The following is a 55,246-nucleotide window of genomic DNA, read 5'->3' as shown; positions in this document are numbered from 1 at the left end:
CCGGCCGCCCGAAACACCGAGACCCCCACATAGAGGCACTCGACAACACCGACACACCAACGGCCCAGATACCGCGGCGCTACTCCGCCCCGTGCCGCACGATCGTCGTCGGGACGACGGTGCGGCGGGCGGGTTCCTCCGGGCTGGGGGCGCCCCGCGCGATGCGGTCCAGGAGGAGTCGGGCGGCGCGCCGTCCGACCTCGTCGGCGTCGTAGGACACCACGGTGACGGGCACGTCCAGCAGGTCGGCCATCTCGAAGTCGTCGAAGCCCGCGAGCGCGGTGCCCGACCCGAGGCGCCGCACGGCCCGGTACGCGCCGAGTGTGATGCGGTTGTTGGTGCAGAACAAGGCGGTGGGCGCGTCGGCTCCCGACAGCACCTCCAGGGCGGCCGCCTCCGCGGTCTTGATGTCCTGCGGCCCCCTGCGCGCCCACTCTTCACGGGTCGTCAGATCCGCCTCCTCGTGCGCCGCCCAGTAGCCGCGGTAGCGCTCCGCGCCGGTGAACAGTGTCGGCGGATTGCCGAGGAAGCCGATGGACCGGTGGCCGTCGGCGATCAGTTGGGCGGTGGCGGCGCGGGCACCGCCGAAGTCGTCGACGAGGACGCAGTCGGCGTCCATGCCCGACGGGGGCCGGCCCGCCAGCACCACGGGCGTCGGCCCCAGCCGGTCGGGGCCCAGGTGCGCGTGGGTGGCGCCCGCGGGGACCACGATCACACCGTCCGCCCGGCGTGAGATCAGGTCCTCCACGAGGTCCCGCTCCTGCTGGACCTGCTCGGCCGTGTTCCCGAGGACGAGACGCATCCCCCGTTCCGCCACGACCTGTTCGGCACCGAGGGCGAGCCGCGAGTAGAACGGGTTGGCGAGGTTCGTGACGACGAGGCCGACGAGGCCGCTGGTACGCCCGAGCCGGAGGTTGCGGGCCACCTCGTTGCGCCGGTAGCTCAGTTCGCGCGCGGCCGTCAGCACCCGTTCCCGCGTGGCGTCGCTGGCCCGGCCCTCGCCCTTGAGTACACGGGAGACGGTCATGGCACTGACACCTGCCCGTGCCGCCACGTCCTTCAGCGTGGGGGTGGCGGGCCGTGCGGGTCGGCTTTCTGTCGAGGACACGGCGTGGGACTCATCTCAACGAGGCGGCGGTGTCCAGCGGGTGAGGCGGAGACACGGTCCCGGCAATCGTAGGCCGGTCGGGGTGTCGACGGCAGCCGAAGGGGCCGGGCACAAGGAGGGGGCCGACCCCGCACGGGCCGGCCCCCTCCACGTCACCTCGGGTTGCCCCGGGCCATGCCTACAGCGACGGCAGCGTCTCCGCCGGCGACACGCCCGGCAGGGACGGCAGCTTGGGCAGACCCTCCAGGTCGGGCTTCGGCAGGTCGCCGCCGAGCACGATCGCCACCACGACATTGACCGTGCCGGTCAGCGTCGCCTGCAGAGCGGCGGCGGTCGCCTTCGCGTCCCCCGCGGAGGCGGCCTTCACCAGGGCGTCCACCTTGGTCTGCAGGTCCGCCGCGGCCTTGACGACGAGCTCGGCACCGGGGGCCTGTGCGCGCGTACCGGCCGCCTTGTCGGTCGCGGACTTCGCGTCGGCCTGGAGGCCGTCCAGGGCCTTCTTGACGTCGGCCGCGTGCTGGGTGGCCTCTTCCTTGGGCAGCTTGCCGTCCGGAGCCTTGAGGACAGCGGCGACGAGCCCCGTCACGGGCTGCAGGACGTCGCCCGCTCCGGCCAGCGCGTCGTTCTGCTTGGTCAGTGCGTCGGCGCCGGGGACCGGAGCTGCGGACACGCTCTGGGCCGGCGAGTCCGCGACGGACGAGAAGGCCGGGCCGGCCGTGCCGAGGGCGAGGGCACCGCACAGCGCGGTGGAGGCAAAGAGGCCGGCTTTCCGGGAAATGCGCATGGAACTTCCTTTTCGCGGTTGACGGGTGGTGCTCTCCGCAACCGTGCGAGGGGTGCACACCGTGCGCAATCGGAACAACACGTTCGGTGGCGTCCAATCGGCTCAGCGCAACGTCCTTGACCTGCGGTTTCTCTGGGTGGGTCGGGCGTGTCGCAGGTGCGGCCAATAGGGGATCTTCCGCACCGCTCCCTGTCTCCCGGCGGACGTCAGGAGACGTCACCGATCACGAAGACCGCGGTCGTGACCGCGAACAGCAGCAGGCACGTGACCGGCCAGTACAGGAGGCGTGCCGCGCTGTTGTCCCGCCAGTCCACGAGACGGAAACGCCGGTCCGAGGTGTGCTCGACCGCGTTCAGTGCCACCAGGCCGATGACCAGGTAGAGGATGAAGTAGAAGTACTCGGCGTACACGATGCCGCCGGCGGATCCGGTCGCCGACCGCAACGAGCTGTGCTGTACCGACACCACCAGCATCATCGACCCGCAGAAACCGATCACCGCCCAGGTGCTGAACCCGGACAGGGAGCGCCGGTCGGAGTCCTTCGTGACCACGAAGAGCGAGGCGAAGACCAGCATCGCGATCACGATGAGCGGCACGAGCCGGTCGAGCAGCGGGCTGAGGAAGGCCCGGTTGAGACCGATCGAGTACGACAGCTCCGGGATCTTGCCGTCCAGACGGACGTCGGGACGGCCGTAGTTGGTGCGTTCGTTGGAGTGGCCCATGGAGAATGTGGTGAACCGCGGCTCCCACTCGCCGCTCACGAGGTGCTGGTACATGCCGAGCTTCTTGTGGGGGTCCCAGGGCGGGTACGCGTCGAAGTCCGGTACGAGCGCCGTGGTCGCGGAGTCCTGGGGCCACATGATCAGCCAGGCCACCTGGCGGTCCAGCGGATAGGTGCGGTAGTCGAACTTCTCCCGCACGGTAGTGCTCAGCCGCCAGCCGACGACCTCGTCGCCGCCGCCGACCGGGTCGCGGTAGATCTCGTCGCCGACGCCGCCCTCGATGGCGTCGGGCAGCTCGATGTGCGCGGATTCGGCATCGTTCTTCGGCAGCCGCTGCCAGATGTAGCCGGTCATCTTGACGTTGTGGCTGTCCGTGTACTGCATCGTCTCGATCATCAGGCCGGTGGGGATGGCCTTGCGCCCTTTGAAGTCCTGGCGGGCCAGTGCCTGCTCGGTCTGCGCGCGGTCGGACACCACGGTGCCGGGCGCCGCGTGCACCTGGTCGTTCTGCGCGACGCACACCCAGATGAAGACGGTGCCTGCCACGCACAGCAGGCTCACACCGGCACTGAACCAGGCCAGCGCGCGCAGCCGGGTCGGGCTGGGCCACAACAGCGCGGCGAGCAGCGCCGCCAGGCCCGTCACTCCGCACACCAGGGTGAGAGTGGACCGCAGGCCGGTCCCCTGCAGGTCCTGGATCACGTCGTCCATGGTCACGGCCGCCACGGCGGCGATCGCCAGCAGCACCACCGCGACGACGGCCGTGATGACTCTGCTCCGTCCCCAAGACGGTCGCTTGCCTGTGGGAGTGGGTGTCATCGATACCTCGTGCGCAGTCGGTCATCGGACAGACACCAGCATCGAACGCGGCTGCTGGGGGCGCATGTCGAGCCGACGGTCCGCCGCGGCTGTGCTCAGGGTGTCCCGCTCTGGTCGAGGACGGTGTTCAGCAAGGCTTCGGGAGCCATGGACCGTGCGCGGCGCAGCCGCTCGTCGTACGTCGCGTCGCCCAGGAACTGCCTGGTCCGCTCCCTGGTCCGTTCACACAGGGGCAGGGCGTCGGGGGTTCCTCGGCGGAGAAGGCCGACCGCGTGCCAGAACCGGTTGCTCGCTGCGATCGCTGTGACGGCCCGGCCGGGGTCTTCCTGCGCCGACCAGCTCGCGGCCAGCAGATCGAGGCCCATCGCGATGCCGAACTGGTCGCCGATGCGCCGCTTCGCGTCCAGCATGTCTCGCGCGTGCAGGCCCGCCTGCTGGGGCCGGTCCTCGAACAAGGCGATCAGGGTCAGTTGGTAGTCCAGGTACGAGCGGGTCCAGTACTCCCCCAGGCGCACACAGACGTCGCGGTGGGCCTCGGCCTCCTGCCGTGCCTCCTTGAGGCGCCCGGCACCGGTGAAGGCGAAGACGCGGACCAGACGGCACAGACTCTCGCCTGTCGTGAGGTGAGGGAAAAGCGCGTCCGCCGGCCGGTCGCCGTCTGCGCCGGGTGCGGGGGTCTGCCCGTACAGGGCGTCATCGGCACGGTTCAGCGCCCTGAGCGGCTCACCGTTCAGGAGCGCGACCAGCCCTTCCAGGTAGGCGGCCTGCCGCATGCCCTCGACATCGCCGGCGGCGAAGGCGGCACGCAGGCTCTCCGCCGCGAGAGTGCGTCCGTGCCCGTGCTCTCCCTGCAGAATCCGGGCCAGGGCGAAGGACCACAGCCCCCGTGCCCGCCGTGGATCCCGGTTCGGTGTGCCGGGCAGGGCGAGCTGCGCGAAGTGTGCGACGTCGTGCAGGTGGCCCGAGCAGACCCAGAAGAAGGCGACGTTTCCCAGGAGTTCGAGCGCGGCCGCCTCTTGCGAGCGCAGCAGGAACTCCATGGCGCTGCACACGTCGTGGTGGAGATCCCGCATCCGGGCGTACCAGTACTGCTGGGTCGGGCTCAGCCACTCGTCCTTCGCGCGGGCGGTGGTCTCCAGCATCACCGCCGCGTGCGCCGCGGCGACGGCCGTCTCTTCTCCCAGTTCCCGCAGCCACATGCGGCCGTAGGCGCGCACCGAATCCAGCATGCGGTACCTGCCGTCGACCGCTGTCACCACGGACTTGCGTACGAGCCCGGCGAGCGCGTCGCTCAACTCCCGCGCGGTCAGCGGTCCACCGGCGCACACCGTCCCGGCGAGCGCGGCGTCGAACGTTCCGGGGAACACGGACAGCCGCGCCCACAGAAGGCGTTCGGTCGGCCGGCACAGTTCGTGGCTCCACCCCACCGCGGTGCGCAGCGCGCTGTGCCGGGCCGGGCGTGCTCTCGGCCCGTCCAGGACGTCCAGCGCTCCTTCGGCCAGCTCCCAGGTCTCCTCGATGGTCCGGCGCCGCAGCAGTCCGGCGGCAAGCTCCAGCGCCAGCGGGACCCCTTCCAGGTGGGCGCACAGGCGCTCCGCCAGAAGCCGGTCCGTCGTGCTCCCCAGGGGGCGGCCCGCGGCGGCGGCCCGCGACTCGAAGAGCGCGTACGCGTCGGTCTCCAGGTCCAACGGCCCCAGTTCCACCACGTGTTCACCGGGCACGCCCAGGGGCTCCCTGCTCGTGACGAGTACCGTCAGCCGAGGGCATGCGGCCAGGAGATCGGCGACAAGGCTCGCGGCCGCCCCGACGAGATGCTCACACGAATCCAGGACCAACAGCACACGTCGATCGGCGATCCAGTCGCGCACCACCTCGGTCAGGGGGCGCGCCGTGTGGTCCGAGAGGTCCAGCGCGTCCGCGACGGAGGCGGTCAACAGCTTGTCCCCGAACAGGGGCCACAGGTCGGCCCAGCACACCGCGCTGAACCCTGCCCAGTGGCGGCCGCGTACGGTCCGCAGTGCCAGTCGTGACTTGCCCATGCCCGCGCCGCCGGTGACCGTGACCACGCCAGGTTTCTCGAGCGCAGTCGTGAGCTCTGCCAACTCGGCGGTGCGGCCGACAAAGTATGTGGTCTCGTTCGGCAGGTTCGTCAGCACGGAACGAGTCTCCTTGAACGCATGGTGCCCTGTGATCGAAGTGGGGGAAGTCCGGAGTCGGCAGGAAGCATTCGGTCATACGGAAGTCCTTGCGGGCTCCCCGAGGGTGAGGGCCTGCACGATCCGGTCCACCGCAGCCGGGATCGGAAGTCCGCAGGGCAGTTCGGGTGGGTGGCCTGTGACCGCGCGGGACGCGAAGTCGGTGTCGAGGTGCGGCAGGCATACGTCGACGACGGCGACGCGTCGCCGTCTCTGCTCCTTGCGTACCGATTCCAGCCAGGCCGCGAGGGCGGCCTTGGCGGCCGCGTAGTCGGCCATGTTCGCCGGCGGGTGCTCCGCGACCACGCCCGTGACGGCCGCAAGGACCGCGCCGGCCTCGACCAGTGGCAGCGCGGCGCGCAGGAAGGCCATGGGGGCGAGCGCGTTGACGGTCATCAGGTGTTCGGCGAGGGCCTCGTCGACGGTGTCCGCGGGGCCGAAGGCCGGTACCCCGATGCAGGTCACCACCGCGTCCAGGCCGTCCGTCCGCGCGGCGGCCCGGCGGGTCAGGGCGGCGCAGGCGTCCAGATCGTAGGCGTCGAATCTGCTCGCGGCGGTCCCGGGGAGTTCGCTCTGCAGTGTCCTCAGGGTTGCTTCGTTCCTTCCGGCCAGGTGCAATCGCGCGCCGCTGGTGTGCAGCTTGTGTGCCAGCGCACGGCCGACTTCTCCCGTGGCTCCGGGGATGAGGATGCGGGCTCCGTCGATGTTCATCGCGGACTCCTTCCGCAACGTGGTGCGTGCAGAGGTCAGTCGCGGCCGTCCCGGCGGCCGGCGGGTTCGTGCATGGCCCAGCGGATCAGGCCCGTGCCGAGCCGTCCGGTCGGCCGTACCGCCCAGCGTTCGGCGGGCTCCCAGCGCGGCAGGCGCAGTTCCGTGGCTGCCCAACGAGGCAGCAGGGCGATCGCGTTCGAGGCCAGCACGCTGTACAGCGGAAGGGCCGCGACGGGCAAGGGAGGTTTCAGCAGCAGGTAGCGCGCGGTGTCCAGCGCCTCCGGTGTGGCACGCAGTTCGGGGCGGTAGGCGGCGAGGCACTTGCGCAGCGCCGCGGTCGACTCGGGAGGGGCGCAAACACCGAGGGCCCGGGCGATGCGGGCCATCTGTCGCACGTACTCGTCGCACTCCTGCGATGTCAGGGGGCGGGAGCCGAAACGCTGGTGTGCTCCCAGGAAGGAACTCACTTCGGCGAGGTGAATCCATTCGAGCAGCTCAGGGTTGGTGGCGTCATAGGCGACGCCGCTGTCCGTCACTCCTCGGATGCGTTCGTGTACCGCGTTCACCCGGTCGCAGGCGGCCTGCGCGGTCTCGGCGGGGCCGTAGGTCGTGGTGGCCAGGAAGGTGCTCGTCCGGTGCAGGCGTCCCCACGGGTCGCTGCGGAATCCGGAGTGCGCGGCGACGGCTGCCATGGCCGTGGGGTGCAGGGTCTGCAACAGGAGCGCCGACAGGCCGCCGATGAACATGGCGCTGTCGGCGTGGACTTCGCGGATCGGGCTGTGCGGCGGGAACCAGCGTGGGCCGGGGGTGTCGTGGATCAGCGCCCGCTTGCGGGGGCCGTCCGGTCCCGCGACGCGGGCGAACAGCATCGTGCCCGCCCTCCGGCGCAGCGGTTCCAGCGCACGTCGGGCGAGGACGGCCATGGTGGCACCTTCTGTTCCGGAGGGTCTGAAGCGCGGTCGGGCCGGACATTTGGAGTTCGGCAATAACGCGGGGAACGGTTGCAGTTGCGCGGAACTTTCCGCTCGACCGGCTGGACCAGCTCGACCGGCTCGACATGCGTACTTCCCGGACCAGGAGGAGCGTTGAAGTATGACCGACTCACTCCGCCCGCCCACCGAGACACCACCCGTGGAGGGCTCCACCGCCGAGGCGCATCAGGAACGGCCCGACGGTGGTGCCTGGGAGCACCCATCCTGGTGGTTGTGGCTCATCGTGGCCGGCTGCGCACTCGTCGCCGCCTTCTTCGTCGCACGCCTTTGGGGGCTGTGACCACCTTCTGGTTCCTCCGACCGCCTGCCCTGCCGACCCCGTCGCCGCCGCACCGACCGGGTCAGTAGGGCAGGTTCGGTCGTGTGCGCTGCGTCCAGCGGCGCTCCGCGTAGGCCAGGTCGTCGCGCCACAGTCGTCCCGCCGCCTTGCGCATCAACGGGCGGAGCATGAAGGACGCGTGTCGCGCGACCGTGAAGCCGGTGCGTTCGGAGGTGGCGAGCACTGCCTCGACCACGGCCGTGCGGGGGTTGGGGTGTCCGGGTGCGGTGAGCGGTGTGGCGTGGGTTTCGACGACGGAGTCGCGTCCCTCTCCGTCGGTGATGTGCATGACGACGGTGCGCGGTTCCGGGGCCGTGAAGACGGCGCGGACGGGGACGACGAACCGGGTCGTGAGTTTGAAGGACACGTCGACGACGAACCGGTCGGGGTCGGTGGTGTCGCCCTCGGGGCTCTCGGTGACCTTCAGGTCGACGAACGAGTAGGGGTGGAACCAGGCGCCGTGCCAGGGGTCGAGACGGTTGGCGACGATGTCTTCGGGTTCGCAGCGGCCGAAGCCGGTGTAGACGGCCTCGAGGGAGCGCGTCGGGTTCGGGCGTGGGGGCACCACGGGACGGTCGAGCGGCTTCTCGCCGTCCACGGAGTCGAGGCGGACCCACATCAGGACGCCGTCGTCGTGGACGGGCAGCGCGCGCCAGCCGGGACCGCCGTCCGCGCCGAGTGTGAGGCCGTGCCAGTGGCAGACGAGCGCTCCGCAGCGCAGTGGGCTGTCCTTGAGCGGTGCTCCCAGGTGGGGGCAGGCGCCGGGGCCTGCGGCCAGCTTGCCGTGGGCGTCCCGCCAGACGACCAGTTCCCGGCCGGCCACGGTGCGTCCCAGGGGCGCGTCGGCGGGTACGTCGCGGGTGGCTCCGACGACGTACCAGTTGCCCGACGGGCGTGCTTGTGACCGCTTCAGCGCGGTCTCGATGACGGCGGGGCGTGCCTGTCGCCAGGTGGGTTCCTGACGCTCCCACGGCTGGGGGTTCTTGCGGCGGGTGAGCGGAAATCGTGGCGTTCCGGGTTGCTTGGTCATGCTGCCTCTTCGCGCGCCGAGGGGGCGAGGGTCAGGGTGTCGGGCGTCCGCCCCGCGCAGGAGTGGCGAGGGGTGGGCGTCGCGGGTGTGGAGCGGTGGCGGATGCGGGCGTGGGTGATGCGGGCCAGTCCGTCGAGGGCGACGACGGCCCGGCGGTGGCGGGGTACGACGGCGCGCCGGTGCAGGACGTTGTATCCGTCGGCGGCGACGGCGTCGAGGATCCCGGAGTACAGGACGAAGGCGGTGCGGATGCAGGGTCTGGACACCGGGTCCAGCAGGGCGATTCCGGGGACCGCCTTGCGGTAGACGTCGCGGGTGAGCGCTTCGAAGGCCCGGAGCGCGTCGGTGATGCGGTGGTCGGACCGGCCGGTGGCGCGGCTCCACTGGAGTCGGTCGCGGTCGATGCCGTGTGCGGTGAGCAGGTCGGCGGGGAGGTAGACGCGTCCGCGGTCGAGGTCCTCCCCCACGTCCCGCAGGAAGTTGGTGAGTTGGAAGGCCACGCCGAGGTCCGCCGCGTACGGTTCGGCCTCGGCGCGCGGCACGGTGGTCCCGAGGACGGGGAGCATCTGCAGGCCGATCACGGCTGCCGAACCGTGCATGTAGCCCCTGAGGTCGGCGTAGGTGGGGTAGTCCGTGACGGTGAGATCGTCACGCATCGCCGTCATGAAGTCCTGGAAGTGGTCGGCGTCGATCTCGTAGCGGTGTGCGGTGTCGGTCAGGGCCTGGACGACGGGTTCGTGGCTGTGGCCCGCGCGCAGGCCGTGTCGCAGGCTGGTCGCCAACTCCTCCAGTGCCAGGGTTCGTTCGTCGCTCGTGCTCCGGTCGCCGAGGGAGTCGACGATGTCGTCGGCCCAGCGGGCGAATCCGTACAGCGCGTGGACGGCGGGGCGATGCCGCGCGGGCAGGAGCCGGGTGGCGAGGAAGTAGGTCTTGCCGTGGCGGGCGTTGAGCTCGCGGCAGTGCGTGTAGGCGCGGCGCAGGGTGGGATCGGTGATGCCGGCAGCGTCGAGTTCACGGGTGGTCACGAGGCCGCTCCTTTCGGGGTCTTGAGCGTGCTGCGGGCTCGGCGGGCTGCGGGTGTGGACGGTCCTGTGATGCGGGCGGCGGCGAGCTTGCCGGACAGCAGCACGGTGGGTACGCCCACGCCGGGGGTGGTTCCGCAGCCGGCCAGGACCGCGTTGTCGGTTCCCCGCACGAGGTTGCGCGGGCGGAACGGGCCGGTCTGCGCGAAGGTGTGCGCGGCGGAGAACGGGGTGCCTGCGGCGTGTTCCTGTGCGTGCCAGTCGGCGGGGGTGACGAGGCACTGTTCGTCTATCGAGTCGCCGATGCCGTCCAGACCGCGTCGCTCCAGTTCGGTGAGGAGCTCGGCCCGGTAGCGGGGCGCGAGATCGCCCCACTGGGAGGCGTTGGGGCCGACGTCGGTGTTCGGGCAGGGCGCCAGGATGTAGTGCAGGTGGCGGCCGGGCGGCGCCAGTGTGGGGTCGGTGGCGGTGGGCCGGGTGATGAGCAGGGACGGGTCGCTCATCAGGCGGCCCTTGCGGGTGAGTTCGTCGAACGTCTCGTGCCAGGCCGATCCGAACGAGATGGTGTGGTGGGCCAGTTGAGGCCATGTCCGGTCGGTTCCGGCGTGCAGGATCACGGCCGAGGGCGCGTGCCGCACCGGTGCCGGGCGGCGTGGGGTGCGGCCGAGCAGACGGTAGGTGACGGGCAGGTCGGGGGTGAGGACGACGGCGTCGCAGGCGATCCGCTCGTCGCTGGTCACCACGGCGGTGATGCGGTCTCCCGAGCGCTCGAGGGACTCCACCGTGCGGCCGTAGCGCAGTTCGGCCCCCGCGTCGCGGGCGGCGTCCGCCATGGCCTGCGGGAGTGCGTGCATGCCACCGCGCGGGAAGTACACCCCGGCGACGGTGTCCATGTAGGCGATGACCGCGTAGGCGGCGAGGGCGCGGGCCGGGGGCACCCCGGCGTACAGGGCCTGGAAGGAGAAGACGCGGCGCAGGCGCTCGTCCTTGATGAACCGGGCGATCCGGGAGTCCATACGGCCGAAGCCACCGAGCGCGGCGAGTCTCGCCAGGTCGGGGGTGAGCAGTTGCAGGGGTGAGTCGAAGTTGGTGTCGATGAAGTGCTTCATCTGCGCCTGGTAGAGGCGGTGCAGCCAGTGGCGCAGGCGTACGTATCCGGCCGCGGCCTGCGGGCCGGCGAATTCTTCGACCGCCTGTTCCATGGCCTGTGCGTCGGTGTGGACATCGAGGCTGCTGCCGTCGGCGAACGAGGCGCGGTAGGCGGGGTGGAGAGGAATGAGGTCCACCCGGTCGCTCAGTCGTTCGCCGACCGCGGCGAAGGCTTCGTCGGCGAGGTCGGGCATGGTCATCACGGTGGGGCCGGTGTCGATGTGGTAGCCGCCGCGGGTGAGCCGTCCGGCCCGTCCGCCGGGCTGATCGTCCCGTTCGACGAGTGTCACGCGGCGTCCCGCGCCCAGCAGGTGGAGCGTGGCCGCGAGGCCGGAGAGTCCCGCGCCCACCACGACGACGTGGTCCGTCTTGCCGCCTACGGTCTTCACTTGGCAGCTCCCTGGAGTACGGCGGCAGCCGTGGTGCCGCGCCGGGCCGATGTGCTGGAGGACATGGGGACTTCGCCACCGGCCACCTGCTGAAGGAGCACGTGCAGGTGTGCGCGGGCTTCCGGGTCGAGCGTGGCCGCGGCGAGGTGGCGCATGCTCTGGGCGACCAGACGGCGGATCTTGTCCTCGACGATGTCCTTGGCCCCGGTGTCCTCGAGCACCTGCCTGATGTCGGCGAGGTCGGTGGCGCCGAGGTCCTTGCGGCCCAGGCAGCGGTCCATGACCCGCAGGGTGTGTGCGTCCTCGTCCCGCTCGGCGCGCGCATGGGCCAGAGCGACCAAGTAGGTCGGCTTGCCTGCCTGCAGGTCGCCCGCGGCGGGTTTGCCCCGCCGGTCGGGGTCCGTGAACACGTCGTCCAGGTCGTCGCGCAGTTGGAAGGCCAGGCCGGCGCCGCGGCCGGCCGAGCACAGGGACCGCAGGGTCGCCTCGTCGGCGTTGCCGAGGACGGCGCCCAGGTGCAGCGGTCGCTCCACGGTGTACAGGGCGGTCTTCAGGCATGCGGCTCGGATGGCGTGGGTGAGGGACCTCGTGCGGGTGCTCTCGCCCTGGATGTCGAGGTACTGACCGGCCACCATCTCCATGCGCATCTGCGCCCAGGTGTCGCGGATCCGGCGCATCTGGTGGCTCGGGATGTCGAGGACGGCGGCCTCGTCGTCGGCCCAGGCAAGGGCGAGGTCACCGGCGAGGATCGCTGCCGACTCACCGAAACGGGTGTCTCCTTCACGCGTGGAGGCGGCGTACTGGGCTGCGAAGTCGACGTGCACGGAAGGGCGGCCGCGCCGGGTGGGTGCCTGATCCATGATGTCGTCGTGGACCAGGGCGCAGGTCTGTATCAGCTCCAGCGCCGCGCTCAACTGGAGGGCGGCTTCGATCTGCCGGTCGTCCGGCAGGCCGCAGGCGCGCAGTCCCCACCACAGGAACTGCGGGCGTACGCGCCGCCCGCCGCCCAGGGTGAAGCGTGCGACGCGCTCGGCCACATCGGCGCCGAACGTGGCGTCGACGGCGGTGGCCTGTGCGACGCGTCGTGCGAGGAGCGGGGCAAGGTGCCGCTGCACGGTGAGCGGTACGTCGTCGTCGATCCGGCGCACACGCATCGAGCGCGGCAGGTGGCCGCCGCCCGTGTCGGCGAGGTCGCCTTCTCGGTGCGCCCCGTGGGGTGGCGCGACCGTCGCGGTGGCGCCCGGTGCCTCGTGGGAGGGCATGTCGGCTCCTTTGGGATACCTGTCGCAGGAGATGCTGTGCAGGGCATTCCTTGCCCTCGCCGTGATCGGATGCGCCTGACCGTGGCAAACGGAGCAATCTCGTGTTCGGACGGCTGTGCGCGGCGGTGATCGAGTTGATCGGCGCGTCCACGCATCCGCCGGAGGGGCAGCGGGAGAAGAGTGGTCCGTATCTGACTGTGGGACGCTGGAGGTGAACGTGCGCTCGGACGTGGTGATCATCGGCGCCGGGGCTGCTGGGCTGTCGCTGGCGGAGCGCCTGTGCACCGCGCCGGGGACGCCGTCCTCGCTGTCCATCCGCCTCGTCGACGCACCTGCCGGTCCGTTGCGGCCCCCGGCGCGTACGTGGTGCTTCTGGGAGCAGGGGCCGGGGCGCTACGACGACGCCGTGACCGCTTCCTGGAACCGGATGCTGGTGCGCGGCCCCGACGGGCGTCGGGCGGGCGGGAACACGGGGTCGATGCGGTACAAGATGATCCGCTCCCCCGACTTCGAGGCACTGGTGGAGAGACGTCTGGCCGCGCACCCGGGGCTGGTGCGCTCGCAAGGCGTGGTGGAGAGCATCGAGGTGGGCGGCGATGGCCCCTGCGTACTCGTCCGCACGGACGACGGCGGCCACGAACGTCTTGCTGCCCGCTGGGTGTTCGACTCGCGGCCGCTGGGCAGTCTGCCGCCGGCCCGTACGACGCTGCTGCAGCACTTTCGCGGCTGGTTCATCCGTACGGACCGGCCGGTCTTCGACACGGAGTCCGTCGAGCTGATGGACTTCCGCACCCCGCAGCCCGCACGCGGCCTGGCCTTCACCTACGTGCTGCCGACCAGCGCCCGCACCGCTCTGGTGGAGTACACGCAGTTCTCCCCGTCCACGCTGCCCGCGGACGACTACGACCGCGCTCTCACCGCGTATCTGCACGACGTCCTGGCGGTGCGGGACTTCCGCGTCGAGGCCCGTGAAGAGGGCGTCATCCCCATGACGGACGCCCGTTTCACCCGCCGCAGCGGCGAGGGGATCTTCAGGATCGGCGCGGCAAGCGGTGCCACACGTCCGGCGACGGGCTACACCTTCGCCGCCATCCAGCGCCAGACGTCGGCGATCGCGAACGCTCTGCTGGAGGGCCGCGATCCCGAACCGCCGGTCCCCCACTCGCGACGGTCCCTGACCATGGATGCGGTCCTGCTGCACGGGCTGGCCAGTGGCCATGTCGATGGAGCGGCCTTCTTCATGCGGCTGTTCTCCCGGGTGCCGACGCAGCGCCTGCTGCGCTTCCTGGACGGCGGCACGACGCTGTCCGAGGACCTCTCGATCGGCCTGAACAGTCCCGTGTGGCCGCTGTTGCGCAGTGCGGCGGAGCTTCCCATGCGTCCGCGGCGGCCCGTCTCCGCCATCCGACCCGCCCCGTCCTCGTAGAGGAGAACCATGCCCACCCTGCGCGATGCCGACCTGGCATCGGCTTTCGACCACGCCGCCGGCAGCTACGACGCTCTGGTGCGGGCCAACCCCGGCTACCACGCGCACCTGCGGCGCTCGGCGCGCCGTTTGGGCCTCGATTCCCGGGGGCGTGGCCTGCGCGTACTGGATCTGGGCTGCGGTACGGGAGCGTCGACCGCGGCGCTGCTGTCGGTGCTGCCGCAGGCCGAGATCACGGCCGTGGACGCCTCGGCGGGGATGCTCGAGAAGGCGGCCGCCAAGTCCTGGCCGGCCGGAGTCACCTTCACCCATGCGCCGGCCGAGGAACTGGACTCGGCCGGCGTCGGCGGCCCGTTCGACGCGGTGTTCGCCGCCTATCTCTTCCGCAACACGGCCGACCCCGACCGCATCCTGTCGTCGGTGTCGGCGGTGCTCAAACCCGGTGGCCGGCTGGCCGTGCACGAGTACACGCTCAGCGGCAGGCACCGCCACCGTGCCCTGTGGTCGGCGGTCTGTGCGGGCCTGCTGCCCGTCACGGCGGCGCTGGGGGACGGCGACCTGTACCGGCACCTGTGGCGCAGCGTCGTCGAGTTCGACACGGCCGAGCAGTTCGCCCGCCGGTTGCCTCGTACGGGGTTCACTCAGGTGCGGGTGCTGCCGCTGCCCGGCTGGCAGACCGGTATCACGCACACCATCGTCGGCCAGGTGCCGCCGGAAAGGACACACGGATGAAGCCTCGGCACAACGCGCCGCCGGGAGCCCTGGACCGACGGGCCGTGCACATCCCGGCGGCACCCGGGGCGGCCATGGCCACCGGCACAGCACCGTCGACGGCCGTCGTGGGTGGGGGGATCGCCGGCCTCGCGGCGGCCGTCGCGTTGGCCGAACGCGGCGTGCGGGTGACGCTTTTCGAGCGCGAGGCCGCACTGGGTGGCCGCCTGGCGGGATGGGACACGGTCCTTGCCGACGGCTCGTCCGCCACCATGAGCCGCGGCTTCCATGCCTTCTTCCGCCAGTACTACAACCTGCGGGCACTGCTGCGCAGGACCGATCCGCATCTGCGACGGCTGACCCCGCTGCCCGACTATCCGTTGTGGCACGCCGACGGAATGCGCGACAGCTTTCGCCACGTCCCGCGCACTCCTCCGTGGAGTGCTCTGGGATTCGTCGCGCGCAGCCCGACCTTCACCCTCGGCGATCTTCCGAAGATGAACGCGCGGGCGGCCCTGCCGCTGATGGATGTGCGGGTACCGGAGATCTACGACCAGCTCGACGGCGTCAGTGCCCACGATTTCCTTCAGTCGATCGGATTTCCCGAGGCCGCCCATCATTTGGCGTTCGAGGTGTTCTCGCGCAGCTTCTTCGCGGATCCCCGCCGTCTCTCGGCGGCCGAAATGGTGCTGATGTTCCACATCTATTTCCTGGGATCCGCCGAAGGTCTCTTGTTCGACGTCCCGGACGATCCCTTTCCGACCGCTCTGTGGGATCCGCTCAGCTCCTATCTGGAGAAGCAGGGTGCCGAGATCCGTCTGTCGGAGCCGGTCGACCGGATCGTGCCGTCGACGGACGGCGGTTTCACCGTCGCCGCCGGAGCCGACATCCGGCACTACGACGCATGCGTGCTCGCTCTCGACACCGAAGGGTTGCGGCAGGTGGTCGAGCGCAGTCCCGAACTGGGCGACGCGCCCTGGCGTGAGCGGATCGCCGGGCTGCAGACCGCTCCCGCCTTCCTCGTCTCGCGGCTCTGGCTGGACCGGCCGGTGGCGCACGACCGGGCCGGTTTCCTCGGTACCAGCGGTTTCGACGGCCTGGACAATGTCAGCGTGCTGGAGCGCTGGGAGCAGGAGGCCCACCGCTGGTCACGCCGCACGGGCGGGTCCGTGGTGGAACTGCACGCCTACGCCGTCGCGGACGACGCGGACCGGTCCGGCGCACAGCGACGGCTCGTCGAGCAGTTGCACCGGGTGTATCCCGAAACGCAGTCGGCCCGCATCGTCGACGTCCGCCACGAGTGGCGCCAGGACTGCCCGCTGTTTCCCGTGTCCGGATACAACGACCGCCCCGCGGTCACCACGTCCCACTCCCGCCTCATGGTTGCGGGCGATCTGGTGCGCACGGGCCTGCCGGTGGCGCTGATGGAGCGGGCCGCGACCAGCGGCATGCTCGCGGCCAACGGCCTGTTGCGGCAGTGGCAGCTGCGGGGGCACCCGCTGTGGACCGTTCCGCAGCGGGGACGCAGCCCACTGCTGCGCCAACTGGCGCGCCGGACGCCGACGCCCTCGTGATGAGGGCCGCCGACGCCCGGCGTCGTGGTTGAGCACTTGGCCCGGCTTCAGCAGAGCGGCGCGCGCGTCATGTTGCCGCCGTCCTGCGGCGTGTACTCGACCTCGCAGGGGTCGACTCCCGCCCGCTGCAGTGCGGTCCGCGCCTCCCCGATCTGCTGCGCGCCGAGTGCGGGCGTGCGCGAGAGGACGAATCCGCTGCGGCGCTCGGAGTCGGTCACGACCGCCCATTGGTAGGCGTCGTCGAGGCCGACCACGATGTAGTTGGCGTCCTTGCCGTGCTTGTAGTGGCCGTTCACTCCGGCGAAGGAGACATTGAGGCGCGCGCCGCTCGCGTCCAGGGGCTTGGCCTCGCCCTGCACGCTGCTGGTGAGGCCGAAGCCGGTCGCGCAGGAGTTCTTCACGGACACCGTGCCGGTCCCGCTCAGTCCGTAAACGGCACTCGAATTCTTCACGCACTGTGCCTCGTAGGGGGCCGGGACGGCCGCGATTTGGTACCACTTTCCGAGGTACCGCTGCATATCCACCCGTGCCACGGGCGCGGGCTCGGTGTCGGCGCGTGCCGCGGCGGTCGCCGACGTCACCGCCGGACCGGCGAGGAGCGCTCCGGCGGCGAGTGTGCAGACCACGGTGCGGCGTACCTGAGAACGGTGAATCACGGTCGACCTCCATCGAGTAATGCAAAGGCACTGGACGAACGCATTCCGTACCGACCGTGGTTGCGGTTGCACCGACTCGAGATATTCGGCCGCTTTCGAGCGACTTTGGCCCGAACGGGGCAATCCGCTCAGTCGAGAGTGGTGATCCGGGCGTGGCATGCTGCTCGTCGGCTCGCGGTGGCGCCGACCGGCGTTCCTCGTGCCCCTGTCCCCGATCAGTTCCTGCCTAGGTGAGCACCACAGATGAAAGAAAAAGTGAGATTCCCGAGCGTCGTCGGTCCCGAACTGGCCGGGGTGATCGACCTGCCGGAGGGCGAGGTCCGAGGCTGGGGGCTCTTCGCCCACGGCTTCACCCTCGGCAAGGACTCCCCGGCCGCATCGCGGGTCAGCAAGCAGCTGGCACGCGAGGGCATCGGCACGCTCCGCTTCGACAACCTCGGCATCAAGGACTCCGACGGTGACTGGGGAGACGGTTCCTTCACCGTCAAGGTGCAGGACACGGTCCGTGCGGCGGCGTTCATGGCCGAGCGCGGGACACCCGTGGACCTGCTCGTGGGGCACTCGTGGGGAGGCGCCGCCGCTCTCGCCGCCGCCCACGAGATCCCCGGTCTGCGTGCGCTGGCCACGATCGCCGCACCCGTCGACCCCAGCCACGTCGAGCGGCAGTACGACTCGGTCCTCGACCGTGTGCTCAGCGAGGGGGAACACGAGTGGTTCGTCGGCGGACGCACCCTCGTCCTCAAGAGGGCCTTCGTCGAGGACGTCCGCAAGGCGCACCTGCGCGACCGGATCGGCGAGCTGAACCTTCCGCTCCTCGTCGCCCACTCCCCCACCGACTCCACCGTCGACATCGACAATGCGGCGGAGATCTTCCAAGAGGCCCGGCACCCGCGCAGCTTCATCTCGCTCGAAGGAGCGGACCACCTGCTGACCGCGCGGGGGCAGGCGCAGCGTGCCGCGCACATCATCAGCGCCTGGGCCGACCAGTACCTGGACGAGCCGCGCGCCTGAACAACGGCCGTACGCCGGGGCCGGCGCCTGCCGTCCGCCCCGGCAACCACCCCCACAACACCCCCACCGGTCCGGTGTACCCATCGGGGCGCCCGGTGTCTACGGTGGTCGTGGGGCTTCCACGGGCCTGAGGGATCGACAGGAGACGGGCGGAGTGCGGGGTATGGGGGACGCTGGTACGGGCGGCGCGGGGGTCGGGCGGGTGATCGCCGGCCGGTATCGCGTGGTCGGGCGGCTCGGCAGTGGCGGCATGGGAACCGTCTGGCGCGCCGTGGACGAGCGGTTGGGCCGCGAGGTCGCGGTCAAGGAGCTTCGGACGTTCGACGACGCCGACGGACCGGACCCCGCCGAACAGCAGTTGCGGATGCGGCGCGAGGCGCGGGCCGCCGCGCGGGTGCGGCATCAGGGTGTCGTCGCCGTGCACGACGTCACCGATCACGAGGGCCGTCCCGTGATCGTGATGGAGTTCGTCGACGGCGAGTCGCTGCACGGGCTGCTGCAGCGCGGTGGCCCCCTGGATCCCCTCGAGGCCGCCCGCATCGGCGCGCAGGTGCTGGACGCGCTCGCCGCCGCGCACCGGGCCGGGGTGTGGCACCGGGACGTGAAACCCAGCAACATCCTGCTGGAGCGCGGCGGTCGGGTCGTCCTCACGGACTTCGGCATCGCCGCCCTGCAGGAGCCGGGTGACGGCGCCGCCACCCGCATTACGCGCAGTGGCGAGCTCGTCGGCTCCCTCGACTACCTCGCCCCAGAGCAGGCCCGCGGCGGTGACGTAGGACCCGCTGCGGACGTGTGGGCGCTGGGCGCCTCGCTGTTCGCGGCCGTCGAGGGTGCGCCGCCGTTCCGGCGTACGTCCACGTGGTCGACGATCACCGCGATCGTCACCGAGCCGTTGCCCACGCCGCAGCGCGCGGGGCCACTGGCGCCCGCGCTGGCCGAGCTGCTGGACAAGGATCCGGCTCTGCGGGCCGACGCCGTGCGCGCCGCGCGGTTGCTGCGCGCCACTGCCTCGGGGGAGCCGCTGCCTCCCCCGCCGCCGGACACGATGCGGCTAGGCCGGCGAGAGTCCCAGCAGGCGCCTTTCGTGCCCGCTCCCGTTGATCATCCCGGACCGTTGGCGTCGTCGGCCGGTGCGCAGACCGTCACGGCGCAGCAGGGCGGTCCGCGGCGGCGCGGCGCTCTCGCGGCAGCGGTCGTCGCCGTACTGCTGGCCGGGGCCGCGGCGACGTACGCCGTGACGAGTCAGGGCGACGACGGTGGGGGCCGGAGTGCGGCGGGGCCGGCTGCCGACGGCACCAAGTCCGCGGCCCGGTCGGCAGAGTCCGTCGCGCCGCCGGCCGACGAGCCCACTCCGACGCACGGCTCGGACGCCTCGCCCGGTGCGTCCGCGAGTGACACACCCTCACCCGCCTGCACCCGCATCGAGGGCGGTAAGTCCAACTGCCGGGTGTGGCGCTCCGCCACCTCGTACGACTCCGAGCACCGCCCCGTCGGCACGCTCCGCAGTGGCACCAACTACTTCTACTGCCAGGTCGAGCTCACGCGGCGGGAGACGTACGGGAAGTGGACCAACGTCTGGTGGGCGAAGACCGACGACGACACCGGCAATTCCGGTGTGTTCGTCAGCGACGTCTACCTCACCGGCGGCAAGAACGACCAGCCCGTGCCGGGGCTGGCGGAGTGCTGAGCACGTAACGGGCCTGCGCTGTGCGCGCCCGACGCACTTCTATCGGACACGCTCATTGCTCATAGAATCGGCGTGTGACGAACGACGATTCCGCATTCGCAGCACTGGGCGCACTGGGCGATCCCGTACGCCGTCGCCTCTACCGGTATGTCGCCGCCCAACCGGACGACGTAGGGCGTGACGCGGCGGCGGAGGCGGCCGGGGTCTCCCGGTCGTTGGCCGCGTTCCACTTGGACAAGCTGGTCGAGGCCGGGCTGCTGACCGCGTCGTCGAAGCGGCTGTCCGGGCGCACCGGGCCGGGCGCGGGGCGGCCCGCGAAGGTGTACCGGCGGTCCGACGGCGAGCATGCCGTGTCCCTGCCGCCCCGGTCCTACGACGCCGCCAGCCAGCTGCTGGCGTCGACCGTGGAGAACGCGGGCCTCGACCGAGAGTTGCAGGACGCGGCCCGGGCCGCGGGCGCGGCGCAGTCGGACGTGGACGCGGACGAACTGGTCGACACGCTCGGCGAGCGCGGGTACCAGCCGTACTGGGACGAGGGGACGCTGCGCCTTCGCAACTGCCCCTTCCATGCCCTGGCCGAGGAGTTCCCGGCCCTCATCTGCGGGATGAATCTCGCGCTGCTGGAGGGGATCGCCCCCGCCCAGTGGTCGCCTGTCATGGACCCCTGCCCGGGCGGCTGCTGCGTGTCCCTCACCCGGAAACCCGACTGACGCGAAGGTCCGCCGCCACCTCGCCGTCTTTCTAAAAACAATATCCGTTGACTATAGAGATGGGTTCGGCCATGCTGAGGCCATGTCCACGACTGGCTTTCACCTCGCGCAGGTCAACATCGGCCGCCTCGTCGCCCCGCTGAGCGGCCCCGAACTCGCCGACTTCGTCGATCAGCTCCCCGAGATCAACGCACTCGCCGACCGCAGCCCCGGATTCGTCTGGCGCATGGTCGACGACGACGGGGAGGACGCGACGGGCTTCCGCCCCGACGACGCCGACGACATGCTGCTCATCAACTGCTCGGTGTGGGAGTCCGTCGAGGCGCTGCGGAACTTCACTTACCACACGGATCATCTGCGGGTCCTGAGCCGCCGCCGCGAGTGGTTCCAGCGCATGGCCGAGGCCCACCAGGCCCTGTGGTGGGTGCCGGCCGGCCACCGGCCGAGCGCCGCCGAGGCGATGGAGCGGGTCGCGCTCGTCCGTGAACACGGCCCCGGTCCCGAGGCGTTCACCTTCCGCGCCCCCTTCCCCGCGCCGGCCGCGACCGGCACGGGGTGACGACTCCGGTCGGAAGGCGACCGGCACGTGGTCGCTCACGATGACGTGCCGGTCGGTCGCGCAGGACGCCGCGCGCTCCGCCTCACCCCGGCACCTCCGTCAGCATGCGCCACCCCGGCGCGTACCTCCCGTGCAGGACCAGTGACGCCGCACCCACCGCTCCCGCCGTCTCCCCGATCAGGCTCGGTTCCACCGTGATTCCGCCCAGCGCCCGGGCCACCGACGTCGTGTTGACGGCTGCGTCGATCTCCTCGCCCAGCACCCGCTCCACACCCACGAGCGCCTCGCCGCCCAGCACCACCCGGCTCACGTCGAGCAGCGCGACGGCCCCGCGCACCGCCTGACCCATCCGCCGCCCGGCCAGGCGCACCACGTCGTGGGCGGCCTCGTCCCCGGCGCGCACCGCGCGGCGCAGCAGCTTCCAGTCGGCGCGTACAGCGGCGGGGGTACCGGCAAGGCCGATGCGGCGTGCGGCGGCCTCGCCGTGCCGGGCATAGAGGTCCTCGACCAGAGCGGCGGGGTTGCAGTACGGGCCGAGACAGCCGTAGCTACCGCAGTCGCAGCGACGGTTGCCCGGCTCGGACTGGGCGTGGCCGATCTCGCCCGCGTTGCCCGAATCGCCGCGCAACACTTGGTTGTTGAGCATGATGCCGGCGCCGAGTCCCGCGCCCATGTACAGGTACAGGAAGCCGCCCGCACGGTCCTCGCCGCCGATCCAGCGCTCACCGATGGCCGCGGCCGTCGCGTCGTTGTCCATCGCCACCGGCATCCCGCACGCCTGCGCGAACATGTCGAGCAGGGGGACGCGGCGCCATGCGTCGAAGTTCGGCGGGTCCACGACCGCGCCCGCCTCCGCATCGATGGGGCCGGGTGCGGCGATCCCCAGACCGAGCAGCCGGCCGCGGTCGATCGCGGCGCGCTCGGGCAGCCGGAGCGCCGCGCGCGCGACCCGGTCGACCACCTGCGCGGGATCGCTGGGGCGCGGCAGGTCGAAGCGGCGGCTGAGCAGTACCGAACCGGCGAGGTCCACCAGGACGATCACGGCGGCGTCGGGGTCGAGGTGCACCCCGAGGGCGTAGGCGCCGTCGGCGCGCGCGGTGAGCAGGGTGCGGCGTTTGCCGCCGCTGGACGGCGCGTGCCCGGCCTCGGCGATCAGGCCCTCGCCGAGGAGTCGGCGTACGACGTTGGACACCGTCTGATTGGTGAGTCCGGTCATGGGCCCCAACTCGACGCGGCTCACCGGCCCCTTGGTGCGGATGGCGTCCAGGACGACGGCCTGGTTGTAACCGCCGACCCGGGGCAGGTTCGTGCCGCTGCGCGCCATGCATGGCCTCCTTCGTGCAGGTGAGGGTGTCGTTCCCAGCGGCTCGTGTCCAGCGCTCCGGGCTTTCGGCGACGAGATTATGCAGCAGGCGTTGACTTAGTCCATCCATTGGATTTAGGTAATCGCCAACGCATCACGCACCACGCGCACCACGCCCCCACCGTCGGCGACTTCCGAAACGCCGTCCGACCCGGGCGCCGCAACACCTCTGGTACCGCCTGCAGTCGAGCACCCGATACGGGCGCCGAGCCGCCACCTCCTGGAGGAACCCCTTGCGCAAGAAACTCTTCGCCGCCCTCGCGGTCACCGTCGCGACAACGTTGTCCGCAACCGCTTGCGGCGGTTCCGGATCCTCCGCCGGCGGCGACTCGATCAAGGTCGTCTACTGGCAGCACCTCGACCAGAACGACCACAAGCAGCAGCGGTTCCTCGCCTCGATGAAGAAGTCGTTCGAGAAGGCCCACCCCGGCAAGAAGGTGCAGATCGTTCCGGTCACGGCGTCCGAGAACGACTACTACACGAAGATCCAGCTGATGATGCGCTCCCCGTCGACGGCGCCCGACATGGTCTACGAGGACACCGCGCTCATCAACTCCGACATCGCCAGCGGCTACCTCAAGCCGCTCGACGAGTACGTGTCCAAGTGGTCGGACTGGGGCAATTTCGCGAAGGCCGCCAAGGACGCCGTCTCCTCCCCCACCGACGGCAAGACGTACGGCGTCCCGGACGACACCGACACCCGCGGCATCTGGTACAACCAGAAGCTGTTGAAGAAGGCGGGCATCAAGACGCCCTGGCAGCCGAAGAGTTGGCAGGACATCCTCGACACGGCGCGCACGCTCAAGAAGAAGCTGCCGGGTGTCGTCCCGATGAACCTGTACACCGGCCAGGCCGGCGGCGAGCAGTCCACCATGCAGGGCTTCGAGATGCTGCTGTACGGGACCGAAGCCGCCGGTGACTCGCTGTACGACGCCAAGAAGAAGAAGTGGATCGTCGGCTCGCAGGGCTTCAAGGACGCGCTGAAGTTCGTGCGCACGGTCTACTCCGAGGATCTGGGCCTGGACAAGTCGACCGCACTCGGCCCGAACGCGGGCACGGAGGTCGGCACGAAGCTGATGCCGCAGAGCAAGCTCGCCATCAACATCGACGGTTCGTGGATGGCCAACAGCTGGCTGAAGACCGGGCCGAGCCCGTGGCCCGAGTGGACGAAGACGATGCGGTCCGCCGCCATGCCGACGCAGACCGGCCAGGCGCCCGGCAAGGTCAGCATGTCGGGCGGCTGGGCGTGGTCGATCCCGTCGAAGGCCAAGAACCCCGAGCTCGCCTGGCAGTTCATCAAGGCGATCAAGAACAAGGACAACTCGGTGAAGTGGAACATCATCGAGTCCACGACCGCCGTGCGCACCGATGTGGCGGCCGACCCGAAGTACCTGAACGCGACGCCGACCAACAAGTTCTTCACCGGCCTGGTGAAGTACACCCACTTCCGGCCGGCGCTGCCCAAGTACCCGCAGGTCTCCAACGCGATCACCAAGGCCATGGAGTCCGTGACCACCGGGCAGGCCTCAGTGGACGAGGCCGCCAAGACCTACGACGGTGACCTGGCGACGGCCGTCGGCCCCGACGCCACCGTCAAGGGCGCCCGATGAAATCCGCCGCCACCGCCGACGTCGTCGCCCCCGGTGGGTCCGCGGCGGGCCGCGGCGCAGCGGGACGCTCGCTGCTGCGGGGCATGCCGCTGCTGCCGTCGCTCGTCCTGCTGGCCGTGTTCCTGGCCGGGCCGATCCTGTACTGCGTCTACGACGCGTTCACCGACGCCCAGTTGACGGGGGCCGCCGAGACGAACTTCGTTGGCCTGGACAACTTCACGCGGGCGCTGAACGACCCGAACTTCCTCAACGCCCTCTGGCTGACGCTGGTGTTCGTCGTCGGCTCCGCCGTCGTCGGGCAGAACACGCTCGGCCTGAGCCTCGCGGTCCTCGCCGAGAAGGCCACCAAGCCGCTGCGCTCGCTCACCAACGGCGTCGTGATCGCGGCATGGGTGCTGCCGGAGGTCGTGGCCGGATATCTGATGTACGCGTTCTTCTACAAGCAGGGCTCCTTGAACGACGTGCTCGGCCTGCTGGGGCTGCCGGCGCAGAACTGGCTGTACACACTGCCGATCCTCGCGGTGTGTCTGGCCAATGTGTGGCGCGGCACCGCGTTCTCGATGATGGTGTACTCGGCGGCGCTCAACGAGGTGCCGCGGGAGCTGGTCGAGGCCGCCGACATGGACGGCGCGGGCGTGTGGCACAAGCTGTGGCATGTGACGCTGCCGGTCATCCGCCGCTCCATCATGACCAACCTGATGCTGATCACGCTGCAGACGCTGTCCGTCTTCGGGCTGATCTACGCCATGACGCGCGGCGGCCCCGGCAACAAGAGCCAGACCCTGCCGGTGTTCATGTACCAGCAGGCCTTCCAGAACAGCATGATCGGTTACGGCACGGCGATCGCGCTGGTGCTGCTGGTCGTGGGCGCCCTGTTCTCCGTCGTGTACCTGAAGCTGCTCAAGGTGGAGGAGGACTGATGGCCGCCACTGATCTGCTGCCCACGAGGAAGACCGGTCGCGGCGGGGACGGCGCCCGCACCTCCCCCTCCGTACGCACCGTACGCCGCCGGGTCCGTCCGGGGCGGATCGCCGTCAACGCCGTCCTGCTGGTGATCAGCCTGCTGTTCGTGCTGCCGCTGGTGTGGATGGTGTTTGCGGCGTTCAGCTCGACGGCCAGTTTCGAGCTGGATCTGCCGTCGCCGCCGACGCTGGACAACTTCCACGCGATCCTGAACGTCGAGACGACGTACCGTCCGATGCTCAACGGGCTGCTGCTGTGCGGCGGCGCGACGCTGCTGTGCGTGGTCGCGTCGATCCTGGCCGCGTATCCGCTGTCGCGCTACCGCTCCCGGCTGCGCCGCCCGTTCCTGTACACCGTGCTGTTCACCACCGGGCTGCCCATCACCGCCGTGATGATCCCCGTGTACAGCATGTTCGTGCAGGTCGAGCTGATCGACTCGATGTTCGCGACGACCCTGTTCCTCGCCGCGTCCGCGCTGCCGATCGGGATCTGGCTGATGAAGAACTTCATGGACGGTGTGCCGATCGTCCTGGAGGAGGCCGCGCGCATCGACGGCGCGAACGCCATGCAGTCGCTGGGCCGCGTGGTGCTGCCGCTGATGTGGCCGGGTGTCACCGTCGTCACCGTGTTCACCTTCATCAGCATGTGGGGCAACTTCTTCGTGCCGTTCGTGCTGCTGCTGTCGCCGGAGAAGCTGCCGGCATCGGTGAGTGTGTTCACGTTCCTCAGCGCCCATGACCAGACGCAGTACGGGCAGCTGGCCGCGTTCTCCATGGTGTACACGCTGCCCGTGGTGATGCTGTACCTGCTGCTGACCCGAAAGCTGGGCGGCGGCTTCGCCCTGGGCGGTGCCCTCAAGGGCTGAGCCCGCACGCCCGAAGGCCCCCGACTCCCCCTTCCTGTCGTCCCGTTCCCGTTCTTCGAAAGGTGTTCTGTGCACTCCGACCGCGACATCGTCCAGCACCGCCTCAGGCGCGTCCTCGACGAACGCATCCGGCCTGCCGTCCACGCCGTGTCCGTACCCCTCGAAGTCGGCATCTGGCAGGTGCCGGGCGAGCCCGTGCCCGTGGCCGAGGGGCTCGCCGCCGACTACCGGGCCGTCGAGGTGGGCGCGCCCTGGGGTCCGGCCTGGACCACCAACTGGTTCAAGGTCACCGGCCGGGTCCCCGAGGAGTGGGCGGGGCGCCGCGTCGAGGCCGTCGTCGACCTCGGCTTCGGCACCACCGAGCCGGGCTTCTCCGCCGAGGGCCTGGCCTACCGGCCCGACGGCACGGCCGTGAAGGCACTCAACCCCCGCAACACATGGCTTCCGGTGGCCGAACACGCGGTCGGTGGCGAGGAGTTCACCGCGTACGTCGAGGCCGCCGCCAATCCGCTCGTGATGCACTCCGGGCCGGAGGACCGCAGTTTCGCGATCACGCCGCTCGGCGGTCGCGCGCCCTGGCTGGACGAGGAGGGTGCCTCGAACGGGGAGCCGCTGTACCGGCTGCGCCGCCTCGACCTGGCCGTCTTCGACGCGGACGTGTACGACCTCGTCCACGACATGGAGGTGCTCGACCAGCTCATGCGGGAGCTGCCCGAGCAGTCGCCGCGCCGCTGGCAGATCCTGCGGGCGCTGTCCGCCTCGCTCGACGCCGTGGACCTCCAGGACATCGGCGGGACCGCGGCCGCCGCCCGCGAGGTGCTCGCCCCGGCGTTGGCCCCGTCCGCCGCCGCCGGTGAGCACCGCATCTCCGCCGTCGGGCACGCCCACATCGACACGGCGTGGCTGTGGCCGCTGCGCGAGACGGTGCGCAAGGTCGCCCGCACCGTCTCCAATGTCACCCAGCTCATGGACGAGCACCCGGAGTTCCGCTTCGTGATGTCCCAGGCGCAGCAGCTGGCTTGGCTCAAGGAGCACCGGCCGGAGGTGTACGAGCGGGCGCAGGAGAAGGCGAAGACGGGGCAGTTCGTGCCGACGGGCAGCCTGTGGGTGGAGCCGGACACCAACATCACCGGGGGTGAGGCGCTGGCCCGGCAGTTCATCCACGGCAAGCGCTTCTACCTCGACGAGTTCGGGGTCGAGACCGAGGACATGTGGCTGCCGGACACGTTCGGCTACAACGCGGCGATGCCGCAGTTGATGAAGCTGGCCGGGGTGCGCTGGTTCCTCACGCAGAAGATCTCGTGGAACACCACGAACAAGTTCCCGCACCACACGTTCTGGTGGGAGGGCATCGACGGCACCCGTATCTTCAGCCACTTCCCGCCGGTCGACACGTACAACAGCGATCTGTCCGGCGCCGAGGTCGCGCACAGTGTGCGCAACTTCCAGGACAAGGGTTCGGCCAACCGCTCGCTCGCGCCGTTCGGCTACGGCGACGGCGGTGGCGGTCCGACCCGCGAGATGCTGGCGCGCGCCGAGCGGCTCGCGGACCTGGAGGGTTCGGCGCGGGTCGAGATCGAGAAGCCGGGCGACTTCTTCGCGAAGGCGCTGGAGGAGTATCCGGACGCTCCGGTATGGGTGGGCGAGCTGTACCTGGAGTTCCACCGCGGCACGCTGACCAGCCAGATCGCGACCAAGCAGGGCAACCGGCGCAGCGAACACCTGTTGCGTGAGGCCGAGTTGTGGGCGGCGACGGCGGCGCTGCGCACGGGGGCGGCGTACCCGTACGAGGCGCTGGACCGGCTGTGGAAGACGGTGCTGCTGCACCAGTTCCACGACATTCTGCCGGGCACGTCGATCGCGTGGGTGCACCGGGAGGCGGAGGAGACGTACCGTCAGGTGGCGGCCGAGCTCGCGGAGTTGATCGAGTCGGCGCAGACCGCGCTGGCCGGTCCTGCCTCAGACGACGGTGCGAAGGTCGTCTTCAATGCCGCCCCGCACGCTCGCGCGGGCGCCGCCGCCCTGGGTGCGGCGGTGCGCCGGGAGGACGCGGCGGTCTCGGTCGCCCCGCAGGTGCGGGACGGCGGGTACGTCCTGGACAACGGCCTGGTGCGGGTCGTGATCGACGAGCGGGGCCTGGTCACCTCGGCGTACGACATCGAGGGCGGCCGGGAGGCGCTGCCGCCGGGGGCGGTGGCGAACCTGCTCCAGCTGCATCAGGACTTCCCGAACCAGTGGGACGCCTGGGACCTCGACGCGTTCTACCGCAACACCGTCACGGACCTCACTCAGGTGGAGTCGGTGACCGCGGTGGACGGCGGGGTGCGCGTGGTGCGTGCCTTCGGGGACTCCCGTGTCGAGCAGACTCTGGGGCTCGCGCCGGGCGCTCGCCGCCTCGACGTCGACACGGTCCTGGACTGGCACGAGACGGAGAAGCTGCTCAAGGTCGCGTTCCCGCTGGACGTACGGGCGGGGCACTCGACGGCGCAGGTCCCGTTCGGGCACGTCGAGCGGCCCACGCACACCAACACCAGTTGGGACGCGGCGAAGTTCGAGGTGTGTGCGCACCGCTTCCTGCACGTCGGGGAGCGTGACTGGGGCGCCGCCCTGGTCAACGACGCGACGTACGGGCACGACGTGACGCGCGATGTCCGCGAGGACGGCGGCACGACCACCACGGTGCGGCTCTCGCTGGCCCGCGCGCCGCGCTTCCCTGACCCGGACACCGACCAGGGCACGCACCGGATGCGGTACGCGCTGCTGATCGGGGCGGGGGTCGAGGACGCGATCCGCGAGGGCTACCACCTCAACCTGCCGGAGCGGGCCGTGGCGGGTTCGGCGGAGGTGGCGCCGCTGGTGGCGGTCGACAACGCGGCGGTGGTCGTCGAGGCGGTCAAGCTGGCCGACGACCGTTCCGGCGACGTCGTGGTGCGCCTGTACGAGGCGTACGGCTCGCGTGCCACGGCCCTGCTCTCGCCCGGGTTCCGGCTCGCGTCGGCCACCGCCACCGACCTGCTGGAGCGTCCGCGGGCGGCGGACGAGCCCGCGTGCGAGGCCGCGGACGACGGGGTGCGGCTGCGGCTGCGGCCGTTCCAGATCCTGACGGTGCGGTTGACGCCCGTACGGGACTGACGGCGCGGCAGGTGCGACGGGGCCCCACGGGCGTGTGCGCGGGGCCCCCTTTCCCGAGAACCGGAGAAATTTCCGAGAACCCGAGAACAGGACGACGTTTTCGAGAACCGGACGACCAGGAGGTTCACCCGACATGGAGCACGACGACCGTCAGGCGCACGGGCGCCGCGGCCTGCTGAAGGCCTCGGCCACCGTGGTCGGCGCGGCGCTCACCGGCTCGCTCGCCACCGCCGGCACGGCGGCGGCCGCGGACGCACCAGGGCGGTTCCCGCGTGGGCCCGCGACCTTCCCCATGGGGCCGTTCACCAAGAGCGAGGCCAATCCGATTCTGCGGCCCGAGCCGTCGCACGAGTGGGAGTCGGCGTATCTGTACAACCCCTGTGCGCTGGTGGTGGGCGGCAGGATCGCGCTGCTGTACCGGGCGCAGAACAAGGCGAAGAAGTCGAGCATCGGTCTCGCCTGGAGCGACGACGGCATCACGTTCAGGCGCAGGGCCGAGCCGGTGCTCACTCCGAGCGAACCGTACGAACTGCCCGGCGGCTGCGAGGATCCGCGGGTGGTGCACGTCGGTGACACCTTCTACATGACGTACACGGGGTACGACGGGACGAGCGCGCTGCTGTGTCTGGCGACGTCGAAGGACCTGGTGCACTGGGAGAAGCACGGGCCGCTCTTCCCGGAGCTGCGCGACCCGATCCACGGGGACAAGCCGTGGAACAAGTCGGGTGCCATCCTCAGTACGCCCATCGACGGCACGTACTGGATGTACTTCGGCGAGTCCAATGTGTTCTGGGCGCGCTCGAAGGATCTGATCCACTGGGAGACCGTCGGCAACGAGGATCCGGTGGCGAAGCCGGTGCACGCCTGGGAGGGCTCGCTGATCGAGCCCGGTCCGCCGCCGCTGCGCACGGACGACGGACACATCCTGCTCGTCTACAACGCGCGCTCGGACGGCAAGGGCGGCTACACCAAGGGCCAGTACTCCACCGGCCAGCTCCTCATCGACCCGGCCGACCCGACGAAGGCGGTGGCCAGGCTGGAGCGGCCGTTCCTCGTGCCGACGTCGGCGGACGAGCAGGACGGCCAGGTGAACCATGTGGTCTTCACCGAGGGCTTGGTTCGCTTCCGCGACGCCTGGTACCTGTACTACGGCATGGCGGACTCGGTGCTCGGGGTCGCGGTGTGGCGGCCCTGAGACGCGGGCTTGGTGTGTCGCGACGGTCAGGCGGCGTCGCGGTCGGCCTGTGCGGCGGTGTTCGTATCCTTGGCACGCCGTCCACCGCCGTGCACGAGGTGGAGGTGGCGTGGTCGTCGGTGTCCGGACGCCGGCCCCGCGGTCGCGTCCATTCGGTCCTCTATACGGCCCATGCCGAGCAAGAGCAGTGCCATGGCCGGCAGGAGCAAAAGAGCCACGATCAGCATCGGTGGCATCCTTTCCTCGACTTCTCACATTTCGCCTGCCCCGTGCAAGAGCCCCTATGGCCGCGATGATGTGATGATTCCGTAACGCCAGGGATTGCCACTGATAGTGCTGTCTGGGCGATTTTCTACGCCAGGATGCATGAAGCGCTGCCCTCTGGACACTCGTGACGGCCCTGCCCGGAAGAGCGGGCGGGCCGTCACCGGTGTGTGTGGACCGCTGTCGTGTCGGGACGGGTCAGTGTGTCGTGCCGAGTTCCGCTTCCTCCATGCGGGACTCCTCGCGCGCCTCCTCGATGTGCTCCAGCACGCGCTCGCGCGGGAGTTGGACGCGCAGGGCGAGCAGGTAGACGATCGCGGTGAGTGCGAGGTTGACGACGAAGCCCCAGCCGAGGCCGATCCAGCCGAGGCCGCCGTCGTAGTCGCCGATCCAGCTGATCACGGCGAGGCCGATGAGCCATGGCAGCACCCAGCTCGCGCCCGCCTTCCAGTCCATCTTCGGGGCGCTCCCCTTGTCCATCACCTGGAGGACCGCCAGGACGACGAAGCCGATGCAGATGGTGAGGAAGAGCTTGTAGTTGGTGTTCCAGCCCGCCCAGTACACGATCAGGTTCGCCGAGTAGAGGCCGAGGAACGGGATGATGTCACCGCCGGGGATCCGGTACGGGCGCTCGTGCTCCGGGATCTGACGGCGCATCACGGCCAGCACGAGCGGCCCCGAACCGAAGGACAGGACGGTGGCCGAGGTGATGAACCCGACCAGCTCCTGCCAGCTCGGGAAGGGCAGGAAGACGATCAGCCCGAGGACGAAGGTGACGGCCAGACTCACCAACGGCGCACCCTTGGGCGTGGTCTTGGCCAGTGCCGCGGGCGCGTTGCGGTTGCGGGCCATGGCGTAGGAGATGCGGGCCGTGACCGTTGTGTAGATGAGGCCGGTGTCGGCCGGGGAGATCACCGCGTCGACGTAGAGGATGTACGCGAGCCAGCCCAGGCCGATGGCGCTGGAGATGGCGGCGAGCGGGCCGAAGTCGTTGGCGAAGGCCAGGTTGAGCCAGCCGTGCGAGTGCTGGAGATCGCTCTCGGGGACCGCGCCGAGGAAGGCCACTTCGAGGAGTACGTAGATCAGGCCGGTGAGCAGTACGGAGCCGATGACGGCGAACGGGACGTTGCGCCGCGGATTGTCGGTCTCTCCGGCGAGTTCGACTCCCTGGCGGAAGCCGAGGAAGGAGAAGGTGATGCCCGCGGTGGAGATCGCCGTGAAGATGCCCTTGGCGCCGCCGGGGGCGAAGCCTCCGTACTCGCTCGCCCCGAGGTTGTGCCCGTGGAACGCGGTCACGAAGAACGCCACGATGACCAGGGCGATGGCCAGCAGCTTCCACCACACGAGGACGTTGTTGACGCGGGCGAACCAGCGGATGCCGTAGTAGTTGAGGAGGACGAAGAACGCCATGGCGACCACGGCGACGGCATAGCCGAGCGTGGTCAGGGTGTAGGCGCCGTTCGCCTCGTGGAAGTCGGTGAAGTGCGCCCACTTCGTGGCGTATTGCAGGGCGCCCTCGACCTCGATGGGCGCCACCGTGGCGGCGGCGATCCAGGTGATCCAGCCCATGGTGTAGCTGGCGAAGGAGCCGAAGGAGAGGTGCGGGAAGCGCACCACTCCCCCGGACACCGGGAACATGGTTCCCAGTTCGGCGAAGCACAGTCCGATGAGGAGAATCATCACCGCGGCTATCGCCCACGAGAATATGGAAGCGGGCCCGGCTATTTTCGCGGCGTTCAACGCGCCGAAGAGCCAGCCGGACCCGATGATGGATCCCACGCCCGCGAAAAGCAGGCTGATGCGACCCATGTCTCTGCGTAGCGCTGTTCGTTGCTCCGAGGACTGCCCCGAAGACTCAGTCAGCGTGGCCATCACCACATCCGTCCCTGATCTGCGGCCCACTCTTTCGAGGTCGCTCGCTTGATCTGCTACTGGGCGGCCGTCTGCCCTGCCGATCCAGATCCATGCTGCATGAATCTAGTTTTGCCAAATGATGGGCCCGGCAAGGGCTTTGGTATACGTGGTGATGGCCCGGCGTCAGCTGTCCTTGACCGGCGCCGCCTCCTTGGCGGTGGTCACGGGCACCTCTCCCGGCTCCTCGCCGTTCATCACGCGCTTCGCGGTGACCCGGTCGAGGGCACCCTCCCAGCGGGACACCGCGAACACCGCCACGCAGTTGCCGAGGAGGTTGGTGGCCACGCGCATCGAGTCCATGATCCGGTCGACGCCGAGCAGCAGCGCGACGGCCGCGGCCGGGATGACACCGAGGGCGGAGGCCGTCGCGGACAGCGCGAGGAACGCCGAACCGGGCACGCCCGCCATGCCCTTGCTGGTCAGCATGAGCACGAGGACGACCGTGACCTGCTGCCCGAGGGTCAGGTCGACACCGACGGCCTGGGCGATGAAGAGGATGCCGATGGACAGGTAGATGGAGGCACCGTCGAGGTTGAAGGAGTACCCGGTCGGCAGGACGAGCCCGACCGCGTCGTCCCGGCAGCCCGCCGCGCGCAGCTTCTGCATCATGCGCGGCATCACGGTCTCGCTGGAACCGGTGCCGAGGGCCAGCAGCAGTTCCTCGCGGGTGTAGCGGACGAACTTCCACAGGCTCAGCCCGGTGACCGCCTTGAGCGCGAGGCCGAGCAGCAGGAGGAAGAGCAGGGCGACGCCGTAGCAGACGGCGATCAGCTTTCCGTACGTCGACATCGCGCCCACGCCGTACTCTCCGACGAGGTGGGCGGTGGCACCGAAGACCGCGAGCGGGGCGAGCTTCATGATGTAGCCGACGATGGTGAACACGACGTCCTGGGCCTGCTCGATGAACGGCAGGATCTGCGGGACCTTGCGCTGCCCGAGGTGGAGCAGCGCGGCACCCACGAGGCAGGCCAGGACGAGGACTTGGAGCAGGGAGTTCTCGGCGAAGGCGCCGACGGCGCTGTCCGGCAGGGACTCCAGGATGAACTGGGCGGTGGACGGGAGGTGCCCGCCTCCCGTCTGCTCGTCGACCGCGCTCTTGTCGAGACTGGCCGGGTCGACGTTCATGCCCGCGCCCGGCGCCAGGACGTTGCCGGCGAGCAGACCGATGACGAGGGCGACGGTGGTGGCGACCTCGAACCAGATCAGCGCCTTGACGCCGATCCGGCCGAAGGCCTTCAGGTCACCGGCCTTGGTGATGCCCGCGACGACGACGCAGAACACCAAGGGGGCGATCATCGCCTTGATGAGCCGGACGAAGCCGTCACCGAGGGGCTGCAGGGCGGAGCCCGCGTCGGGCCACAGGCGTCCCACGAGGACGCCGATCAGCAGGGCGAGCAGGACTTGTGCGAAAAGACTGGTGCGCAGGAGACGGCCTGCGCGGCGTGCGAGATTTCCGGTGGCGTGCGCCATGGGCACTCCTACATGGGCGGATATTCTGCATTGCGGAAGATCAATTCCGCGATGCATCACTATCGTTGACGCCCGGGCGGCGGGGAACCCCTCGGATCGGCCCGTAACAGATCTTGGAGATTGCTCTCGAACGCGCATGCGACACGGTGGGCTCAACTGGTCGTACGCAGGCCGATGTACGGCTCGAAGGCGTCCAGGAGCAGCTCGCGCATCCGCGCGACGTCCATGTCGCCCGTTCCTGCCAGGACTTGAATCGCGAGACCGTCGACGAGGCCGGTGAACCGGTCGGCGAGCGCCCGGGCGTCGACACCTTGCGCCATGCCCTCGCGCTGACAGGTGCGCACGAGGTCGAGGACGACGCCGCGCCAGCGGGCGTGGACATCGCGCTGGCCGTCGCGCAGGCTCGGGTCGAGGATCGCCTCGTTCCACGACTGCACCCACACCGACCACTCGTCGGAGTCCTCCCGGGTGGTCGTCAGCTGGACCTCGATCAGCCGGCGGAGCTTCTCGACGGTGCTGTCGGCGGTCTCGAACTCGGCTTCCAGGCGGGCGTGGAGGCGGTCCGCGTAGAAGACGAGTGCGGCGCGCAGCGCGTGGTCCTTCGTCGGGAAGTGGTAGTGCACGGTGCCGGTGCTGGTGCCGCAGGCCTCGGCGATGTCGGCGACGCGCACCTTGTGGAAGCCGCGGCGGGCGATGAGCCGGGCGGTGGCCTCCAGGATCTGTGTGCGGCGCAGTTCGGCGTCGACGGTGTCGGCCCGCCTGCGGGTGGCCTGCGCGCCGTTCGCGCCGCCGCGCGGTGCGGGCGGCCGGCCGGCGCCGGTGCGCAGATAGCGTTGGGACACCTTGCCGACCCGCGCGATGGCGGCGATCTCGGTGTCCCGCAGGCGACGGTTTCCGCGCAGTGCCTTGGACAGAGCGGTGGGGTCCATGCCGACGCGGTCGGCGAACTCCCGCTGACTGATGGGTGCGCAGAGGACGACCTGGCGGGCCCGCTCGACGAGCGTCTCCCCGCCCTCGCTGTCGGGGCCCATGCCGGTTCAGCCTTCCGCGTGCGCCGAGAGTGCCTGGACGACTTCGTCGGCCGCCCGGACTCCCGAGGAGAGGGCACCGTCGATGTAGCCGTTCCACACACTAGCCGTCTCGGTGCCGGCCCAGTGCAGGGTCCCGGTGGGGGCGCGCCAGCCGTGGCGCCCGTAGCCGGTCCAGGCCCCGGGGATCGCGTACGCCTCGTATCCGCCGCGCGCGTACGGGTCCCCGGACCAGTTCTTCTCGGTGCAGTCGAGGGGGCGGAGCGCCGTGTCACCGACGACGCGGGCGAGGCTCGCGAGAACGGCGGCGCGGCGGGCGGCGGCGTCGAGGCGGCTCCAGTCGGTGAGCCGGTCGCCGTAGACGAAGCCGACGAGCACTCCCCGGGCGGCATCGGCCGGTGAGTTGTCGAAGACGACGCCGACGGGGCCGTCGTCGTACAGCGTGGCGATGCCGGACAGGCCCGCCTCGCGCCAGAACGGGGTGTCGTACACCGCGTGGACCTTGGCGACGCGCCCCATCGGACTGTGCGCGAGCCAGCCCTCCCTGTCGACCGGCAGGGCCGGGGCGAAGGTCAGGGCGCGCACCGCGGGCGGCGGGAGCGCGACGACCGCGCGGCGGGCCTCGTAGACGGTGTCGCCGGTGTGGACGCGGACGCCGCCGCTGTCGTGCTCGACGGTGCGCACCGGGGTGCCGAGCCGGATGCGGTCGCCGAGCAGTTCGGCGACCGCGCGGGCCGGTCCCGCGGCGCCGGTGACGAAACGGCTGTCCTGGGCGCAGCCGCCGGTCTCCATGAGCTGCTCCCAGCCACCGGCCGCGGCGACGTAGAACAGGACGTGGAACAGCGAGATCTCGTACGGCTCCGCGCACCACACACCCTGGACGGCGAGCGCGAGCCGGCGCAGCGCGTCGGGGTCGTCGGTGTGCGCGCGGAAGAAGGAGTGCGCGGTCTGCGCGTCCCATTCGGCGAATCCGGGAGTGCGCCACGGCGCGGTCGTGTCCACCGTGCGGGCGAGGGTCTCGAGGGTTTCGGTGATGTGTGCGTACGCGACGATGCCGGGGCCCTCGGCGGGCGCCGCCCCGAGGTAGGGGACGGCGCTGCCGTCGTGCCACACCTCGATGTGCCTGCCGGTCTCCCACGTCGGGAAGGTGGCACAGCCGAAGCGCGCGGCGAGCGCGTGCAGCCGGGTCTGGGTGGGGCCGATCCACTGGCCGCCGTGGTCGACGCGCACACCGTGCTCACGGGACTCCGTGAGCACGCGGCCGCCGATCCGGTCCGCCGCCTCGACGAGCGCGAAGTCGACTCCTTGGTCGTGGAGATGGAGCGCCGCGGCGAGACCCGCGTAGCCGCCGCCGACGATGACGACCTCGGTCTCGACGAGGTCCAGTTCGCTCTGTTCCCACATGACAGCAGAGCATATCGCAAGACTGATCACTCGGTCAATATTGCGACCGAGAGCGTCCGGAACCCTTGACAGTGCGACCCTCGGGCGCATTATTGACCCACCAGTCAACCTTGCGATCCACCTACTCGGACAGGGAGTTCGACCGTGCCGGACGTCCCACGCCCCTCCGCCGACGAGCCGTCCGGCGGTCCGCCCCAGCAGGGCCTGCGCGCCAATGCGCTCGGCATGACGACGAGCCTGATCCTGTCGGTCGCCTCGGCCGCCCCCGCGTACAGCCTCGCGGCGACGCTCGCGTTCATCGTGGCGTTCGTCGGCTTCCAGGCGCCGTCGATCGTCGTGCTGGCCTTCGTGCCGATCCTGTTCGTGTCCTTCGGCTACGCGGCACTGAACCGCCAGGAGCCGGACTGCGGCACGATCTTCACCTGGGCGAGCCGGGTGCTCGGCCCGCGCGTGGGCTTCATGGGCGGCTGGGCCATCATCACCTCGTTCGTGCTGGTCCTCGCCAGCCTGGCGCAGGTCGCGGGGCAGTACGTGTTCATCCTGTGCGGCGCCGAGGGCATCGGCGCGGACCCCTCGAGCCCCTGGGTACTCCTTGCGGGGCTCGGCTGGATCGCCCTGATGAGCGCCGTCTGCTATCGCGGCATCGAGGTCGCGGCGGCCGTGCAACGCGCCCTGCTGTTCCTGGAGTTCGGGATGCTGGCCGTGCTCTCCGTGGTCGCGCTCGTGCGTGTCTACACCGGGCACGCGGGTCCGGGCGCACACCGTCCGCGGCTGTCGTGGCTGAACCCCTTCGAGATCCCCTCGCCGAGCGCCTTCGTCAGCGGTCTCGTGCTGATGCTCTTCATCTACTGGGGGTGGGAGACCGCGCTCACCGTGAACGAGGAGACGAGCGACCGGCACCGCACACCGGGCCGGGCAGCCGCCTGGTCGACCCTCACCCTCCTCGGGCTCTACCTGGTGGCCACCGTCGCGACGCTGGCGTTCGCCGGGATCGGCACGACGGGGATCGGCCTCGGCAACCCGGACAACTTCGGCGACGTGTTCTCCGCCATCGGCCGCGCCGTCTTCGGCGACAGCGGACTCGGCACCTTCCTGTGGCACCTGCTGGTGCTGATGGTCCTGTCGTCCGCGGCGGCCTCCACCGAGACCACCGTCCTGACCCTCGGGCGCACCATGCTGGCGATGGGCCGGCGGGGCGCCGCCCCGCGGGCACTCGCGAAGGTGCATCCGCGCTACGCCATCCCGCAGATCGGCACCATCGCCACCGGTCTCGCGGGCGCGGTCTGCTACATCGTCATGAACTTCCTCAGCGACGGCCAGGTCATCGGCGACGCGGTCTCCTCCTGCGGCTTGATGATCGCCTTCTACTACGGGCTCACCGGACTGACGTCGGCGTGGGCGTACCGCGGCCAGTGGCGTCGCAGCGCCGGGGATCTGTGGCTGCGGGTCGTACTGCCCGCGATCGGGGGCCTCGTCCTGCTCGCCGCCGGTCTGTGGAGCCTGCGCAACGACTGGGACCCGGCGAACAGTTACACGTCCTGGACCCTCCCCTTCGCACCGCACTGGCACATCGGCGGTGTCTTCCTCATCGGCGTCGGCACACTCCTCCTGGGCTGGCTGCTGATGCTCACCTACGCACGGGTGGCCCCGGAGTTCTTCGTGCGCACCGCCCACCGGGAGAAGCAGGCACCGGCCGCTCCCCCGCACGAGACCGTCCCGCGGTGACGCCCCGGCACCACCGCAGCACCGTCCACCGACCGACCGCCGACAGAGGAGCCCGCATGCCCCTCCCTTCGGAACCGACAGAAGAACAACAGGAGTTCGTGCGGCTGGCCCGCGACTTCGCCGCCACCGAGATCCGGCCGCGCGCCCGCGCGGTCGACGACGCCGCCGTCGAGTCACCGCTCGACCTGTGGAAGAAGGCCGCCGCGACCGGCCTGACCGACTTCATGATCCCGGCCGCGTACGGCGGGGGCGGCGTCACCGACCTGGTGACGCAGGCGCTCGTGCAGCAGGAGCTGTGCCACGGTGACATCGGCATCGGCAATCTGCTGACGTCCAACGGCTTCTTCGCGGCCCCGGTCCTCGCACTTGGCACCGAAGCACAGAAGGAGCGGTGGCTGCGCCCGCTGACCTCGCCCGCGCCACCGCTCACCGCGCTCGCCGTCACGGAACCCGACCACGGCTCGGACGCCGCCGGAATCCGCACCCGCGCGGTGCGCGAGGGCGACCACTACGTGCTCAGCGGGCAGAAGACGTGGATCTCCAACGCGCCGTACGCGAGCCGGTTCGTGGTGTTCGCGACGGTCGACCCGGCGCTCCGCTCCCGTGGTGTCACCGCGTTCGTCGTCGACCGGGACACCCCTGGGCTGACCGTCGGGCGTCCGATGCGCAAGATGGGGCAGCGTGCCATCGTCAACGCCGAAGTGTTCCTCGACGGCGTGCGGGTCCCGGCCGCCGACCGCCTCGGCGACGAGGGGCAGGGTTTCGCGGGCCTCATGCGGACGTTCGACGCCTCCCGCATCCTGATCGGCGCGTCCTGCGCCGGACTGTGCCGGGCGGCGCTCGACCTTGCCGTGCGCTACGCCCGCGAGCGGAAGCAGTTCGGTGTGCCGATCATCGAGCACCAGTCGGTGGCCTTCCGCCTCGCCGACATGGCGGTCCGCGCGGACACGGCCCACCTGATGACCCTGCACGCGGCCCGCCTGCACGACCTGGGCCGCACCGTCACCTCCGAGGCGGCGAAGGCGAAGCTGGTCGGCTCGGAGAACGCCATGTACGCCGCGTGGGCAGCCGTGCAGACGCTGGGCGGCAACGGGTACTCGCAGGAGTTCCTCGCCGAGAAGTGGATGCGGGACGCGAAGCTGGAGGAGATCGAGGAAGGCACCTCCGACATCCAGCGGCTCATCATCTCGCGGGCACTCGCGCCGTCATGACGTCGCGTCCGAGGCTCGATGTGTTCCGCGCCCCGCGTTCCGTGGCCGTGGTCGGCGCCACCGACAACCCCGCCAAATGGGGGCACTGGCTCGCCCGCGGCGCCCTCGCCGGGCGGCACCGTCGACGGGTGCATCTGGTCAACGCGCGGGGCGCGAGTGTGCTCGGGCAGCCGAGCCACCCGACCTTGGACGCCCTGCCCGAAGTTCCCGACCTGGTCGCCTTCGCGGTACCGGCGCCCTCGCTGGCCACCGGCGTCGAGCACGCGGTCGCCCTCCGCGTGCCGGGGCTGCTCGCCATCGCCTCCGGAGTCGAGGACCCCGCCGGGCTCACCAGGACGGTCAGGGCCGGCGGCTCCCGGCTGATGGGCCCGAACTGCCTGGGCCTGTACGACGCGTCGGCCGAACTGGAGCTGGCGTGGGGCCGGTTCACCGCCGGCTCCCTCGCGGTCGTCTCGCAGAGCGGCCAGGTCGGCCTGGAGATCGCCCAACTGGCCGCGGCGGCCGGGGTCGGTGTCTCCCGGTTCGTCTCGGTGGGCAGCCAGCTCGACGTCGGCGCCGCCGAGGTCCTCGCCGATCTCGTCGACCACGACACCACCCGCGCCGTCGCCCTCTACCTGGAGAGTTACGGGGACGGCTCGGCGCTCCTGGACTCGCTCGACCTGCTGCGCGAGGCGGGCAAACCGGTACTGCTCCTCACCGTCGGCGCCAGCACGGCGGCCCGGCAGGCAGCCCGCTCGCACACCGGCGCCATGACGTCCGCCCTCGACGTCGTGGACGCGGCCTGCCGGGCGGTCGGCGCCGTCCGCGTCGACACCCCGGCCCACCTCGTCGACGCGGCCCACCTGGTGCTCCGCACCGCTCCGGTCCGTGGACCGCGTGTGGCGATCGTGGCCGACAGCGGCGGACAGGGTGCGGTGGCGGCGGACACCGCGGCGCGGCTCGGCCTGGACGTCGCGGAGTTCCCGCCCGCGGTGCAGCAGGAGCTGGGCCGCCACCTGCCGCCGGGCTCCGGGCGGGCGAACCCCGTCGACCTCGACGGCGCGGGTGAGCGGGACCTGTCGACGTACGCCACGGTGCCCGCGTGCCTGGCCGACGGGGCCGTCGCCGACACGGTCGTGCTCAGCGGCTACTTCGGCAGCTACGGCCGGGACATTCCCGCGCACGCGGCGGCGGAGTCCGCCGTGGTCCGCGCCCTGGGCCGCCTGGCCGCGGACCGGGCGCTGCCGGTGGTCGTGCACTCCATGGCCGAACGCACCCCGGCGACAGCCGGGTTGGAGGCTTCGGGGGTGCCGACGTTCACCGACGTCGAGCGGGCGCTGCGGGCCGTCGCCACGGCACACCGTCTGGCCCGGCCGCCACACCGTCGCCGTTCACCGCGCGGGGCGCGGCACGGGACTCCCGTGGGCTCGGGCTACCTGGCCGCGCGCCGCCTGCTGGAGGAGGCGGGCGTGCCGTTCCCGCGGGCAGCGGAGATCCCGCCGGGCGCCCGTGACCCGATGACCGCGGCGGCCTCGCTCTCGGCGCCCGTCGTCCTCAAGGCCGACTGGCTGGAGCACAAGACCGAGCACGGTGCTGTGGCGGCCGGGCTGTGGGATCCGGGGGCACTGCGGGCCGCGTACCGCGACATGGTCGAGCACCTGGGGCCGCACCGGTACGTGGTGGAGGAGATGGACCGGCGCCCGGACGTCGTCGAAGTGCTCGTCGCCGCCCGGCGCGATCCGGCGTTCGGGCCGGTCGTGCTGGTCGGCGCCGGCGGCGTCCGGGCCGAGCTGACCCGCGACCTGGCGCTCGAACTCGCGCCGTGCTCGCGGACCACGGCGCACGCCATGGTCCGTGGCCTACGGACGGCTCCGCTGCTGCGCGGCTGGCGCGGGCGCCGCCCCGTGGACGTGGCGGCCCTGGTGGACGTCGTCGTCGCGGTGTCCGCGCTGATCGCCGGACGGGACGACATCGCCGAGGTCGAGCTCAACCCGGTACGGGTCGCTCCGGACGGCGCACTCGCCGTGGACGCGCTCGTCCTGGCGTCCCCGCCCGCTTCGCCGGGCGTTCCTCAGGCGGACACCTCCGCCGCGGACCGGTCCGGCTGTGGCGGCACCACGTCCTCCGGGTAGATCATCCGGTCCGGGATCCGGTGCCGCTCGCGGCGGGCCAGGAGCCAGTACAGCAGCCCCGGAAGGGTCAGTCCCACGATCCACGAGATGTCCGCGCCGCCCAGCGGGGCGACGAACGGGCCGGTGAACAAGTCCGTCGACATGAAGGGGAGTTGAACCACCAGGCCCACCCCGTACGACAGCAGGGCGGGCATCCGCCAGGAGCCGTAGCGGCCGTCCGGGTCGTTCAGGGCCGGGATGTCGTAGCGCTCCTTGGCGACGAGGTAGTAGTCGGCGAGGTTCACCGCGCTCCACGGGGTGAAGAACGCCAGCACGATCAGGAGGAAGGTCGAGAACGTGTCGAGGAAGTTCCCCCGCCCGGCCAGCGCGAGCGCCGCGCCCGCCACGATGATCGCGCAGATGTAGCCGACCCGCCCGCGCGGCGAGAGCCTGTGCGGCACCGCGCCCCGCCGCCGCATCCCGGTCACACTCGTCACGCTCGACATGAACGCGCCGTAGGTGTTGAGGACGGTGACGGTCAACTTGCCGAGCGCGATGACGAAGTAGAGCGCCGCCGCCATCAGGCCTGTCCCGCCGAGCGACACCACGTAGGTCACCTCGTGCCCGACGAACGCCTCCCCCGCGGCCGCCGCGGCGAGCGCCCCGAAGGCCATCGACCACTGGGCGCCGAGCGCGGTCCCGGCCAGCGTCCAGCCGAACGTCGCGCGGGCCGACGTCGAGCGCGGGAGATAGCGCGAGTAGTCGGCGACGTACGGGCCGAACGACAGCTGCCAGGACGCGGACAGGGACACCGCGAGCAGGAAGGCGGGCAGGGCGAAGCTGTGGTCGGCGAGGACCGTGCCGATGTCGTCGTGCTGCAGGAGGCGGACGCCCAGGTACACGAAGGCCACGCCGCACACCACTCCGGCGAGCCGCCCCAGGAAGTGGATCAGGCGGTAGCCGACGGCGGCGGCCACCGCGGTGACCGCCGTGAACAGGAGGATTCCCGCGACAGGTCCGAGGTGGGTGAGTTCGCCGACCGCCTCGCCCGCGAGGACGGTGCCGCTGGCGGTGCAGCCGATGAACATGAAGACCGCGAGGAGCAGGGGCACGACGGCGCCGCGCACTCCGAACTGGGCCCGCGAGGAGATCATTTGCGGGAGTCCGAGGCGGGGGCCCTGCGCCGAGTGCAGGGCCATGACCGAGCCGCCGAGCAGATTGCCGACAAGCAGCCCGACGACCGCCCAGAACGCGGTGGCTCCGAGGACCACCGCGAGGGCTCCGGTGACCACCGCGGTGATCTGGAGGTTCGCGCCCACCCAGAGCGTGAACTGGCTGAACGCGGTGCCGTGCCGCTCCTCGTCCGGCACCACGTCGATCGAGCGCGACTCGACCAGTCCGCCCGACTGCTCGTGCGTCGTCGGCATCGCGTCACCGGCCTTCGTGTGCCGCGAGGACCGTGCCGATGGCCGCGACGAGCCGTCGCAGTTCTTCGTCGGTGGTGATGAACGGCGGGCTGATCTGCACGGTGTTGCCGCGCAGCGGGCGGGTGACGAAGCCGTGGTCCACCAGTTCGTCGGTGATCGCCTCCGCGCTGAGGTCGTCGACGAGGGAGACACCGCCGAGCAGTCCGGCGACCCGGGTCTCGACGACGGACTCCCGCGCGTCCAGGCTCCGCAGTTCGTCGGCGAGGAGCTGCTCCAGCTCGGCGACGCGGGGCACCAGCTTCTCCTCGTCGAGGATGTCGAGGTTGCGCAGGGCCACGGCGCAGGCGGTGGCGTGCCCCGAGTAGGTGGCGCCGTGCCGGAACATCGGTGTGTCGTCCGCGTCCCGGTAGAACGGCTGCCAGATGTGCGGGGCGACGAGGACGCCGCCGAGCGGCGCGTAGCCGGAGGTGACTCCCTTGGCGAAGGTGATCAGGTCGGGTGCGAGTCCGTAGCGTTCGGTGGCGAACATGTGGCCCGTGCGCCCGAATCCGGTGATGACCTCGTCGATGACGAGCAGGATGTCGTTCTCGCGGCAGATCCGCTGGAGTCCTTCGAGGTAGCCGGGGGCCGGCGGGATGACGCCGCCGGTACCCTGTACGGGCTCGGCGACGATCGCCGCGATGTGTTCAGGACCGATCTCGCGCACGCTGCGTTCGACGGCGTCGATGTCGTACGTGGACACGCGCGCGGTCTCCGGGACCAGGGACTCGGTGCCGTAGCCGGTGCGGTTGAATTCGAGGCCCGCGATGCTCGTGCCGTAGGCGTGCAGCCCGTGGTAGGCGAACTCGCGGCTGAGGATCATGGTCTTGTCGCCGCGGCCCGCGCGCTGCCAGTGCCTGCGGGCGAGCTTGCAGGCGACGTCGATGGCGTCGCTGCCGCCGCTGTTGAGGATGACCTTGGGGTCCTCGATGGGTGACATCGCGGCGAGCCGTTCGCCGAGGGCGACGGCGCGGTCGTTCAGGTAGCGGCCGAAGACGTGGTAGGTCTCCAGGCGCCGCATCTGGTCGTGGGCGGCGTCGGCGAGTTCGGGGCGCGCGTGACCGACGTTGGCGTGCCACAGCCCGGCGGTGCCGTCGAAGAGGCGGCGGCCGTCGGTGCTGAACAGGTAGCTGCCCTCGGCGCGTTCGATGGTGAGCTGGCGTCCGAGGACGGACGGGAGGTGGGCCTGCGCGCTCCACAGGGCGGGGCCGGTCAGGACGGGCGGGTTCTCCGGGGCCATGGGGTTCTCCGTACAGGTGGGGAGGTCAGTGTGTGGTGTGGCGTCGCCGGGACCGGACGACCACATAGGTGGCGAGGATGGCGGCCAGGCTCAGCACGCTCAGGTACAGCTGCGAACGCGCGTCGGGGACCAGGAGCATGGAGCTGAGGACGACGACGATGGCGGCCAGGGTGGCCCAGCTCAGGTACGGGTAGAGCCACATGCGCAGCTTGAGCCGCTCCGGGGACTCGCGTTCCAGCTGCCGCCGCATGCGCAGTTGTGAGCCGGCGATGATCGCGTAGACGAACAGGCCGACGGCGCCCGCCGAGTTGATGATGAAGTTGAAGATGGTGTTGGGGGCGACGTAGCTCATGGCGACGGCCACGTAGCCGACGACCGTGCAGGACAGGATGGCCTTCCACGGAACGCCCTTGCGGCTGCGGTCGGCCACCCAGCGGGGCGCCCACTTGTTGCGCTGCAGGGCGAAGAGCATGCGGGACGCGGTGTAGAGGCCCGAGTTGAGGACCGACAGGACGGAGGTGAGGACGACGACGTTGATGACGGTCGTCGCGGCCGGGACGCCGATCTTGCCGAAGGCGGCGGCGTACGGGCTGGTCTCGACGGGGATCCGGTCCCACGGCGTGATCATCACCAACAGGGTGACGGACCCGACGTAGAAGATGATGACGCGCCACACCGTGGACGAGGTGGCCTTGACGACCGACGTGACGGGGTCGGTGGACTCGGCGGCGGCGATGGTGACGATCTCGGTGCCGACGTAGGAGAAGATCACGAGGACGACGCCGTGCAGGATGGCCAACAGGCCGTTCGGGGCGAAGCCGTCGAGCGCGACGTTGCCCACCGACAGCTCGGCGCCCGGCCAGATGCCGAGTGCGAAGAGGGTGCCCGAGACGAGGAACACGACGATGGTGACGACCTTGATGGACGCCAGCCAGAACTCGGTCTCCCCGAAGGAGCGCGTCGACACCAGGTTCGTGGCGGTCAGCAGGGTCATCAGGACCAGGGAGAAGACCCACTGCGGTACGCCGGGTATCCACAGCATCAGCAGCTTGGCCCCGGCGACGCCCTCGAACGCGACGACGCCGACCCAGAAGTACCAGTACAGCCAGCCGATGGTGTAGCCGGCCCAGCCGCCGAGCGAGGTCCTGGCGTACTCCATGAACGAGCCGAGGGTCGGCGACGCGGTGGCCATCTCACCGAGCATCCGCATGACGAGGATGACCAGGAGCCCGCCGAGCGCGTACGACAGGATGCCGGCCGGTCCGACGGTGTGGATGACGGCGCCGCTGCCGACGAAGAGGCTGGCGCCGATGATCCCGCCGAGGGCGATCATCCGCACGTGGCGCTGTCTGAGGGTGCGGGGTGCGTCGGAGGGCTGCTGCTCCGGGGCGGTCCGGTCGGCGGGGCCGGGCCTGTCGGCGGGGCCGGTCCGTTCGTTCTCGCGAGTTGTCCGCACTGTCGAGGGCCCCCTGCAACATCGGTTGGGTGGGTCACGCGGCCGAACGGCCGTGATCGGCCGAAGCAGTGCGCAACTGTAGAGCAGTTGTACTGCTGCGCACCAGAGGTCACGGGGTGGCTACGATGACGCCATGACGGCACTTGAAGGGCTGGTGGCCCAGCGGACCACGACCGCGCAGCAGATCGCCGACGGCCTGTCGGAGCGGATCCTCGCCGGGTCGTTCCGGCCGGGCGAGCGGCTGCGCGAGAGCGCCATCGCCGCCGAACTCGGCATCGCCCGCAACACGGTCCGCGAGGCCGTCCGGCTGCTGGAGCACGGCGGGCTCATCCGGTTCCAGGCCAACCGGGGGGCCGTGGTCATCTCCCCCACGCCGCAGAGCGTCCACGAGCTCTACACCGCGCGCGAGCACCTGGAGGCGGCAGCCCTGGCGGCGCCCCTCGACACCGCCCAACTGGCTTCGGTGGAGGCGGCGTACGAGCATCTCGTCACGGTCACGGCTTCATTGCGGCGCGCCGACACCGTGGCGGCGGACCTCGCCTTCCACGGGGCGATCGTGGCGACGCTGGGCAATGCGCGCATCGACGCGTTCTACGCCGGTCTCACCCGTGAACTGCGCTTCTACCTCATGGCGTTGTCGGCCCACGAGCGCGAGAACGAGAACCCGCGCAAGCTGGTCGGCGAGCACGAACCGCTGATGGCCGCGATCCGCGCGGGCGACGCGCGGCGCGCGCAGCGGGAGGCGCGGCATCACATCGCGTCCAACGGAGCGCGGGTACAAGGGATTCTGGCGGCCCACGGCGACGAATGAAGGGGTCGGTCAGGGTGTCAGCGGTTCCCGCTCGGCGCCCGTCGACTCCCGCACGTCGAGCCAGTGCGGTGCCACGTGCACCTCGAACGGCGGGGGCTCCTCCGCGCGCACCCGGTTGACCAGACACTTCACCGCGAGGGAGGCGATCGCCGCCTTGTCGGGGACCACCGAGGTCAGGGACGGGGTGCCGTAGCGGGCCTCCTCGGACCCGTCGACGCCCGCGAGGGCCACGTCGCCGGGGCTGGTCAGACCGGCCTCGTACAGGGCGCGGCGGGCGCCGACGGCGAGGAGGTCGCTGAAGCAGAACACGGCGTCGGGGCGCTGGTCCGCGGGGAGCGCGGTGAGGGTGCGCATCGCCTGGAGGCCGTTGCGTCGGTCGAAGTCCTTGATCTGGGGCGCGAGGCGCGGGTCGTAGGTCAGTCCCGCTTCGTGCAGGGCCTGTTGGAAGCCTTCGAGGCGTTGGCGGCTGGTCGCGGAGCCGGACCTGTCGACGCCGATGGCGGCGATCCGGGTGCGGCCGAGACCCGCGAGGTGCGCGGTGGCCTCGCGGGCCGCCGCGACATTGTCGATGAGCACGTGGTCGGCGACCACGCGGTCCCCGTCGTAGCTGCGCTCGCCGAGCAGCACCAGCGGGAACTGGTCGGTGACGGGCGCGAGTTCGTCCGGTGACACGTGCAGTGGGGACAGGATGACACCGTCCAGGAGGGATGCGCCGACGCCGGTCGCGAGGCGGAGTTCCTCCTTGGTGTCTCCCAGGGTCTCCTCGATGAGGACGGTGAAGCCGAGGGCGGCGGCCTCGGCGCGCACATGGTGGGCGAGTTCCGCGAAGTAGGGCGTGGCCAGGTCGGGGACGGCGAGGGCGATCAGGCCGCTGCGCCCGGTCCGCAGCCGGCGGGCCGAGGGATTGGGCCGGTACCCGAGCTCCCGTACGGCGCTCAGCACGCGGGTCCGCGTGGCTTCGGAGACCCGTGGAGCATCGCGTACAACGTTGGAAACGGTTTTGATCGACACCCCCGCACGCTCGGCGACGTCCTTGAGCGTCACTGCTGCCACCACCGGGCTCCCCTCACATTGCGTTTTCTCAATTATGCACGGGGTGGACCCGTTGGCCGAGCCCGGTGACGGTTCGGACTCGGGTCGGGGTTCGTCTTCCACAGAGGGTTGACCTTGCGGACACCCACTGGTTACAACGTTGGAATCCGTCGCCGTCGCGGTGTGCCGCAGGGTCTGCGCGCCACCCGCGGTGCCTCATACGCCTGCCTCTTGAGAGGTCACCCATGCCCGAGCCCCGAAGCGGCCCGCGCCAGCACCCCGGCCGCCGGGCCGTCCTGACCACCGCGGCCGCCGGTGTCGGCGCCGCACTGGCCGGCACGCTGTCCGGCTGTTCCACCGCGAGCGGCGGCACGTCGCGCGGTGTCACCCTCCGGTTCTCCTGGTGGGGCAACGACGACCGTGCCGCGCGCACCGAGAAGGCGGTGCGCCTCTTCGAGAAGGAGCACCCCGGCGTCACCGTCCGCACGTCGAACGGCGAGTTCGGCGCGTATCTGCAGAAGCTGGCGACGCAGGCCGCGGGCGGGGGCATCCCCGACGTGGTGCAGCTCGACTACCGGCAGGTGTCCCAGTACGCCGGTGGTGACGCGCTGCTGCCGCTGGCCGACGCCATCAAGGACGGCACGATCTCCACGTCCGACATGGACCGCGACTTCCTGCGCACCGGCACGTACAAGGGCGGCCAGTACGCGCTGCCGATGGGCCGCGGCATCACCGGTTTCGCCTACGATTCCGCGATCTTCAAGAAGGCCCGTATCGCGACGCCGCAGCCCGACTGGACCTGGCAGGACTGGGCGGAGGCCAACCGGAAGGTGACCGCGCTCGGCCTCAAGTCCCCCGACGGCCGCACGGTGCGCGGTTCCAACGACGGCGGCGGCAACGAGGACATCTTCGAGGACTGGCTGCGCAGCCGCGGCGGAAAGCTCTACAAGAGCCAGACCGAACTCGCCTTCACCGAGGACGACCTCACCGAGTTCTGGACGTTCTACGACCGCCTCCGCAAGGACGGTGTCATCGCCGAACCGCGGGACACCGTGCAGGCCACGAACACCGAGATGTGCCCGATGGGCCGCCATCTCGCCGCGTCCGACTTCACGTGGGACGCGCCCTTCCCCGGCTATGTCGACCTGCTCGGCGAGCAGGTGCACTACGCGCCGGTGCCCACGGCGGACGGCCGGCAGGGCGCGTACTTCAAGCCGAGCATGCTGATCGGCATCGGCGCGCACACCCAGCACCCCAAGGAGGCCGCCCAGTTGGTGGACTTCCTGCTCAACGACCGGCGGGCGGGCGACATCCTGGGGTTCTCCCGCTCCACCCCGCCCAACCGGACGATCGCGGACCGCGTCGGCCGGACGCTCGAGGGCGCCGAGCTGGAGATCTTCCGGTACGCGCGGAAGATGGAGAAGTACGGCCTCGACGCACCGCCGACCGCGCCGCCGCCCGCCGACCTGGCGATCCAGCCCACCTTCACCCGCGTGCACCAGCGCATGATCTACGGCAGGGCCACGCCCCGGCAGGCCGCGCGCGAACTCATCGACGAGGCCAACAAGGAGCTGAGGTCATGAGCGCACTCACCACCAAGGCGCCCGCCCCCGCACACCCGGACCCCGAACGGCCCCCGTCGGACAAGCGGGCCCGTCGCGTACGCGAGAAGCAGTGGCCCGCCTACGTGTTCCTGTCGCCGTGGATGATCGGCGCGGTCGTCCTGACGCTCGTCCCGATGGCGGTGTCGCTGTACCTGTCGTTCACGGACTACAACCTGTTCGACCCGCCGAAGTGGATCGGCCTGCGCAACTACACCGACATGCTCACCGACGACCCCCGCTACTGGCGTTCGGTGGGCACGACGATGCTGTACGTCGTCGTGGCCGTCCCGTTGAAGCTCGGGCTCGCGCTCGGCGTGGCGATGCTCCTGAAGAACCTCGGCCGGGGCCGGGCCTTCTACCGCTCCGCGTTCTACGCGCCGTCGCTGCTCGGCGCGAGCATGTCCATCGCGCTGGTGTGGCGTGCGCTGTTCAACGACGGCGGAACCGTCTCCCGTGGCCTCGACGCGATCGGCATCCACACGGGCGGCTGGGTCGGCAACGCCGATCTGTCGGTGTTCGTCATCGTCCTTTTGACGGTGTGGCAGTTCGGCGCACCGATGGTGATCTTCCTGGCGGGTCTTCAGCAGATATCGCCGGACCTGTACGAGGCCGCCGCGCTCGACGGGGCGGGCCGCTGGCGGCAGTTCGTGTCGGTGACCGTGCCGATGCTGTCCCCGGTCGTCTTCTTCAACCTGGTCCTCGAAGTCATCAACTCCTTCCAGGTGTTCACCCCCGCGTTCGCCGTCAGCGGCGGCGAGGGCGGCCCGGCGGACTCCACGCTGTTCTACACGCTGTACCTGTACGAGCGCGGCTTCACGGCCTCGCACATGGGCTACGCCTCGGCGATGGCCTGGCTGCTGCTGATCGCCGTCGGCGTGGTCACCCTGATCCTGTTCCGGACGTCCCGGTCCTGGGTCTTCTACGCCGACGAGGAGGGCCGATGAACATCGCCGCGAAGCGGTGGCTGCCGCACACCATCGCCGCCGTGTGCCTGCTGGTACTGCTGTACCCGCTGGCCTGGCTGCTCGCCACGTCGCTCAAGCCCGCCGACGAGGTCATCGCCAGCCTCGACCTGTGGCCCAGTCACCTGGAGTGGGGCAACTACACGACCGCCCTCGAAGGGGTGTCGGGCGTCCCGGTGAGCCGGCTGCTCGGCAACACCCTGCTGATCTCCGGCGGCGCCGTCCTCGGCAACGTACTGTCGTGCTCGCTGGCCGCGTACGCCTTCGCCCGGCTGCGGTTCCGGCTGAGCAAGCCGATGTTCGGCTTCATGGTGGCGACGCTGATGCTTCCGCACCACGTCGTGCTGATCCCGCAGTACATCATCTTCAACCGGCTCGGTCTCACGGACACCTTCTGGCCGCTGATCCTGCCGAAGTTCCTCGCCACCGAGGCGTTCTTCGTCTTCCTCATCGTGCAGTTCATGCGGGGGCTTCCGCGGGAGCTGGAGGAGTCGGCGCGGATCGACGGCTGCGGGCCCTTCCGCACCTACTGGGCGATCACGCTGCCGCTCAGCCGCCCCGCGCTGATCACCACCGCCATCTTCACGTTCATCTGGACGTGGAACGACTTCTTCACGCAGATGATCTACCTGTTCTCGCCGGAGAAGTCGACGATCACCCTCGCCCTGCGCAGCTTCGTCGACCAGGGCAGCACCTCCGCCTACGGGCCCATGTTCGCGATGTCGGTGATCTCCGTCGTGCCGATCGTGCTGTTCTTCTTCGTCTTCCAGCGCTATCTCGTGCAGGGCATGGCCACCTCCGGACTGAAGGGCTGAGCCGTCATGACGCACGCACCCCTCGCGCCGCGCGGCGCGGGACAGCAACGCCGGGAGCCCGGCGAGGTGTTCGGCGGCGGCTTCTCGCTCTTCGCCGACATGCTCCTTGTCGGCCTGCTCACCAGCGTCGCCTGCCTGCCCGTCGTCACGGCGCCGGCCGCCTTCTCGGCGGCGTCGGCGACCCTGCGGGGCACGGCCCACAGCGGCGTACAGATCAGTGTCCGCGGATACGTCGGGGAGCTGCGCGCACGCCTGGCGCGGCGTACCCTGCTCGCCGGGCTCGTGCCGCCGCTGCTCGGTGTGCTCCTGCTGCTGGACAGCCGGCTGCTCGGCACCTCGATGCCGGGAGCGAAGCTCCTCGCGCCCGCTCTCCTGCTGCTCGCCCTGGGGGCAGCGGTCGTGGGGCTGCGGGCCACGGCTCTGAAGGCGCCGCACCGGCTGTCCGCGCGTGAGGGGCTCGTCCGCTCGCTCGCCGATCCGCGCGGCAGTCTGCTGCTCGCGGGCGCCGTCGTCCTGGCCGTGCTGCTCGCGTGGGCGATGCCAATGCTCGTCCCGCTGCTGCCGGGACCGCTGGCGTTCGCCGCGACGGCCGTCGACCTGCGCCACTCCCCCGCGGCACGGCCTGCGCCCTGATCCCATGCACCGACCCGAACAGCGCACCACACCACCGGAGTTCTCCTTGTCCCACACCCACCTCGACGTCGCAGGACACCCCCGGCCGCAGCTCGTCCGGGACCCGGACTGGCGCGACCTGAGCGGGCCCTGGCGGTTCGCCCACGACGACGCGGGCCGCGGCCGCGCGGAGCGCTGGATGGATCCGGACGTCACCGCACCGTTCACCGGCGACGTGACCGTGCCCTACCCGCCCGAGTCCGCGGCGTCCGGGGTGCACGACTCCGGCTTCCACCCGGTGCTCTGGTACCGGCGCACGATCGACGTGACCCGGCCCGCGGCGGGCCGCCGTCTGCTGCTGCACTTCGGCGCGGTCGACCACCGCGCGGAGGTCTGGCTCGACGGCCGCCTCGTCGGCCGGCACGAGGGCGGTCACACCGGGTTCTCCTGCGACCTCACGGACGTGCTCGACCGGGACGGCGAGCATGTGCTCGTGGTGCGCGCGGAGGACCAGCCGCTCGACGTCACGCAGCCGCGCGGAAAGCAGGACTGGCGCCGGGACCCGCACGTCATCTGGTACCACCGCACGTCGGGGATCTGGCAGCCGGTGTGGCTCGAGGAGGTGCCCGATCTGCACGTGACGACGCTGCACTGGACGCCGGACGTCGCGAACGCCCGCGTACGGTGCCGGGTGCGCCTGAGCCAGTGGCCCGCCGCGCCCGTGACAGTGTCGGTGCGGCTCTCCCTCGGCGGTCGGGTCCTCGCCGACCAGCGGACCCTCACCGAAGGCCAGGAGACGACGTTCGACGTCGCGGTGCCCGCGCTGCGGCACGGCCAGGACCTCGACGACCTGCTGTGGAGCCCGGACCGACCGCACCTCGTGGACGCGGCGGTCGACGTGGCCGACGCGGCGGACGGCAAGCCCGTCGACCGTGTCTCCTCGTACCTGGGGCTGCGCGACATCGGCTGGGACGACGGGCTCTTCCTCCTCAACCACAAGCCGTACTTTCTGCGGCTCGCGCTCCAGCAGGGCTACTGGCCCGGCTCGCACCTCGCGGCGTCGGCGGACGAGCTGCGCCGGGAGGCCGAACTCGCGAAAGAGATCGGCCTCAACGGCGTACGGATCCACCAGAAGATCGAGGACCCGCGCTTCCTTTACTGGGCCGACCGGCTCGGACTGCTCGTGTGGGCAGAGATGCCGTCGGCGTACGCGTTCGGCACGACCACTGTCGAGCGGGTCGTCGCCGAGTGGACCGAGGCGATCTCGCGCGATCTGAGCCACCCCTCGATCGTCGCCTGGATTCCCCTCAACGAGTCGTGGGGCGTGCCCCATCCGGCGCTCGTCCCCGAGCAGCGCCACTTCATGGACGCCCTGTACCACCTGACGAAGGCCCTGGACCCGTCGCGGCCCGCCGTCTCCAACGACGGCTGGGAGATCTCCGCCGGAGACCTGTGGGGCGTGCACGACTACACGCAGAGCGCCGATACGTTGCGCGAACGCTACGGCCACCCGTCGCTGCGCCGCGGCGAGTTCCCCGAGCAGTGGCCGGGCGTGCGGCGCCTCACCCTGAGCGGTGTGCGCCACCAGGGGCAGCCGGTCGTCCTCAGCGAGTTCGGCGGCGCCACCTTCGAACCCGCCGAGGGCGCGCAGTGGTTCGGCTACGACACCGTCGCCACGGAGAAGGACTTCGCCGAACGCCTCGCCTCCCTGGTGGGGGCGGCGGTGGACTCGGGGCTCGCCGGATTCTGCTACACCCAATTCACCGACACCGAGCAGGAGATCAACGGCCTGCTGACGGCGGACCGCGAGCCCAAGCTCCCCGTGCCCGAACTCCGCGCGATCCTCACCCGGACCCGCGGCTGACCCCGGCGAGGCCTTGTGCGTGCCCGCGAACGAGACACCGTCCGCGGGCGCGCCCCCGTCACCACACCCTCCTCACCGGCCCGTTGACGCCCACGGTCCGGGGATCGAATACTGAGCCCCCTCTCCACCTGACAACGTTGTCTCGTGATTCGCGAAAGAGGTCCTGCCCATGTCGCACCACCTCCCGCAGCTCCATCGCCGAAGGTTTCTGCAGGCCGTCGGCCTGACGGGGGCCATGGCCGCGCTCCCTTCCCTCACCGGTACGAACCCGGCGCAGGCGGCGGACCGTTCGACCGCTCCCCCGGACGACATCGCGGCCACGTACTACCGGGTGCTGCTCGACCACACCCGGTGGTCCGAGACGCAGTGGGACGCGGCGCAGGGCCACTACACGGCCAAGGACTTCGGGTTCGCCGTCGTCCTCGGCAACGCCGTCCTGCTGACGCAGGGCACGTACGACGCCGGGCGGGCCGGTGTCGACCGGGACACCCTCAAGGCGCGCACGCTCGCCACCATCCGGCACTTCGCGGCGTCGAACCGGCTCACGGGCGGCAGCGAGTGGGGCCGCAAGCTGTTCTTCGACACCACCTTCCAGTCGTACTTCGTGCTGGCCGCGCGCCTGCTGTGGGACGAGCTCGACGACACGACGCGCGACCGCGTCGACACCATCACGCGTGAACAGGCCGCGTACACGACCTCCTTGGGCACGGGCGACGACCCGGACTCGGGCGACTGGACGCCGAACGGGCTCAAGGGCGGGCACGTCGGTGACACCAAGCTGGAGGAGATGGGCCTGTACGCGCAGACCCTGGCGCCCGCCCTGGCCTGGGCCCCGGACGATCCGCGCCGCCCCGACTGGGAGTCCGGCTACGGCACCTGGTCGCGCAATGAGGCGGGGCTTCCGCCGGCCGACCTGGCCAACCCCGCGAAGGTCGACGGCGTGCGCGTGTCCCGCAACACCGCGCGGAACCTGTACGACACGTTCATCGTCGAGAACCACGGCTCCTTCGGCCCGCACTACCAGGAGGAGTTGTGGCGGACCTCCGGGCGGAACGCCGCGCACTTCCTGGCGGCCGGGCGCCCACTGCCCGAGGTGCTGACGCGGCAGCCGAACGCCGGGCCCCTGTGGCGCACGCTCCTCGGTGTCATGAGCGATGCCGGTGAACCATTGATGCCGATGGTGAACGACCGTGAGCACCTGTACGGCCGTGATGTCGTCCCGCTCGCGTTCTTCGCGCAGGTGGTGGGCGACCGGGCGGCGGCGCGGGCCGAACAGGCGCTGGCCGAGCGGTTGGAGGCGTACCAGAAGTATCCGCCGGAGCACCGCCTGGCCAAGTTCTCCGGCGAGCCCAAGTACGAGCCGGAGGCCCGCGCCGAGCTGGCCATCAGCTATCTGCTGCACGTGTGGGTGGCCGGGGAGGGACGCGAGCCGGTCCGCCCGTACTCGCAGGAGGAACTGTTCGCGCACGCGTCCGGCGTCACGGACTTCGGCACCGGTCCCGGCCTCGTCTCGCACCAGACGCGGGCCGCGTGGGCGGGCGCCGTCAGCAAGCCGGGGTTCGTGAAGTTCGCCTGGCAGCCGGCGCACGACGACTGGCTGTTCAAGTTGAGCGGCGCCACCCCGATGTTCCTGCCGTCGGCCAAGGGCAAGGTCGCGCACCGGTCGGTGCGCCTGTACGAGTCCCTGCGCGACGGTTTCGACGGCAGCGCGAGCGTGTTCCGCCTCGACGGCGGCTACGCGGGGTTCGCGACGCTGCCCACGGGCTCGGTCGTCTACGCGAGCACCGGAAACGGCGCCGGCGAGGGCCACTTGGAGGTGCACAACCTGACGATGCCGGGCATGGCGGGCCTCGACGGTACGCGGACGTACCGCTTCGAGGAGGGAAGTGTCTCGGTGCGGGCGCGGGACGGGTCCGGCTCCCCGGCGGGGCGCGTGGACCAGGTGGACGTGGCGCGCAGCGCCGTCCGGCACGTCCGGATGCTCGGGGTCGAGCCCGATCCGACGTACGGCTACTCGCTGTACGCCCTGGAGGTGCGGGACGGCGCCGACGGGACGGATCTCGCGCGGGGCGGGACGGCGACCGCCTCGTCGAGCGCGACCGGCAACGGGCCCGGCCTCGCCGTCGACGGTGACCTCACCACGCGGTGGGCGGTCTCCAAGGCCGACCGTCCGCGCGCCGACAGCTGGCTCGCCGTGGACCTCGGCGCCGCGCACGACATCGACCGGGTCACACTGCGCTGGGAAGCCGCCGCGGGCCGCGCCTACCGCGTCCAGGGATCGGCGGACGGCGAAACATGGGCGGACCTCGCCACC

General features: G+C 70.8%; 43 protein-coding genes (1 of these 43 cut by a window edge). 23 read left to right on the top strand and 20 right to left on the bottom strand.

Going from position 1 to position 55,246, the window contains the following annotated elements; genetic code table 11:
- Nucleotides 1-79: 79 nt before the first annotated feature.
- The 6 genes from ACY34M_RS24530 to ACY34M_RS24505 all read right to left on the bottom strand — a co-directional run bounded on the left by ACY34M_RS24530 (nt 80) and on the right by ACY34M_RS24505 (nt 7,262).
- Complete coding sequence (locus ACY34M_RS24530; RefSeq protein WP_462720200.1) at nt 80-1,108, bottom strand: LacI family DNA-binding transcriptional regulator; 1,029 nt, start codon at nt 1,106-1,108, stop codon at nt 80-82.
- A 178-nt stretch (nt 1,109-1,286) separates the two neighbouring features.
- Nucleotides 1,287-1,892, bottom strand: coding sequence for a hypothetical protein (locus tag ACY34M_RS24525; protein WP_462720199.1), 606 nt, complete (start codon nt 1,890-1,892; stop codon nt 1,287-1,289).
- Nucleotides 1,893-2,098: 206 nt separating this feature from the next.
- Complete coding sequence (locus ACY34M_RS24520) at nt 2,099-3,433, bottom strand: hypothetical protein (RefSeq protein ID WP_462720198.1); 1,335 nt, start codon at nt 3,431-3,433, stop codon at nt 2,099-2,101.
- 95 nt (nt 3,434-3,528) lie between these two features.
- The gene (locus tag ACY34M_RS24515; protein ID WP_462720197.1) at nt 3,529-5,589 is read right to left on the bottom strand and encodes an ATP-binding protein; all 2,061 of its coding nucleotides are present in this window, start codon (nt 5,587-5,589) and stop codon (nt 3,529-3,531) included.
- 75 nt (nt 5,590-5,664) lie between these two features.
- Nucleotides 5,665-6,339 carry an SDR family NAD(P)-dependent oxidoreductase gene (locus tag ACY34M_RS24510; protein WP_462720196.1) on the bottom strand — a complete coding sequence of 225 codons (675 nt, stop codon included), beginning with the start codon at nt 6,337-6,339 and terminating at the stop codon, nt 5,665-5,667.
- A 35-nt stretch (nt 6,340-6,374) separates the two neighbouring features.
- Nucleotides 6,375-7,262 carry an oxygenase MpaB family protein gene (locus ACY34M_RS24505; protein ID WP_462720195.1) on the bottom strand — a complete coding sequence of 296 codons (888 nt, stop codon included), beginning with the start codon at nt 7,260-7,262 and terminating at the stop codon, nt 6,375-6,377.
- A gap of 169 nt (nt 7,263-7,431) precedes the next feature.
- On the opposite strand from ACY34M_RS24505, the gene ACY34M_RS24500 reads away from it, so the two are divergent.
- Nucleotides 7,432-7,611, top strand: a complete 180-nt coding sequence (locus ACY34M_RS24500) for a DUF6480 family protein (RefSeq protein ID WP_462720194.1) — start codon at nt 7,432-7,434, stop codon at nt 7,609-7,611.
- Between the two features lie 61 nt (nt 7,612-7,672).
- Here ACY34M_RS24500 and ACY34M_RS24495 read toward each other — a convergent pair whose 3' ends face one another.
- Genes ACY34M_RS24495 through ACY34M_RS24480 form a run of 4 tightly spaced genes read right to left on the bottom strand, consistent with a single transcriptional unit; the run spans nt 7,673 to nt 12,502 of the window.
- Nucleotides 7,673-8,680, bottom strand: coding sequence for a DUF5914 domain-containing protein (locus tag ACY34M_RS24495; RefSeq protein WP_462720193.1), 1,008 nt, complete (start codon nt 8,678-8,680; stop codon nt 7,673-7,675).
- Nucleotides 8,677-9,705: a phytoene/squalene synthase family protein gene (locus ACY34M_RS24490; protein WP_462720192.1), complete on the bottom strand. Its 1,029-nt coding sequence runs from the start codon at nt 9,703-9,705 to the stop codon at nt 8,677-8,679. The genes ACY34M_RS24495 and ACY34M_RS24490 overlap by 4 nt, the downstream gene beginning before the upstream one ends.
- Nucleotides 9,702-11,240: a phytoene desaturase gene (locus ACY34M_RS24485; RefSeq protein WP_462720191.1), complete on the bottom strand. Its 1,539-nt coding sequence runs from the start codon at nt 11,238-11,240 to the stop codon at nt 9,702-9,704. The genes ACY34M_RS24490 and ACY34M_RS24485 overlap by 4 nt, the downstream gene beginning before the upstream one ends.
- Nucleotides 11,237-12,502 carry a polyprenyl synthetase family protein gene (locus tag ACY34M_RS24480; RefSeq protein ID WP_462720190.1) on the bottom strand — a complete coding sequence of 422 codons (1,266 nt, stop codon included), beginning with the start codon at nt 12,500-12,502 and terminating at the stop codon, nt 11,237-11,239. Before ACY34M_RS24480 ends, ACY34M_RS24485 begins: the two co-directional genes overlap by 4 nt.
- A 217-nt stretch (nt 12,503-12,719) precedes the next feature.
- Here ACY34M_RS24480 and ACY34M_RS24475 point away from each other — a divergent pair, with 217 nt between their 5' ends.
- Genes ACY34M_RS24475 through ACY34M_RS24465 form a run of 3 tightly spaced genes read left to right on the top strand, consistent with a single transcriptional unit; the run spans nt 12,720 to nt 16,213 of the window.
- Nucleotides 12,720-13,928, top strand: a complete 1,209-nt coding sequence (locus ACY34M_RS24475) for a lycopene cyclase family protein (RefSeq protein WP_462720189.1) — start codon at nt 12,720-12,722, stop codon at nt 13,926-13,928.
- Nucleotides 13,929-13,937: 9 nt separating this feature from the next.
- The gene (locus tag ACY34M_RS24470; protein ID WP_462720188.1) at nt 13,938-14,660 is read left to right on the top strand and encodes a class I SAM-dependent methyltransferase; all 723 of its coding nucleotides are present in this window, start codon (nt 13,938-13,940) and stop codon (nt 14,658-14,660) included.
- Complete coding sequence (locus ACY34M_RS24465) at nt 14,657-16,213, top strand: FAD-dependent oxidoreductase (RefSeq protein ID WP_462720187.1); 1,557 nt, start codon at nt 14,657-14,659, stop codon at nt 16,211-16,213. Before ACY34M_RS24470 ends, ACY34M_RS24465 begins: the two co-directional genes overlap by 4 nt.
- Before the next feature lie 47 nt (nt 16,214-16,260).
- Here ACY34M_RS24465 and ACY34M_RS24460 read toward each other — a convergent pair whose 3' ends face one another.
- On the bottom strand, nt 16,261-16,869 hold the full coding sequence (locus ACY34M_RS24460; protein WP_462720186.1) for a lipocalin family protein: 609 nt from the start codon (nt 16,867-16,869) through the stop codon (nt 16,261-16,263).
- Between the two features lie 255 nt (nt 16,870-17,124).
- Between ACY34M_RS24460 and ACY34M_RS24455 the strand changes: the two genes are divergently transcribed.
- The 4 genes from ACY34M_RS24455 (at nt 17,125) to ACY34M_RS24440 (ending at nt 20,836) form a co-directional block, all read left to right on the top strand.
- Complete coding sequence (locus ACY34M_RS24455) at nt 17,125-17,880, top strand: alpha/beta hydrolase family protein (protein ID WP_462720185.1); 756 nt, start codon at nt 17,125-17,127, stop codon at nt 17,878-17,880.
- A 163-nt stretch (nt 17,881-18,043) separates the two neighbouring features.
- A complete protein-coding gene (locus tag ACY34M_RS24450; protein ID WP_462720184.1) occupies nt 18,044-19,567 on the top strand; it encodes a serine/threonine-protein kinase in 1,524 nt (507 codons plus the stop codon).
- 74 nt (nt 19,568-19,641) lie between these two features.
- Nucleotides 19,642-20,277 carry a helix-turn-helix transcriptional regulator gene (locus ACY34M_RS24445; RefSeq protein WP_462720183.1) on the top strand — a complete coding sequence of 212 codons (636 nt, stop codon included), beginning with the start codon at nt 19,642-19,644 and terminating at the stop codon, nt 20,275-20,277.
- Nucleotides 20,278-20,359: 82 nt separating this feature from the next.
- On the top strand, nt 20,360-20,836 hold the full coding sequence (locus ACY34M_RS24440; RefSeq protein WP_462720182.1) for a DUF3291 domain-containing protein: 477 nt from the start codon (nt 20,360-20,362) through the stop codon (nt 20,834-20,836).
- Nucleotides 20,837-20,918: 82 nt separating this feature from the next.
- Here the strand turns inward: ACY34M_RS24440 and ACY34M_RS24435 are convergent, their stop codons facing one another.
- Nucleotides 20,919-22,160 (bottom strand): ROK family transcriptional regulator, encoded by a 1,242-nt coding sequence (locus ACY34M_RS24435; RefSeq protein ID WP_462720181.1) that lies wholly within the window; start codon nt 22,158-22,160, stop codon nt 20,919-20,921.
- Between the two features lie 272 nt (nt 22,161-22,432).
- Here ACY34M_RS24435 and ACY34M_RS24430 point away from each other — a divergent pair, with 272 nt between their 5' ends.
- The 5 genes from ACY34M_RS24430 to ACY34M_RS24410 all read left to right on the top strand — a co-directional run bounded on the left by ACY34M_RS24430 (nt 22,433) and on the right by ACY34M_RS24410 (nt 29,964).
- Nucleotides 22,433-23,809, top strand: coding sequence for an extracellular solute-binding protein (locus ACY34M_RS24430; RefSeq protein ID WP_462720180.1), 1,377 nt, complete (start codon nt 22,433-22,435; stop codon nt 23,807-23,809).
- A complete protein-coding gene (locus ACY34M_RS24425) occupies nt 23,806-24,729 on the top strand; it encodes a carbohydrate ABC transporter permease (protein WP_462720179.1) in 924 nt (307 codons plus the stop codon). Before ACY34M_RS24430 ends, ACY34M_RS24425 begins: the two co-directional genes overlap by 4 nt.
- Nucleotides 24,729-25,637 (top strand): carbohydrate ABC transporter permease, encoded by a 909-nt coding sequence (locus ACY34M_RS24420; RefSeq protein ID WP_462720178.1) that lies wholly within the window; start codon nt 24,729-24,731, stop codon nt 25,635-25,637. Before ACY34M_RS24425 ends, ACY34M_RS24420 begins: the two co-directional genes overlap by 1 nt.
- A gap of 69 nt (nt 25,638-25,706) precedes the next feature.
- On the top strand, nt 25,707-28,769 hold the full coding sequence (locus ACY34M_RS24415; RefSeq protein WP_462720177.1) for an alpha-mannosidase: 3,063 nt from the start codon (nt 25,707-25,709) through the stop codon (nt 28,767-28,769).
- Nucleotides 28,770-28,902: 133 nt separating this feature from the next.
- Nucleotides 28,903-29,964, top strand: a complete 1,062-nt coding sequence (locus ACY34M_RS24410; protein ID WP_462720176.1) for a glycoside hydrolase family 130 protein — start codon at nt 28,903-28,905, stop codon at nt 29,962-29,964.
- Nucleotides 29,965-30,426: 462 nt separating this feature from the next.
- Here the strand turns inward: ACY34M_RS24410 and ACY34M_RS24405 are convergent, their stop codons facing one another.
- From ACY34M_RS24405 to ACY34M_RS24390, 4 genes are all read right to left on the bottom strand, one after another.
- Nucleotides 30,427-32,037, bottom strand: a complete 1,611-nt coding sequence (locus tag ACY34M_RS24405; protein WP_462720175.1) for an APC family permease — start codon at nt 32,035-32,037, stop codon at nt 30,427-30,429.
- A 228-nt stretch (nt 32,038-32,265) separates the two neighbouring features.
- Nucleotides 32,266-33,612, bottom strand: a complete 1,347-nt coding sequence (locus tag ACY34M_RS24400; RefSeq protein WP_462720174.1) for a cation:dicarboxylate symporter family transporter — start codon at nt 33,610-33,612, stop codon at nt 32,266-32,268.
- Between the two features lie 152 nt (nt 33,613-33,764).
- On the bottom strand, nt 33,765-34,643 hold the full coding sequence (locus tag ACY34M_RS24395) for a TetR family transcriptional regulator C-terminal domain-containing protein (RefSeq protein ID WP_462720173.1): 879 nt from the start codon (nt 34,641-34,643) through the stop codon (nt 33,765-33,767).
- Nucleotides 34,644-34,649: 6 nt separating this feature from the next.
- Nucleotides 34,650-36,044: a flavin monoamine oxidase family protein gene (locus ACY34M_RS24390; protein ID WP_462720172.1), complete on the bottom strand. Its 1,395-nt coding sequence runs from the start codon at nt 36,042-36,044 to the stop codon at nt 34,650-34,652.
- Between the two features lie 144 nt (nt 36,045-36,188).
- Here ACY34M_RS24390 and ACY34M_RS24385 point away from each other — a divergent pair, with 144 nt between their 5' ends.
- From ACY34M_RS24385 to ACY34M_RS24375, 3 genes are read left to right on the top strand one after another with little or no spacing between them, the layout of a single operon-like run.
- Entirely contained in the window at nt 36,189-37,769 is a 1,581-nt protein-coding gene (locus ACY34M_RS24385; RefSeq protein WP_462720171.1) for an APC family permease, read from the top strand.
- Nucleotides 37,770-37,825: 56 nt separating this feature from the next.
- Nucleotides 37,826-38,980 carry an acyl-CoA dehydrogenase family protein gene (locus ACY34M_RS24380; RefSeq protein ID WP_462720170.1) on the top strand — a complete coding sequence of 385 codons (1,155 nt, stop codon included), beginning with the start codon at nt 37,826-37,828 and terminating at the stop codon, nt 38,978-38,980.
- Nucleotides 38,977-41,091, top strand: coding sequence for an acetate--CoA ligase family protein (locus ACY34M_RS24375; protein WP_462720169.1), 2,115 nt, complete (start codon nt 38,977-38,979; stop codon nt 41,089-41,091). Before ACY34M_RS24380 ends, ACY34M_RS24375 begins: the two co-directional genes overlap by 4 nt.
- Here ACY34M_RS24375 and ACY34M_RS24370 read toward each other — a convergent pair.
- From ACY34M_RS24370 to ACY34M_RS24360, 3 genes are read right to left on the bottom strand one after another with little or no spacing between them, the layout of a single operon-like run.
- Nucleotides 41,031-42,497: a purine-cytosine permease family protein gene (locus ACY34M_RS24370; protein ID WP_462720168.1), complete on the bottom strand. Its 1,467-nt coding sequence runs from the start codon at nt 42,495-42,497 to the stop codon at nt 41,031-41,033. The genes ACY34M_RS24375 and ACY34M_RS24370 overlap by 61 nt on opposite strands.
- 4 nt (nt 42,498-42,501) lie before the next feature.
- Nucleotides 42,502-43,776 carry an aminotransferase family protein gene (locus ACY34M_RS24365; protein ID WP_462720167.1) on the bottom strand — a complete coding sequence of 425 codons (1,275 nt, stop codon included), beginning with the start codon at nt 43,774-43,776 and terminating at the stop codon, nt 42,502-42,504.
- Between the two features lie 25 nt (nt 43,777-43,801).
- Nucleotides 43,802-45,232 carry an amino acid permease gene (locus ACY34M_RS24360; protein WP_462720166.1) on the bottom strand — a complete coding sequence of 477 codons (1,431 nt, stop codon included), beginning with the start codon at nt 45,230-45,232 and terminating at the stop codon, nt 43,802-43,804.
- A 133-nt stretch (nt 45,233-45,365) separates the two neighbouring features.
- Between ACY34M_RS24360 and ACY34M_RS24355 the strand changes: the two genes are divergently transcribed.
- On the top strand, nt 45,366-46,043 hold the full coding sequence (locus ACY34M_RS24355) for a GntR family transcriptional regulator (protein WP_462720165.1): 678 nt from the start codon (nt 45,366-45,368) through the stop codon (nt 46,041-46,043).
- A 9-nt stretch (nt 46,044-46,052) separates the two neighbouring features.
- Here the strand turns inward: ACY34M_RS24355 and ACY34M_RS24350 are convergent, their stop codons facing one another.
- On the bottom strand, nt 46,053-47,096 hold the full coding sequence (locus tag ACY34M_RS24350; protein ID WP_462720164.1) for a LacI family DNA-binding transcriptional regulator: 1,044 nt from the start codon (nt 47,094-47,096) through the stop codon (nt 46,053-46,055).
- Between the two features lie 224 nt (nt 47,097-47,320).
- On the opposite strand from ACY34M_RS24350, the gene ACY34M_RS24345 reads away from it, so the two are divergent.
- The 6 genes from ACY34M_RS24345 to ACY34M_RS24320 all read left to right on the top strand — a co-directional run.
- Complete coding sequence (locus tag ACY34M_RS24345) at nt 47,321-48,658, top strand: ABC transporter substrate-binding protein (protein ID WP_462720163.1); 1,338 nt, start codon at nt 47,321-47,323, stop codon at nt 48,656-48,658.
- Nucleotides 48,655-49,623, top strand: coding sequence for a carbohydrate ABC transporter permease (locus ACY34M_RS24340; protein WP_462720162.1), 969 nt, complete (start codon nt 48,655-48,657; stop codon nt 49,621-49,623). Before ACY34M_RS24345 ends, ACY34M_RS24340 begins: the two co-directional genes overlap by 4 nt.
- A complete protein-coding gene (locus tag ACY34M_RS24335; RefSeq protein WP_462720161.1) occupies nt 49,620-50,456 on the top strand; it encodes a carbohydrate ABC transporter permease in 837 nt (278 codons plus the stop codon). Before ACY34M_RS24340 ends, ACY34M_RS24335 begins: the two co-directional genes overlap by 4 nt.
- Nucleotides 50,457-50,462: 6 nt before the next feature.
- Entirely contained in the window at nt 50,463-51,089 is a 627-nt protein-coding gene (locus ACY34M_RS24330) for a hypothetical protein (RefSeq protein WP_462720160.1), read from the top strand.
- 4 nt (nt 51,090-51,093) lie between these two features.
- Complete coding sequence (locus ACY34M_RS24325) at nt 51,094-52,932, top strand: glycoside hydrolase family 2 protein (RefSeq protein ID WP_462720159.1); 1,839 nt, start codon at nt 51,094-51,096, stop codon at nt 52,930-52,932.
- Nucleotides 52,933-53,101: 169 nt separating this feature from the next.
- Nucleotides 53,102-55,246 carry the 5' portion of a discoidin domain-containing protein gene (locus ACY34M_RS24320; protein ID WP_462720158.1) on the top strand. It continues 984 nt past the right edge of the window, so 2,145 of the gene's 3,129 nt are visible here — the first part of the coding sequence; its start codon is at nt 53,102-53,104; its stop codon lies off the right edge, out of view.

It is taken from the genome of Streptomyces sp. EDA2-14 (assembly GCF_054963755.1).
This window is presented reverse-complemented; position numbering and strand designations above follow the sequence as displayed.

What these genes read in the sequence shown, in the direction of transcription:
- ACY34M_RS24495 (WP_462720193.1), bottom strand. Translation starts at nt 8,680, where the DNA reads ATGACCAAGCAACCCGGAACGCCACGATTTCCGCTCACCCGCCGCAAG.
- ACY34M_RS24425 (WP_462720179.1), top strand. Translation starts at nt 23,806, where the DNA reads ATGAAATCCGCCGCCACCGCCGACGTCGTCGCCCCCGGTGGGTCCGCG.
- ACY34M_RS24340 (WP_462720162.1), top strand. Translation starts at nt 48,655, where the DNA reads ATGAGCGCACTCACCACCAAGGCGCCCGCCCCCGCACACCCGGACCCC.
- ACY34M_RS24325 (WP_462720159.1), top strand. Translation starts at nt 51,094, where the DNA reads ATGCACCGACCCGAACAGCGCACCACACCACCGGAGTTCTCCTTGTCC.
- ACY34M_RS24520 (WP_462720198.1), bottom strand. Translation starts at nt 3,433, where the DNA reads ATGACACCCACTCCCACAGGCAAGCGACCGTCTTGGGGACGGAGCAGA.
- ACY34M_RS24420 (WP_462720178.1), top strand. Translation starts at nt 24,729, where the DNA reads ATGGCCGCCACTGATCTGCTGCCCACGAGGAAGACCGGTCGCGGCGGG.
- ACY34M_RS24480 (WP_462720190.1), bottom strand. Translation starts at nt 12,502, where the DNA reads ATGCCCTCCCACGAGGCACCGGGCGCCACCGCGACGGTCGCGCCACCC.
- ACY34M_RS24335 (WP_462720161.1), top strand. Translation starts at nt 49,620, where the DNA reads ATGAACATCGCCGCGAAGCGGTGGCTGCCGCACACCATCGCCGCCGTG.
- ACY34M_RS24375 (WP_462720169.1), top strand. Translation starts at nt 38,977, where the DNA reads ATGACGTCGCGTCCGAGGCTCGATGTGTTCCGCGCCCCGCGTTCCGTG.
- ACY34M_RS24435 (WP_462720181.1), bottom strand. Translation starts at nt 22,160, where the DNA reads ATGGCGCGCAGCGGCACGAACCTGCCCCGGGTCGGCGGTTACAACCAG.
- ACY34M_RS24380 (WP_462720170.1), top strand. Translation starts at nt 37,826, where the DNA reads ATGCCCCTCCCTTCGGAACCGACAGAAGAACAACAGGAGTTCGTGCGG.
- ACY34M_RS24370 (WP_462720168.1), bottom strand. Translation starts at nt 42,497, where the DNA reads ATGCCGACGACGCACGAGCAGTCGGGCGGACTGGTCGAGTCGCGCTCG.
- ACY34M_RS24450 (WP_462720184.1), top strand. Translation starts at nt 18,044, where the DNA reads ATGGGGGACGCTGGTACGGGCGGCGCGGGGGTCGGGCGGGTGATCGCC.
- ACY34M_RS24400 (WP_462720174.1), bottom strand. Translation starts at nt 33,612, where the DNA reads ATGGCGCACGCCACCGGAAATCTCGCACGCCGCGCAGGCCGTCTCCTG.
- ACY34M_RS24405 (WP_462720175.1), bottom strand. Translation starts at nt 32,037, where the DNA reads ATGGGTCGCATCAGCCTGCTTTTCGCGGGCGTGGGATCCATCATCGGG.
- ACY34M_RS24410 (WP_462720176.1), top strand. Translation starts at nt 28,903, where the DNA reads ATGGAGCACGACGACCGTCAGGCGCACGGGCGCCGCGGCCTGCTGAAG.
- ACY34M_RS24330 (WP_462720160.1), top strand. Translation starts at nt 50,463, where the DNA reads ATGACGCACGCACCCCTCGCGCCGCGCGGCGCGGGACAGCAACGCCGG.
- ACY34M_RS24365 (WP_462720167.1), bottom strand. Translation starts at nt 43,776, where the DNA reads ATGGCCCCGGAGAACCCGCCCGTCCTGACCGGCCCCGCCCTGTGGAGC.
- ACY34M_RS24355 (WP_462720165.1), top strand. Translation starts at nt 45,366, where the DNA reads ATGACGGCACTTGAAGGGCTGGTGGCCCAGCGGACCACGACCGCGCAG.
- ACY34M_RS24395 (WP_462720173.1), bottom strand. Translation starts at nt 34,643, where the DNA reads ATGGGCCCCGACAGCGAGGGCGGGGAGACGCTCGTCGAGCGGGCCCGC.
- ACY34M_RS24510 (WP_462720196.1), bottom strand. Translation starts at nt 6,339, where the DNA reads ATGAACATCGACGGAGCCCGCATCCTCATCCCCGGAGCCACGGGAGAA.
- ACY34M_RS24345 (WP_462720163.1), top strand. Translation starts at nt 47,321, where the DNA reads ATGCCCGAGCCCCGAAGCGGCCCGCGCCAGCACCCCGGCCGCCGGGCC.
- ACY34M_RS24525 (WP_462720199.1), bottom strand. Translation starts at nt 1,892, where the DNA reads ATGCGCATTTCCCGGAAAGCCGGCCTCTTTGCCTCCACCGCGCTGTGC.
- ACY34M_RS24500 (WP_462720194.1), top strand. Translation starts at nt 7,432, where the DNA reads ATGACCGACTCACTCCGCCCGCCCACCGAGACACCACCCGTGGAGGGC.
- ACY34M_RS24505 (WP_462720195.1), bottom strand. Translation starts at nt 7,262, where the DNA reads ATGGCCGTCCTCGCCCGACGTGCGCTGGAACCGCTGCGCCGGAGGGCG.
- ACY34M_RS24470 (WP_462720188.1), top strand. Translation starts at nt 13,938, where the DNA reads ATGCCCACCCTGCGCGATGCCGACCTGGCATCGGCTTTCGACCACGCC.
- ACY34M_RS24465 (WP_462720187.1), top strand. Translation starts at nt 14,657, where the DNA reads ATGAAGCCTCGGCACAACGCGCCGCCGGGAGCCCTGGACCGACGGGCC.
- ACY34M_RS24440 (WP_462720182.1), top strand. Translation starts at nt 20,360, where the DNA reads ATGTCCACGACTGGCTTTCACCTCGCGCAGGTCAACATCGGCCGCCTC.
- ACY34M_RS24390 (WP_462720172.1), bottom strand. Translation starts at nt 36,044, where the DNA reads ATGTGGGAACAGAGCGAACTGGACCTCGTCGAGACCGAGGTCGTCATC.